The following is a 56,084-nucleotide window of genomic DNA, read 5'->3' on the forward strand; positions in this document are numbered from 1 at the left end:
GTTATAACTGTCATCAACGTTGCGGTGCTCGGATGTTGTGCCACGCGGGACGTTTTCAATTCCCGTTTCAATCCACACTACAGGGACTTTTACCACTGCGGATTGACGCAGAACCAATCTTCGATCATAAGCCTTATGAGTGAGCGGGTAGAATATGATCCACTTAAAATCAATAATCTATCTGACTACGATAGATGGAATGTGGAAACCGAGTTCACGAAGGAGTTTTTGGACCTGCTCCCAAGCTTGTCACCGGATTACCTAATCATAGACTTCTTTGCGGATGTACACTTTGGTTGTATTCAGTTGAGTGATAGACAATATATAACCAACAATAGGTGGAAGTTGTGGAAGACCTCCTATTACAAGGAACTCAAAGAAAGAGATGGTATTATCGAGTTCTGCCTCCAACAAAGCCCGGAAGCATATTTCAATCTATGGAAGACGTGCGCGGACAAATTGTTTCACTTTATTCATCACACCATTCCTGAGTGCAAAATCATCATCCACAAAGCAAGAAACGTAGATTCCTTCTACCCAAAAGATGGTGCTCCTCAACGACTGAGTACTTCTGGACGCGTTCAGCCTATTGATGTAGAGGCGTATAATGAGATGTGGTCACGAATGGATGAATACGTCGTTGAAAAATACGGCACCGATTTCATCGATCTTTTTTCTAATAATAATTATTTGTCATACGAAGATCATCCATGGGGCCCGTTTTATGTTCATTATACGATGAACTATTACCATGATTTTTTGAGAGAATTCCATAAGATCGTCGTCAAGGATGATCGAGGTTCAACAACCATTGGCCACAAGATAAAGTCGGAATTACTCAAAGTCCATTCTTCGTAACCCTTTGTCCCGGACAGCTACATCAGACGTGCGGTGCCCCCTTCCCCATCATGACCATGTCTACAAACCTTGCGCTTGCACGCCCGTCAACGTGATCAAAAAAGTATTCGATGAACCTGTCCAACATATCGGTATGAAAGTCCTGGGCTTTTATGGCCTCCACCATTTCTTCCGTAGTTCTGACGATTTTCCCAGGGACAAAGTCTTCATAACGAAAATAAAAATCTCTCTCGGCCACGTAGTCTTCGAGATCAAAAGCAAAGAAGAGCATGGGCCGATGTAACAGAGCATATTCAAAGCAGACCGACGAGTAGTCGGTGACGAGGATATCGGCTACAAACAACAGATCATTGACTTCTCTGTGGCACGACAAATCCAGCACAAATTCCCGATATGCATCTGGAATCGGGAATGTGTCCTTTACAAACGGGTGCATCTTGACTATAAAGGCGTATTCATCTCTCAGAGCCTCGTATAACTTGTCCACATCAACAACCTCAAACGGGAAGTAGGCGCTACGCTCCCCGCTGCCCCGAAATGTCGGGGCAAACAGAATGATCTTCTTGGACATCAACTTGGGATACCGTTTGAAAAACCTGTTCCTTGCACTGTCGCGATAATCTTCGTCAAAGAAGACATCTGTGCGTGGCACACCACTGGGAATAATGCGTTCAGGCGCAATACCAAATCCCTCGGCATAATAGGGAATCACATTCTTCGAACTCACGATTGCTTTCGTATAGTTGCGATGGTTGATTCCTCGTTTGTGACCTGTGTACGTTTCACGACTGTAGCCGAATTTTTTAAAGGCACCTGCCGCATGCCAGACCTGAATAAGCTCCGCTTTCCTGCGAATCTTCAATGGATATACTATGGGATAGAAGTCATCCAACAGAATAAATCGCGACGTCGCCAAGTGAAATGCTAATCGAATCAGTTCTCGATACGTCTTGCGTCGGCCAATACTCGGCGAAAGGGCAAACACATAGGTATAATCCCAGCCGCGCCGTACGAGTTCGTCATACACGAATTTAAGGTTCCCATCCAGCTGCCCTCGACTGTCGGACGCAAATAATATCTTCCTCCGCAGGGGAAGGATCTTAAACAGGGCGTAGGAAATCCTGAAACCGTATGAACGAAATGCCCGATAAACAAATCTCTCTTCTATGATTTTCATCACAGCCCATAACCCTTGCTGGCGTAGCAACGATGCGATACGTTTAAAGACAGATTGCCTCATCTCAAATCCTCAGCTTTATGGTTATGCACGCGTTTCAAACAAATCAAGCACTCTTTGAGTGGAACGCCCATCGACAGCATCAAAGAATCGATCCCGAAAACGACGAATCACATCGAACTGGAAATTACCAGAGAGAATCCACCTTGCAAGATCTAGGGTCTCTGTGAAGAACGGCCCGGGAATCAGGGACTTGTAATCGTAATAAAAATCCCGTTCCAAGACATAACTCTCCAAATCGGTAGCGAAGAAGGCCATGGGCTTGAGCAGCAGGCTGTAATCAAATATCACCGAAGAATAATCCGTCACCAGATAGTCGGAGACAATCATCAAATCCTCGATCTCCACCCCCGGCATGTCCACGCGAATGAAATCCGCAGGAACCCCGAGCCCTGTGAAGTCGATTCCTCTCATATAGGGATGCAAATGCACGAGGACCCGATACTCGTCTCCTAACATTCGGTATAAGGTGCCCATGTCGATGGGACACTGAAATCGGCTCTGATGATAACTCTCTCCACGGAACGTTGGGGCGTACAAAATCAGCTTCTTCCCAATTAAATTTGGAAACGCATCGTAAAACTCCCTGGTTATTTGGTTGCGCATTTCCGGGTTGAGCAGCTTGTCGGTTCTCGGCAGACCCAGCGGCAGGATGCGTTGTGGCGACATCCGAAACGCTTCCGCATAGTGAGAAACCACCTCGGTCGAGCTCACAATCACCGCCGAATAATTGGAGTGAATCGGCACGTGCTGCACGTAATCTGCGCTGGTTCCCACCGCGCTGCCCATGATGCTGTAGCCAAATTTCTTGAATGCTCCGGCCGCGTGCCAGAGCTGGATGACCTCGGTCGCCCTTCTCAACTTCACGACGTAAACGGGAAAGTAGTAATCGTCAATCACAAAATATCTCGATGTGGCCATGTGATATCCAGCTCGTATCATGTAAAACACGTAACTGATTTTATCTATCAAACTGCCCTGGTACTTGCGCACCAACACGACCACATGATGTTGATTGCGTCGCCTGAGTTCATCGCACACCGCCCGCAGGTTCCCGTGCAGACGCGCACTGCGGTACGACGCTAGTGTTATCTTATCCTTTCTAACAGCAAAAAGAGCGCACGCTCCGTAGTAGGCGAAACGAATAATCCACTTCGCCAGCCACGTGGACCACACTTTGAAGTTCGCAACGCGAGCAGGCCTGTGTCCTCGGCGCGTCGTTCTAGCTGTATCTAACGGCGCCGTTGCTAAATCGCCCATTTCATCACCGTTTTTCCCCATGGACTGGTTAAATCCACCTCAAACGTCGCCACAATGTCATGCAGGGATCGAACCTCGTTCACCACGCCGACCAAGCGCTGCAAGTAGTCTATCAAATGCGGATGACGCTTGAGCAGATCGACGGTCTCCACGAAATCGTCTCTGCCGCTCCGACTGCTCCCAATCACCGTCAGTCCCTTCTCCAACACCATGCGGGTATTCATTTCAATCGGGTATTCCGAGACCCCCAGCAGCGCTATACTGCCTTCCGGATGAATGTGGTCGATGATCTGGTTGACGGCGGCTTGACTGCCAATACCGCCCACACATTCGAACGCATGGTCCACGTGGACCTGCTGCGGAACGGCATCCACTCGATAGACAGCGTCCGCGAAGGAGAAGTTCTCCAATTTCCAGTCGGTCTTGCCGAACACGGCAACATGGCTGTCCGGATAGTACGTCTTGAGCAGCAAGGCCGTGATAAACCCGACATTCCCGTCTCCCCACACCCCGAACACGTCTCTCCGGCTATGGGACTTGCGGGAGAGGCGGCCTACAGCGTGCACGCTTACGGAAACCAGTTCCGTAAACGCGGCCACATGCGGATCAAAGCCAGAAAATAGAGGCACAACCCGGTCTCGGGGCAAAAAGACATAGTCCTGCATGAAACCGTCGTGACCGCTCGAACAGAAACGGCTTGTCCGGAGATAATTCTCCGCTATCACGGCATCATGCTCTACCGGCTGATTGGGAATCATCACCACCGACGTTCCGGTGCGGTATTCTCCGGCGGGATCATAGGCAATGAGACCGATGCCTTCGTGAATTAAGGCCATCGGAAGCTTTTGGCGCATTGTTTCCTGGTTGCGTGAACCCGTGTAATATCTCTGATCAGCGGCACAAATGGATAAGTACGTGGGCCGGACAACCACGTGGTCTGCCCTTAGGTCGACCCCTTTGTAAGCGATTTCGAATTGACGAGCGGCGACAAGGCGGTAGACCTGGTTGATCATACGGGTTCCTTCTCCTCACACATCGCCTCGGCGACCCGCAAGTCGTATGGGGTCGTGATTTTGATATTGAATACCTCACCCCGAACAATGTGAACCGGCTCTCCGGACAGAGACACGATCTTGCAGGCATCCGTGAGCATGCGTCTTTGCTCGTTTGTTAACTTCTGGTATAAGGAAACCAGTTTCTTGATGTTGAAACTCTGCGGCGTTTGCCCTTGGAACATCTCGGACCGTAACGGGATATCCGTGATGACCCGGCCATCCTCGGATTGGATGATGGTGTCGGTGGCGGGTACTGCCGTGTCAACCGCGCCGAACCGGAGCGCATACTCGATGTTCTCTTCAATAATGCGATGGGTGACAAACGGGCGCACAGAATCATGCGTGACGACGATATCGTCGTCGCGGACACCGTAATTCTCCTCTATGTATTGAACGCCTCTCATGATGGTGCCGTTTCTGTCCTCGCCACCTTCAACGACCACCACGCGCTCATCCGTGCCGATGTGCCTGCGGATGACATCCTGTGCGTGATTCATCCAGTCACGAGGAACCATGACAAGGATCTTGTCGAATCGATCGTGAACGAGGAATTTCTCCAAGGTGTGGACGACAATCGGCCTGTTCTGCAACGACAGAAACTGCTTGGGCAGGTTCACATTGCCCATCCGTGTTCCTTTGCCCGCTGCGAGAATTTCCGCATATATCACCCACCTATCCCCCTTAATCCTACCTGCTTCTCATAGTGGTGGAATCTATCGATACACGTGGAACCGATGCGTGATAAGAACTTCCAGGGCACGTGTAGAATCTTGCAAGATTATGTCCCTTATATGATTTGCATTATAGACCACATACATATTTTTTCAACCCGGAAGGTGTGGATATCCGCCAGGATACCGGAGGACGTTGAATTATGGTAGTGTAATGCTCTGGTGAGGGGATGGATGGGGTCACGATCGATATGTCGAGTGGACGAAGGGACGAAAGCCAATGCAGCAAAATCCGGATTTTGTCACCCCGGCTCATGCTGCCGAGGTGGAGATGGTCATCAAGAAGTCGCGCTTCATCGGTCAACTGCGGCCAGTGAATTCGGTCGAACAGGCGGAGGCGGCCCTGGATGAGATTCGCGCTGTCCACAAAACGGCGACGCACAACTGCTATGCGTACACCGTCGGACTAGGCGTGCCGGTGGAGCGGTTTTCCGATGACGGCGAGCCATCGGGTACGGCCGGTCGTCCCATCCTGGAAGTGTTGCGCCGACGCGAGGTGAGCAACTCCCTCATCGTCGTCACGCGGTATTTTGGCGGTACACTGCTGGGAGCCAGTGGTCTGGTACGCGCGTACACCGACGCAGCCGCCCGCGTGCTGGATGAGGCGCGATGGCTCACATGTCGGTGGATGCAGCCCGTTAGCGTCGCGGTTGACTACGGGCGGTTCGGCAAGTTGGAACACGAGCTGGCATCGGCTGGATGGGTGATTCGCGACAAACAGTTTGCCGAAGATGTCCGACTGCTCCTGTGGATCCCTGTAGATGATACCCCCAAGTTGAGAGAACAAATCGCCGATTGGATGGACGGGCGGGCCCGGGTTGAGGTGGGGCCGGCCGAATATGTGGGTGAGGATGAACAGGGAGCATTGGTGTTTGGGGTGGTTGTACCCATCTGAAACAAGACGAGGGTTGGAATGGCCATCACGGCAAAGTTTTCGATGGTTTGCGGATGGTAACACCGGGGATATCATCTTGCAGGGCCGCACCACAGCGCCCAAAAGTCGACCAACACGGTTTTTTCCTGCTTCTCCACTTTCGTCTCGAAGGTTTGATCTGTCACATGCACAATCGCCATTTCGATGCCCTCCTAAAGGATTCGGCGATGAAATGAGTCTCCAGAAACCGTTCGCAATCCCATGCCGCCTGGCAGCCGCTGCCGGCTGAAGTGACGCGAATCTGGTCAAGAAGTTCGCCTCCTCCATGGCCGAGTCGCCGCCACCGACTACGATGACCCTTTTGCCGCGAAAGAAGAATCTGTGATGCCATACAGAATACGGATGAGGTAAGGCAAGAGGGCGGCCAGGTAGATACTCACAGCGGGCGCAGTGAGGACGTGCCCTGCCAAACCGGCGACGGCCAAGCCCAGAGACACGGACAGCCAGTACGGGGCAGCCGCGGGCAGCCTGTGGACGACCCTGACCTGCCGATAGATGGCGATCCCAAGCAAGACGGTAAGCGGCAGCACCCACAGCACGAAACCAATGCCTCCGAAGCTGAACCACGCATCGTGAAAGTCCATTTCCACAAGTTTCGGGCGCTGCTCATAGTTCCCCGCAAAACCCGCCCCAAACACCTTTTGCACGAGCGGATCGCGGGAAAAAAGGGCGAGCGCCTGCGCCAGGTAGACGTCGCGGCTGCTGTACACGAGCTCGTCCACATCCGCAACCTGGGCTATATCTCCCTCGCCCGTTGCGCCTGGGTGGACCAGCGGGTGAATCCAGGCGATGTGCGCGTGCGTATTCGCCGCCACCGGCGACCACGGCGTGGCCCCCAGGTAGAACACCAGTGTGGCGGCATACAGCCAAGCCCGTCCCGCCTGGGGCAGGCGCCGCCGCCATTGCCGTGCGCGCACGAAACGGGCCATCGGCACCATGAGCAGCGCGGCGGCTCCGGCCAAATACGCGGTCTTGGTGCCCAGCGCGAGCAGACCGAAGCACACCAGCCAAATCGGGAACCAACGCTCCAGATTTTGCCATGTACGGGTAGACGGGGGCGCGGCCAACGCCCGGGCCAGCGCCACCGGAAAGGTGAGGGCAAGGGCGGCACTGACCTCGTTAGCCGAGAAGTACCACCCGCTCACCCCCGCTTTCCCCGGGTAGTGGTAACTGGGCAGGGCGGTGCCGGTCAGGGTGGCGGTCAACATCACGGCGCCAGTCAGCCCCGCCGCAGCAGCCACGGCCCGGCCGACGGCCGGCCAAAAGCCTGGTTGAGATTGCTGGAGAAAGGTAGCAAAGGTGAGCAGGAGCGTGGGGAAGTACCACGCCTTGGCCGCATATGTCAGTTCCAGACGCGGCGAGAACACCGGCTTGTTGAGGTAGTTGATCACCAAATTGGCCGCGATAAATCCTACAACCAGCAGCGTGTAGGCCTGCAACAGGCGTCTCGGCCGCCGCGGCAGGCCGGCGCCCGTGAGCAGATACGCCATGCCGCCCAGGAGCACGACGACGCGCACCACGACGCCGACGGTCACAGGACCGTGCAAGGTGTACAGGCTGGCCGTGGTGGCGGCGTCCAACAGCGGCTGGACGACGAGAAACCACGGCAGAAACCGCTCCATAGCTTGGCGCAGGCCCATCCACGCAACCTCCTTCCCGTCCTTCCGCCTGCTCCATCCTGCCCGGGGCAGGCGCCTATTTCCCGTGCGGACGGTGGCAGCGGGCCCAGATACGCAATAGGCTGAAGTACCCGGGCGCCTGGGACCTTCCGTGAAGGAGTGACGATCCGCATGAAACTGCCACCGGAGTCTGGGATGACAATGGATTCGGACCTTGCCGCTGAACCTGCATGGGAGACTCGCGGCGGATACCGTCTCGCGCCGCACGAAACCCTGGAACTGCATGAGTTGCTGGCGTTCCAAGCCAACCACCTGGCTCGTCACAAGAAGGCGGCGGCCAAAATCCACGACCCAGCTCTGTGCAAACTCTACCTGGAAGCCATTGCAGCGGGCGAACGCTGCATCTATGAGCTGATGGACGCACTCAAGGCTCGCGCTTACATGACCTGATCTTCACGCCGGCGGCGGGTTTTACCCCGTCTGCTGCAGAACACCGAAAGGAGAATCGCTCATGACCCATGCCGGCCAAGACCCCGTCTACGCCGGGGCCCTGTTGGGCTACACGAAGGCTTCGGTGCGCAACACGGCGGCCGCCATCACCGAAACGGCCACGCCACAGGTGCGCCGCATGCTGATGACCCACCTGCGGAGGGCCATCCGCCTGCACGGCAAAAGTGTTTCACTATATGTACAGGCGAGGGTTGTATCCTGCCCATCACCCAGACCGGGTCATCCAAAACGACTTCCGCAGCGCCGAGATGGCCCTGGCGATGCCGGTGATGACCGCCCACCACACCACGAAGTACAAACCCATGTCGATGCCTGTCCACCCGCCGCTGGGCGGTCTGTGGAAAACCGGGCCGAGCATGTCGACAGGCGGGACACACGGATGGCCTATGCCCGCAAAATCGCAGTCCGCATACGCCTGGTCCACGCAGCTCTCGCACCTGGAGATGGAGTCGCCCCCCAGTGACGTGCCGTACCCGTACCACATGGAGTCGGGCGACGGCGAGAGCCGCAGCGAGAACCCGGACGACCATCGAGACCTGCGCACAGAGACCGACGCAGACACGTAGCAGCGTTACAACACGTGCTCACTATGTAACCGGCTCCAAAACAGCTCGGCCTCCACCAGACGCTGCATCACGCTCGCCTTGCTCATGGGCACGTCGATGATCCGCCCGTCCAACAGCAGGATGCGAGTAGTGCGGCGGTTCAGCGCGTCCAGATCCGCTATGTACGTGTCGGCGATGTATCCAGTGGCCCCGTCGTTGCGCCCGCGCAGCTTGGTGCGCATCTTAAGGCAGACATGCACCAGGTTGCGCGGTGGGATGACGATGGGCATGTACAGCCACCGGTGGTTGAGGCGGCGAAACTCCATCCGCAGATCCTCCTGACTGATGCAGTGACACCCCATCACCTGCTTTCGGATCCACAGGGCGCTGCTGCCAAACACCATTTCCACCCCATCTTCGCCATACACCACCGATGCGTTGCCAAAATCCTTCAGATACACCGGCGCCCACGCAACGATGCGGGGTACCCACAGCTTCCTGTCCGGCACCTCGGCGCGCCGCAAATAGAGCGCCACCCCAGGGCCCGGAGTGTAAAACTCCATCTCCTCACCCCCTAGAATGATCGGTAGGATTATTTTCTATTCCGAAAGTATATTTCTCTTGCCATTCGCTTTCAATAAATTGAATTGAAAGTTAAGGACTTAATCGGATTATATAAATGGAACTTATCTGTAGTAGTGAGCATATCATGTGAATTTACCCAGTCTCCACATCGAAGTGGCCCAAAACGGTGTGACTCGGACTTCCGCCACTCTTCATTGTCGAGGACTTGCGGACGGGTCCAGGTTCGCTCGCCGCGTCGCCCGTAGACTATCCTGGGCCTGCGCGCAAATCCAAGTGGAGACCGGTCTCCCGCAAGGAGACAAGTAGATGGAGATGCAGGCGTCTAGGTATGCGGCGATTGAGACATGGATAAAAAGGGCGCAGATAGGAGACAAAGCGGCTGTGCAGGCGCTGGTGGTCCAATTTGAAGGGATGTTGAAAGCGATTTCCCGCCGCTACCGCGGTCTCTCACAGGCTGACGCCTTGCAGGAGGCTTACCTTAGCCTGCTCCTGGCCATTCGCGACTACGACGCATCCCTCGGTGTGCCGTTTGCGGCCTACGCCCAGCACAAGGTACACGGCGATGTGCGTACAGCGATGCGCCGATGGTGGACACACGATGCCCACCTGGAACCAGAGGACGAGAACCAAGACCGTCCCCGCGCATGGGAGAACCAAGCCGCCCTCTCGTCAAATAGGACGACCAACCCGTACAATCTTCCGGAGTGGCGACTGGTATTCCGCGCCGCCGGCCTCAGCGCACGGGAGCGGGTGGTCACCGAAGCTATGGCCAGCGGCTGGCGCATCAAAGAGCTGGCACAGGCCCTCGGCGTCTCCGTTGAGACCGTGAAGACGGTGCGCAAGCGCGCTCTGCGCAAACTCCGCGAGCACTTGCGGCCGGGCGACGGACGCTAGCGGATTAGACAATCGCGAACAGTATCGTGCCCTCGGCCACCAGGTTTCCGTCGACCAGCGCGCGGCCCTGGCCCTTGCCCATGGTGCCGCGCATTCGGTCGATGGTCAGCTCCATGTCCAGTCGGTCTCCGGGACGCACCTGGCCACGGAAACGCACGCCGTCCATGCCGGCGAACATCGGCAGCTTGCCCGCAAACTCAGGCATCGTCAGCACCGCCACCCCGCCGAGCTGAGCTATCGCCTCCATGATAAGCACGCCCGGCATGAGGCTGTATTCCGGAAAGTGCCCCTGAAATTGCGGCTCATTGGCACTCACCAGCTTGTAGCCGGCGACACGCTTACCAGGCTCCAGCTCCGTCACCCGGTCAACGAGAAAAAATGGGTAGCGGTGCGGCAAGATCTTCCGAATGTCCTCCGCATGCAACGGCAACGTCCAGTCTGACATGCGTTTCCCTCCAGGTCCAAATCCTGCCGACATACGTGCGTCGGCGTGATCGAAAAATATAAGTAATCCCCGCGTCCAAAGCTGGCGCGGGGTTGACATAGGTGCACTGGCCGTCGGCGCGTCGGACACCAAGGCGACATGCACGGACGTGTGCACGGTGTTGGCGCAGACGGCCACTGCACCATGGTTTACAAAACGCGACGGTGCACGTCGATAATCTGCATGCTGGCCACATATAGAAAGGTGGTCACGTAGGAAAACACCAACGTAAAACTGAGCAACCACGTAGAAAACGTATCACTCGGCCAAGCCAGAATGATAGAGCAGATACTCGCGTAATAGAAAACCGTGGTCGTCTTGCCCCAACGATTGGCTTTGGGCACCGCGCGTTTACCCAAAAAGTAGAAAAATGCGGCCCCAAGAATCATCAGCGCATCGCGCAGGACAAGCAACCCGGCCAGCAGCCACGACACCCGATTCGATTGGATGAGCGAGAACAGCACAGCCACCATCATCAGCTTGTCTGCGAGCGGATCCAGCAACTGTCCGGTCTGCGTCTCCAGTCCTTTGCGCCGCGCGATGTACCCGTCTAGTATATCCGTTAACCCCGCCAGCAACAAAATAAAAAGCGCGCTCACCTTGTGCGGGCTGGCCACGCCGTAAAAGGCCCACAAATACACGGGTATAAGAACAAACCGGAACAGGGTCAGCGTGTTCGGCAGGTTCACTCCCCGGCCCCCTCTTCTATACGATGGAAATTATACCGCCGGATATTGAAAGGACGCAACTGCAAATACCCTGTCCGAATCTGCCAGACCCGCCGGGGTCTTTACGCCCGCACAAGCGTTACCGCCTCATCCTACATGGATGTCATCCGCCGTGCCCATCATGCGGTTGGTCATCTGTAATGCCTCGGCGTTCAACTCGAACAACCGCTGCGCCTCTATCATCTCGGACATCTCGTCGGTCAGGTTGACGCTGCTCTGGTTCAGGGCTTGCTGCTGCAACATCGACCGCCCGTTCCCCTGGCCTGTTGCCGCCAGACGATAGTTCCAGCCGGGGCGAATGGCGTAAGCGTTGCCGCCCGCAGGCTGCAGCGATTGACTTGGCAGCGGCACGTCCACCAGCGCGATCGTCGGCCCCACCCGATTCCCCCACCGGATTTGCCCGTTGGCATCGATGTGCATCTCCGCTTCTGCCTCGTCCGCACCGATACCGGGGGGTAGATAGATGGGCTGGCGGTTGCGATCCAGCACCAGTTGGCCGGACGCGGTCACGAGCGCGAAACGCCCGTCCGCCTGCCGGCTCCACCCGAGGTTGCCCGCCCTAGTCACCAGCTCCCGGCCGTCGCTGTCCCGCACCAGCAGGAAGGCGGGCCCCTGCACCGCCACGTCCATGGGATTACCAGTCTGAACCACCGACGTCTGCGAGAAGTCCAGGTCCGTCGCCGTGGCGTGCGCCCCGGTGCCCCCGCGCCACCCGGGTGGTGTATAGCGATTGGCCACCGCGGGCGCGGTGGCGGACGCGGGCAGCGCAGCCGTCAACTCGTCGGCGAAGGACGTGCCCTCCCGTGCGTACCCTGGCGTCTGCACATTGGCCACATTGGCGGCGATCTCGGTCAACCAATCCTGCCCGGCGGTCATGCCGGACAGGCTCGTCCACAACGACTGCATCGGTCTACTCCCTCACCCTCGTCACAGGTTCACCCTTCCGACATCGTTCACGGCCTTGTCGAGCAGGGTGTCCTCGGTCTGTATCACCTGCTGGTTCGCCTGATACTGGCCAATCACCATCATCATGTTGGTCACGGTGGACGCCGCATCGGCGTTGCTCTGTTCCAGGCTGCCTGGGCTGAGATCGCCAGTGCCCGGGCGCAGCGCCGCAATCACCGTCTGGGGATTGAGCGTGCCGAGCATGTACTCCGTCTCCCCCAGCGGCTGCAGCTGCGTCACGTCCGCGTCCACCAGGCCCAGACGGGCTCCGGCCAGCGGCTGGTTGTTGGCGCCCACTACTTCGTACGAGGGCTGCCCCGCCGCGTCGAACACCGGCCCGCCGTCGGCGGCAAACAAGGTATCTCCCTGGTAGTTCGGGTTGATGACGATGCGCGCTCCGACGATGGGTTGGCCGTTGGCATCCACCGGCAGTACTGCGTGCCCGGCCGCGTCGACCAAGGTATGCTGGGCGTTCACCTCAAAGTGGCCGTCGCGCGTGAGCGCGACACCTGCCGCGCCCTCCGGAGACGTGTAGGCCACGGCGAAGAAACTGTGCCAGCCCATGTCTTGCTCATTGCCGACGCGGATGGAGGCGTCCTGCCAAGCCGCGTCCTGCGGCGATGCCAGCACCTGGCCAGCCGCGTTGGCAAACAGGTAGGAGGGGTTCCCGCTCGCGTCATAGTCCGGCTCCCCATCCGCCGCGTAGAGAGCCTGCCCTTGATAGGCGGGGTTGCGTATCGCGTACACACCGGCGAGCACGTTGCCGTTGGCGTCCAGTACGGCCAGCGGTTGACCGTCCAGCGACAGTCGCCCGCCTGCGCCCACAGTCACGGTACCCGCTGCCGACTCCGGCTGGCCGCCGGGGCCTACCACCGTGGCGTACGTGCCGGTCGGAGTCTGGTCGCGGATGCCGACATCCAGGTTGCGCCCGGTCTGGGTGAGATCGCCCTGGCTGAACAGTGGCACCCCCTCTTGGAACACCACTCCGGTGCCCAGTTGACCTATGGGAGACTTCCCCCCGCTCTCTCCGCTGTAATCCATGGCGGCCAACAGTTGATTGGGGAAAGACAACATCGACCCGTCGCTCGCCTTGAACCCGGGCGTCTCCAGGTTGGCCAGGTTGTTGGCGAGCAGCTGCTGCATCCGTTCGTCTGCCACCATGCCGGCAGCTGCTGTCGTTAAACCGCGAATCAACGCACATCCCTCCCGCGTTAGCTAGCGTGCCACACGCCTGCGTGACGAGCGCGGCGCGGTGCGCAGCCGGTAGGGGCTCTCAATGTACATACCGGTTCCACGCACCACGCAGCGCATCGGATCTTCCGCTACATGCACCGGGATCTCCAACTCCTGGACCATCAGCTTGTCCAATCCGTCTACTAACGCTCCTCCGCCGGTCAGCACGATGCCCTTGTCGAAGATGTCGGCCGCCAACTCCGGCGGCGTGCGCTCAAGCACCGACTTCGTCGCATCGACAATTTGCGCGACCGGATCTGCCAGGGCTTCGCGCATCTCCTCCGCGTGGATGTTGACCGTTTTCGGCAACCCAGTGACCATGTCGCGCCCGCGAACGTCCATCTCACCGGAACGGCCGTCCGGGAATACTGTCGCCAATTCCTTCTTCAGCTCTTCGGCGGTCCGCTCGCCGATGAGCAGGTTGTGCTCCCGCTTGATGTACGCGATGATGGCCTCGTCGAGCTTGTCCCCCGCCACGCGCAGCGATGCCGAGGTCACGACGTCGCCGAGCGAAAGCACCGCAATGTCGGTCGTACCGCCGCCGATGTCGACGACCATGCTTCCGCTTGGCTCGAAGATGTTGAGTCCCGCACCGATAGCCGCCGCCTTCGGTTCCTCAATCAGGTCGACCCCCTTGGCACCGCAGGCTTCGGCGGCTTCCCGCACCGCCTTTTGCTCCACCGAGGTGATGCCGGCCGGTACGCAGATCATCAGATGCGGCCTGGCCATCATGCTCTTGCCAATGGTCTTGCGGATAAAGTGGCGCAACATAATTTCTGTGACCTCGAAGTCCGCGATGACGCCTTCGCGCAACGGCCGGATGGCGACAATATTCCCCGGCGTCCGTCCCAGCATCTGCCGTGCCTCTTCGCCAACCGCGACCACATGACCGGTCGTTTGGTCGATGGCCACGACAGACGGCTCAAACAGGACAATGCCCCGCCCTTTCACATGGATCAGCACGGTGGCCGTGCCCAGGTCCACTCCGATTTCCCTCGAAAACATTTACTACGAATCCTCCCCAACTGAGCATCAGACTCGGCGTATCCTCTGCAACCGCTGTGTGGAGCCAGTTTGTGGACGTGCACGATGACCACATCGAGCCCAAATTAAAGTTCTACAAACTCTGGGAAACTCCTGTCTGCGGCTTGTAATTTTCTGTCGAACTGTCTTTGTTGTACTTCATTTTTGTCGCTTGACCGCCCCGCAGGTGGCGGATGGACTTGTGATATTCCAGGATCTCCTTGACATGGCTGGCCAGTTCGGGGTTGATCTCCGGCAGCCGCTCTGTCAAGTCTTTGTGGACGGTGCTTTTGGAAACCCCAAACTCGCGGGCAATCGTGCGCACCGTGTTGCGGGTCTCGACGATGTACTCACCAATTTTCAAGGTGCGCTCTTTGATGTAATCGTGCACTCCCCTCGCCTCCCCATTCTGCTCAGGTGGTCTGATACAGTATATGAGGGGGTGTACACGGTATGCCTGAGAAAGCGGGATGAGGGCTTGTCAGGACAGTTCTCGTCATTCTAGCTTTTGTTTTCTCTCATTTGCGTGCGGGGAAATAATAAAAAAGTAGGCCGCTCCTTTGGAAACGGCCACAGTCCGTCGTGATGTGTGCAGCAACGTATCTGCAGGGTTACCGCTTGGGCAATACCGAAGCGGGGTCCACCGGGGTCTTGCCGTCCTTCTCTACCGCGAAGAACAGGTGGTTGCCCTGGCTCTCTTCAAACCGGCAGGTGCCACTCTGACCAATCGCCTGGCCCATCGTCACCTTGTCGCCTTTGTGCACCGACACACTACCCAGCGACTCGTACAGTTCCACATTGCCATCCTGGCTGGTGACTTCAACCGTCTTGCCGTTGAGCGGATCGTCCTTGACCGCAGTCACCGTACCGCTGGCTGCCGCATCGACTTCAAACGGCTTGCCGTCCTGCGCTTTGATGTCGATGCCGGTGTGAGGATAATAGCCGCCGTCATACGATACAAGTGCCTTGGCCTGCTCACGCTGGGATCCATGCTCAGGGAAGAACCCCATGCTGACTCGAATCTGGGTGCCTTCGGCCACAGGCCAGGTGTAGGCAACATCCGTCGTCTGAGCCTGGGTCGGCACATTCCCCTCATCGGCGACAGTGCCGGAGGTCTTAGACGTGTGCATCTGGCTGCGCGCGTACATCAGGCCTATGATCAGCGCAGCCGCCCCCAGGTAGATGGCCGGGTAGAGCCAACGCTTCGAGAACACCTTACGCGCGGACACGACGGTCGGTTGAGGCGCCTTTGGCGCCGTCTTTGCCTGCTCTGTCTCTCGCTTTGTCTGTGAAGGATTGGTATGCTTATGATCCTCCATGTGGCGCTCACCTCATTAGGCCAGTGTCGCCACGTTATCCGCGTTCTATACCTATCTACACGCAACCTTCACAGACACGCGAGTTTTTGTGCGGATATCGCCGCCTGTGCCCCAGGCGGCCGATTATACCCGAATCGGTTTGCTGCCGGGATAGAATTTCTCAAGTATCCACTGCCAGTCCCGTCCCTGCTCGGCGAACGCGCTGGCCTGATGCAGGCTGAGGCCAAAGCCCGGCCCCTCCCCGTGCACCGTGACCCGCAGCCCAGACTTGTCCAGGCGCAGGGTGAAACAGGGCGAAGCCAGACCCAGCGCCGCGGCGAACGACTCCCCCGTCCAGGTCTTGCCACCCGCCTCCACGCGCACGACATACCCTTGGGCATCGCGCTCAGCAACCCGCACCCCCGCCAGATTGACCGCCGTCTCCGCCTCGCCCAGCGCGCGGGCTAGCCTGGCCCGGCTGACGGTTTTCGTGCTGGTCCGCTCCGCTGCCTGGTCGGCGGGGCATGCCACTGCGCGCAGGTACGGCGCCGTCTTTTTCAGCGATCCGCTCGCACTCCGGGTCCATCCGTTCGTGATGGTGGTGATGAAGGCCATGATGGGCTGCTGGCGGTACTCGAGGATGACACCGTCGGTGGCCAGGATGGCCTGTTCCAAGCGCGCCTTCACCCAGGCGGCGTCGGCGCCAAACCGCTCATCCCAGGCGGACTGTGGCAGCCAGGGCAAGTCGACGGCCGGATTGTCCGTCACATCGGCATGGTGGGCCCGCGCCAGCGCCGTTTGCCCCGCAGGCACCTGGATGGCGTGGGCCGCGTACGTGCGGGCGGCCACCGCCGCCGCCTTCAGCGCGGCCAGCGGCGCGTGCGGATCCACCTGGGCGGCCAGCACACCCAACAGGTACTCGTTCTCCGGCATGCTCACCACTGTCCGGGTCCCCGTCCGGTACACGGTGACCTTCACCGCTGCGTCCCGGCTCCTCGACCACGCGACAACCGGATTTGGGCCCGGGCCGTGTACCTGATGAACAGTCGCCGCGACCGCGCCGGGGAGCACGACCATGGAGAAGAAGGCGGCGAGCAGCAAGCAGCCGGCCTGGATGCGCGGGTCCGCCTCGGACCAGCGGAGAGACAGTCCCCGCCCGGGCGCAGCTCCGATACCACCGGCTGCTCGCGCCGCAGCCCGGGCGGCCCGAGCCGCTCCAGAGGCGCGAACGGACGGCGCAGCCAAGAAGCCCCAGGTGGCCGCGCGAAAGCGTCTCGAACGCCGGACAAACGGGGCGCGCCGCGATGGAACGCGGCGACGTGGAGAAAAGAACAAAGCCTGTCCACCTCCCTGCTCGGACGCCAAATGGCTCCGTAATAGGGATATGCGGACAGGCCCGCCGACAGAACGGCTCGCAATTCCATTCACAGCACGGACGCGGACGGCGCCCAATTCCGTTCACTTCAGCCCTCTTTGCGCAAAGGTACAAGACGGAGCCGGGCTCCCGCCCCCTCTTCGTCGATCCGGTGGATGTGGGCACCGAGCGATTGGAACTTACCGACCAAGTCATCGTAGCCCCGGTCGATGTGGTGCAGACCGGTGATCTCCGTTTCCCCCTCGGCCATCAACCCGGCTATGACCAGCGCTGCGCCGGCGCGCAAGTCGGTCGCCGTTACCTGGGCACCGGACAGGCGCGGCACCCCTTCGATGATGGCGGACCTTCCCTCCACCTGAATCTGGGCGCCCATGCGGCGCAGCTCGGCCACATGCAGGAAGCGGTTCTCGAACACCGTCTCGGTGACCATGCTGGTACCCAGGCAGAGACTGAGCGCCGCCACCATCTGCGCCTGCAGGTCGGTCGGATAGGCGGGATAGTAGTGGGTCTTCACGTCAATCCCGCGCAGGCGCCCGCCCTGAACCGGCCAGACCTGGATGCCCGAGACGTCATCCTCCAACTGCACGCCGGCCTCCTCCAGTTTCGCGATAAGCGACATCAGGTGCTGGGAGACGGCGTTTTCCACGTAGACGCCCTCGCCCATAACGGCGCCGGCGAGCAAAAACGTGCCCGCCTCAATGCGGTCAGGGATGACGTTATGGGTGGCGCCGGTCAGTGATTGGACGCCCTCGATGCGAATAATATCCGTCCCCGCTCCCCGCACGTGCGCCCCCATCGCGTTCAGGTAGTTGGCCAAATCAACGTTCTCCGGCTCCTTCGCCGCGTTCTCAATGATGGTGGTGCCCTTGGCTAGGCACGCCGCCATCATCAGATTCTGGGTGGCCCCCACGCTGGGGATGTCCAGATAAATGCGGGCCCCCCGCAGTCCACCGGGTGGCGCATGAAAGACAGCGGCCCCGTTTTCGACAACCGCTTTGGCCCCCATCGCTTCGAAACCCTTGATGTGCAAGTCCACCGGGCGGGGGCCGATGTTGCAACCACCCGGCATGGCGATGCGGGCATGTCCAAAACGGGCCAAAAGCGGCCCGGCCACCACAAACGAGGCGCGCATGCGCCGAACCAGATCTGCAGGGGGTTCACAGCTGTCGACGCGTGCCGCGTTGATGCGGACGGTGTTGCCGCGCCGGTCCACAATCGCGCCGAGCGACTGGATGGTTTCCATCATGTGGCGAACATCGAGCAAGTCTGGTACATCTTCAATCTGACTGGTTCCCGACTCGGCCAATAAACTCGCGGCTAAAATGGGCAAGACGGCGTTTTTGGCGCCGCTGACCCGGACCCTGCCGCGCAGGCGATGGCCGCCTTCAATCATCATCTTGGACAATGCGTCAACCCCCGTGGAAGTGGCGGACTTCTACCATCTTCTGTCGGTCTACGGAAGCCGGTCCCCGCACGGAAGGTCCGATTCGAACAGCCGACAAACGGGCCGCAACGCGCTCTTGCGCCAACGGATGCTCAGGCCGCCCGCTTGCACACCGTTGGCGGCGAGCCGCTTATGTATTGCCGGTGTCTGCGATTCGAGTCGTGTTAATACGTGACGGTGATGATGGGCGTTCCGATGACGACATGCGTGTAATGGTGATAGCTATCATAATGAACTGCGACTTGCAGGTTCATTTTATGACCGTCGCTGGTCATCCAGACGGAACCGAGTGGACTATATGCGGAAACACTTGTCAATGATCCCGTATGAATACCTTCCACCCGGCGGGCAGACACGGATTCCAAGACACGGGATACCATGGCACCTTGTTGACCATTCAATATTCTACCATCTCGATACCCTGAGATACAAGCAGAGATTTGTGGCGAAGCATGGAAACTCTCGACGGCAGCCTGCTCAACCGTCCACCATGCAGACACCCGTTTCTGCACGTCATCCAGGTCCGTGCCCGGTTCATCGGCTCGAATCACCAGCACAGTCTGAGCCGTTGCCGCGCTGGCCCGCAGACTCGACAGAATGATAGACACCCGCGCGTGCTGCTTCGTCTCCCCTTCGACCGCGACGTACGCTTCACCGTCCACCGCCTTCCTCAAAGTTTTCATGTGAATGAGGTTCGCACCGTGCTGGGCCATTTCCTGCCGAACGCGGTCGGCCATTGTCGATAATTGCGAGACCCTCATAAACTGCTGGTTGACCTCGGACCAGTTGTGCACCTCAAAGCCCAGGGGATGAGCCCCACTCGCTGCGTACGCCCGGGTCAAGCAGCGAGCTTCGACGGCTGACTCCTCGTTGGCTGCCCCCGCCTCTACATGTGCCCCCGTTTGAATGGACGATCCGCCCGCCTCACTTGTTGCACGCGCGTCTGCGACCACCGCCGTGGACGCAAAGACCTGGTGAAACAGCGCCCATGCCCCGATTCCTGCTGCCAGCCACAGCCATAACCTCATGACTTACTCCTCCCCGTTGGCCGTGCCGTCTATACGTGCCAGTATCGACCAGTCGGGAAGGGTTTATACCGAGTTTGTTGCTAGATTGATAGAGAAGCGAGAACGGCAAGAACCTTCGTGTATCAGACCAGCACGCGCAGTAGCTGAAACGCCAAAATGTAGGCAACCGCCGCCAGGGCCAGCAGGAAGCCGCCCAGGAGCGCGAGCAGAAAGCGCAGCACCCGGGTCTGGGTGCCAAACGGATCGAACAGAAACTTGTCCCACTTGAGCGCCCCCAGCGCCCACCAGGTTACCCAGGTGCCGAACAGGAACGCGAGGATGAACAGGACGCCGTCGGCTGCCCATACTGCGCTGCCTGGAAGCGTCCCCATCATGGTGGCGGACATGGAAACATCCCTCATTTCCCATCAGGCGTCGTCTTCGGGTATTGTAACACGGGAAGCGGAGAGGGGCGGGGGGTGGTAAGCCAGCAAACAACCCACAGGGTGCTGGTTGGAATTCTACACCCATTGGTCTATCTCGCGACGGCAACACGGGACTCCGAACGCTTCGACCATTGACGAATCGGATAATTAGTCTATAGCATAGCCCTTTCCTTGCGCTCAACTTCGAGAGCCATAAGTAATCCCGGAATCCACCACATGGAGGGCTCCGGGATGAGGAGTACATTCTTGCGGCATGCGCACTCATTTTCTCTATTTTGCAATTTGCGAATAGACGCTTGTTCTTTCCGGCCCAGGGTTCAGGACTACCTGCAATTGGTTTTAGGCCGAGATGTCTTCAAGCTTAGTACCCGGCTTAATCCGAGGCAAAGCCAACGTCAGCCATTGTCCTACGGCGAGAACAACCGCAATGATGACCCAAGTTGCCGTCGCCGTAGTCACGGAGATGAGCAGAGTCCATAACAGGCTCCCGATGAGCAGTCCAAGTGTGAAAATAGCCCCGAGAAAGCCAACAGCCGTGCCCCGAACGCGCGTCGGGAAGCTCTCTCCCCAGTATGCATAACCAGCCCCGGACCACGTCCCATTCGTCACCTGGTAGATGACGAAATAGAGAATGAACACCAGGGAATGTTGATGCACGAAGAGAAACAACAGGTTCAAGGGAGCAGTGAGAATTCCAGTCACAATCAATACATTTCGACGGCTAAAGATCTCACCGAGAACTCCCCCTAAGACATAGAAGAGATAACCAATTCCACCCGCTACGAGCAGCATATGGGCTGCCTGCGCATCCGTCCAACCGTCGTACGTGGTCAACCAGTAGGTTATATATACGTTTGTTGCCACGTAGGATATAGAATAAAATAACCACACGGCAGTGAGAAGCAACAATTGCCGTCTCACATACCCCTTCTCGGCAAACAACTGGAGCCAAGTTACCTTGTTTAATTGACGGATATCAACTGGATAGATTTCAAGTAGCCTGTCCACTTCCTCGTGCCTGCCATCCTCTAGCGCCTGTCGTACTTTCTTTATATGGAGAAATCGGTCAGATTCCTTAACCCAAATCCGCGCTATGATAACAAAAATGATCGGTATTACTCCCCACAGAAACACCGTCCTCCAACCGTACCCAATAAACTCTAGGTACACGCCAGAGGCGAGAAACACGCCAAGCGGCCACCCACCTTGAACGACAGAATATAGGAGCCCGCGATATCGTGGGTTTAATTGCTCATTCACCAATGTAACCGATATGGCTAACTCGGACATTGCAAACCCGGAAGCCAACGCACGAACGATAGCAAGCTCCGTGTAATTATTAACGAAGTATGTTAATCCGGTAAAGACGCCGGCGAAGACCAGTGACAGTTGCCACATGCGGCGCCTTCCTATTTTATCCATTCCATAACCCACAAACATCGTGATCACAAATTCAGCCGCATATACAAAGAACCCCAACAATCCAACCAGCGTCGACGACAAGTGAAGGTCAGACGCAATATTCGGCATGGTGAGAACCAGCAAATTAAAGTCATACGAAGCCAGAGCCCAGCCGACGAGCGCTACAATAATGAGGTACACAGTATATCCGACAGAAAGTGAATTGCGCGGCGTCACACCTGTGGACTGCACTTCCAAATTAGACATGGTGACACTCCTCTCTATACAAAATTGATAAGGAAGAAAATTATCGTTCCACCAACGCTATGGCGCGACCTGGGCCACCAGTTGAACCCTCTACCTTCACGGGCAAAAACATAAATGTGAACCCGCGGGCTGGAAGTCGGCTGAGCCCCGATAGCAACTCGACATAGCGCATGCCTCGACTTAGCCCTTCTTGGTGTGCAGACGCTCCATCATGTGCCGCTCCGATGCTGGGAGCATCTATGCCAATGCATCTAACCCCCCGGTCATACAGGTAAAGTATGGTCTCGACATTCGGCGCCGGCCAACCGGGCGCTGACTTCTCAACCAACGGCTTGAATGAATACTTCGCGGCCTCCTCCCCACGCACATAGAAACGATCCCACCCGGTATAAAAGAGGACAATCTCTCCACTGATGGGGCCATTCTCCCGCTCCCATGCTTGAATGTGCTGTACACTGATGTAGGGACTGACACCAGCCTCTGAAGCCCCATTTCCCACCTGGGTCACGTCGATGCAAACACCAGGTCCCATCAGGTCCTCCAGGGGAACCTTGTCCCCGGATTGTGCGCCAAATTGCCCGCTCCACGGAAGTTGTGTGCAAGGATGAGGAATAAAATGGGTCGGCGCATCAAAATGGGTGCCGCAGTGCTCATCCATGATCCAAAATCGTGTCTGGTAGGGAGCTATGCTCCGTACGTAGCCATGCGGCTCGCTTACTTCCGTGTAGTAATTCCATACCTTGGCTGAGAACGGCATATGTGATGGCCAATATGACGGTAAGGACTCCGAGACGGTTACTGACAAATCCACAACACGCAATTTGTCAAGAGATATCGCCATTTCACAGACACCTCCACACAAATGCTCGTTCCTGTGGGATCACCTTATAGGAAATCCTCTCCCAGCGCTTCTCTCAGTGCACGTTCGTACGTAGCCATCGGATGTTCTGTCAAAAGCGCTTCTCTCATCCGATGGAATCGATTCAGCCCAGCTTGTCTTTCATCTTCCCAATTCCTTGCAAAGGCTCCGCTTTGAATTCGGTTTCTCAGAGTGTCAAAGATAAAGGAACGCAATGGGCCTGGGTCTACTCCGGGAAGGGACGTGAGTTGTCCATATTGAGATGTCTGCGAGTGAAGCCGGATTTGTTCGAATAATCCATTTGCAGCTGCTCGATAAAAGATTTCTGCGGGCTCCTTGGACATGTACATCTCCAGCAAGACAGCCTCGGGCGGCAGTCCTGCCTCCACCTGCACCTCGAATGCAGCCTCAAGGACCTTATAGATGAGCGGAAGTATGGCCTGCTCGGTCAGCAAATCCATCCATGTCTCCTCTTGGAAGGTCACCGCCATTGAACCCGTCCGCAGTGCTCCAATGGCCAATGCCACCGCTTTGGCAAATTCCCAGGCACGTCCGCTTGCATCTTGATAAACATCGAGAAAAGCCGGGAAACCCTTGCCTTGAACGAATAACGAACGCACACCATCCCCAATCATCCTGGGCGCGACCATAGTGACATCGACTGACTTATCGGGTTGAATCAAACCGTAAGAGACGTTATAGCCTGATGCAAAATTGACCACTTTCCCAGCCCGCAATTCTGGCGCTATAGCCTCCTTATACACCTGGGGCTGTTCCTCGTCAGGGACCAGTACGAAGATGATATCGGCACGTGCGCAGGCTTCTCGCACACTCATGACTGGGAATCCATCGCCTTCGGCACGTTCCCAAGATGCATCCCTTATATTTCCAATTATAATGTTTTGTACTCCGGAATCCCGCATATTAAGAGATTGGGCTCTACCTTGATTGCCATAACCGAGAACGGCAATCGTCTTGTCGGCTAGCACCTCAAGCGATGCATCCTTCTCATAGAAGACCTTTCTCATAGCAAATCAGCCTCCTAATCGTAGTGGTTCTCGATGTATGCGATTACATCCCATAATGCTTGTGTGCGCCGCCCGCATCCCCTTAGCGCACACCGCGGGCGGCGGCGAGACTGCTTCGCTCCTAACTCAAACCGGCCGGTAATTCGGCGCGTAGCGGATGGCGGCGCGGATGGCTTCCACCATCGAGACGGCGGACGCGAGTCCCTTGCCGGCGATGTCGAAGGCGGTGCCGTGATCCACGCTGGTGCGCAGGGTCGGCAGGCCGAGAGTGATGGACACGGTTTTCTCGAAGTCCATCACCTTGGCGGCGATGTGCCCCTGATCGTGATACAGGGACAGCACTGCGTCATACTGGCCCTGGCGCGCAAAGTGGAAGACCGAATCCGCAGGCACCGGGCCGACAACATCCATACCCTGCGCCACCGCGCGTTCAACGGCGGGGCGAATGGATTCGACCTCCTCCCGGCCGAGCAATCCCCCCTCCCCGGAATGGGGATTGAGTCCAGCGACCGCAAGCCGCGGTTTGGCCGTGACCAGGCTTTCGAGGGCGCGATAGGCGCGCACGATGCCGGCGTGGACAAAATCGGTGTCCGCAATCTGGCGGCAGGCCTCAATGAGCGGCACGTGGCGAGTCAGAAAGAAGATGCGCACGTTCTGAATGAGGAACATGGTCATCTCCGACTTCACGTGCTGCAGGTCGGCAAACATTTCAGTGTGGCCGATGTAGGGCACGTTGGCGGCGCGCAGCGCCTCTTTGTTGATGGGAGCCGTGACAACCGCGTCCACCTCGCCCGCGTTCGCCAATTCCACCGCACGCTGCACGTATTCAAACGCGGCCTGCCCACACTGCGCCTGCACCTCGCCGAGCGTCAGCTTCGAGACGTCGATGTTGTCGAGATCCAGGACGTTCACCGTACCCGCCGTGTAGGAGGCGTCGGACGGACCGGACACCCGCTGCAGCGAGACCGGAATGTCCAGCCGCGATTGGATATCCTGCAGCGCCGCCAGGGAACCAATGACAAGCGGCCGCGCGTCGTCGTATAGAGTGGCGTCGGTCAACGCCTTCAGCGTGATCTCTGGGCCGATGCCGGCGGCATCGCCCATGGTGATAGCCAAAACGGGACGTTCAGACATGTGCTCACCTTCCTGTGCTGTTTTCCCGCAGTACCGGAGTCAAGCTCCGGACAATAACACTCGGACACTGTCGTACACAGCGCTGTCAGGCCCAATCGATCCACCCTTGGTCACGACGCGCAGGTCCCTGTGCGGACCGGAGACGATGCGACTGAGGATGCACAGCGGCCACACCTCGAGGATGGGCTCCAGCGCCTCCGCCTGGAGACGGTGCAGGACCTCGTAGGCCACCTCCCCGCCGCTGACGTACAGGCCTTGAATGGTCACCCGCTCCAGCACGGCCTCCGTCAGCACGGCCAGGGCGCGCGACACATCCACGGCCGCCCGGCCGCCGCATGGGCTGCCGTCGGTACGCACGCCGACAATGGGCTGCTGGGCGAAAGCCTGCTCCACCTGTTGGGCGATCCGCTCGAGACACGCGGGGCCCGTGTCTGGAGCGGCCAACGTGAGTGGATCGATCTGGAGAAGGCGGGTTTCGCTGTGCTCTTCCAGGTACGTGAGTTGGCGCCGGGTGGTCGGCATGAGACTGCCGGAGACGACGAAGATGCGGTTCTGCTGGGCGGCCAGCGCCGAGAAGTAGTGGACGGTGAACGGCCCTGGATCAATCGGCAGGATAGGCACAGGCCAGGTGGCGAAGGACTGGGCCAGAGACGCGATGTCCTCGTCGCTCTCCGCGTCGCAGACAATGAGCAGACGCTGGCCGTCCGTGCCGCCGAGGCGCTGGACAAGCTGCTGAAACCCTTGCGCGGCCTCCTCGGGCGTCACACGCACAATCGGCAGGCTGGTTTGTGTGCGCAGCAGTTCCGCCAGGTTGGAAGTGGTTACAGGGGTGTATACATCGGCGCCAATTTCCGTCTCGTGCACAGGGACACCGTGCACGTACAGGCAGCCGTCACGCACGGTGCGTCCGGAAGAGGGAAAGGCACCGACCACCACTCCGACGGCCCCCGGCGGGAGCAGCTCCAGCATCGCCTCGGCTTCCGCGCCAATCGGCCCGCGAAACGTGCTGTCGATGCGTTTTGCCACGTGAGTCTTTGCCCCCCACCGCCGCAGGACCAGGCGCATCATCGAGCGTACGCGATCCGCTGCCCTATCCGGGGGCAGCAGTCTGGTGCCTGTATTCCATATCGTCGCGGCGCCCTGTGGCGGCGGCAGCGTCTGGTCGTGACGCAGCAGGGTTTGGGCCCGCCAGCCCAGATGGCGAAACAGCACGGCCTCGGCGTTACAGCCGGTGAGGTCGTCGCCAAACACCAGGATATCCATGCCCGTCCCCTCCCAGCGATGCGCAGTGTGTGCGCGACCTGCAGTCACAATATATTACACAAAATAACACATTGTCAATATGATAACTTCAGGAAATCACATTTTATTTCACAAAGATGTTCGATATAGATAAGTCTTGTTGCTTTGTGGTGACGACGGTGCAGGGACCCTCTATAATGAGATTAGCACACCGGTAGAAAGAGAGGTGTTTGGGGATGTTGGCCGCGCAGCGCAGAAAAGAGATCTACCACATGCTCGCGACACGCGGGCAGGTCGAATTGCAGGAGCTCGCCGCGCACTTTCAGGTGTCGATGATGACCATTCGCCGCGATCTGGAGCAGCTGGAACAGGAGGGCAAAGCGCGGCGGGTGCACGGAGGCGCCATTGTCGGGGAGCAGAAGTGGATGCCCGACAGCCTGGAGGTCAAGTCGACGGCGAACATCCAGCAGAAGCAGGCTGTCGCGCGCAAGGTGATGACCCTGCTCAAGCCCAACCGCTCCATTTTCCTGGATGCCGGCAGCACGGCGTACGAAGTCGCGAAGGAGCTGACCGCCTCGTTTCTGGAACCGCTGACCGTCTGTACGCCAGATCTGCAGATTGCCCTGCTCCTGTCCCAAACCCCGCGCTTTCAGGTGTACGCCTGTGGCGGACTTGTGGACTCGGCCACCGCCAGCTTCGGCGGCGCCTTCGCCACGCGGATGATCCGCTCGCTCCACGCGGACCTGGCGCTCATCGGCTGCGACGGGTTGACCCTCAAGGACGGAGCGATGAGCGCCCGCGTGGAGCAGGTGTCGGTCAAGCAGGCGATGATGGAGCGCAGCCTGCAGGTGGCGCTGATGACCGACAGCAGCAAGCTCGGCCGTGTCTCGTTTGCCACCATTGCCCCCCTGCACGCTTTCGACTACGCGGTGATGGACGACGGCGTCGATGAGACCCTGTCCGAGGGGCTGAAGAAATCAGGCGTCCAGGTGGTATGAATCAAAACCACTGCACCCACTGCAGCGGGTGCAGCAGCGCCGCCGGAACCACGCCGAGCACGAGGGTGCCGGCCACGCACAGCGCGACCACCAGGTTCATCACCGGCCCGGCGTGTATCGGCTGTACGGCCGCAGTGTCGGCATCGCGGCGGAACATGTGGCGCACCCAACCCAGGTAGTAATAGAACGAGACGATGCTGGCGACAAACAGCAGTATACCCAGCCACACCGTCTGGAAGTGGATGGTCTCCACGAATATGTAAAACTTGCCGAGAAACCCGCCGGTCAGCGGCATGCCCGCGAGCGAGAGCAAAAACACGGTCAATGCCCCCGCCAGCCAGGGGGATCTTTGATACAGACCGTCCAACGCGTCGTCCGTGGACGTCTGGCGCGCTCGGCCCACCACCGACACCACGGCAAAGGCGCCGATGGTCATGAAGGTGTACGCGAACAGGTAGAACGCCAGGCTGTCAAACAGGCCCGTCCAGTCGGTGTAGTTGGGGCCAATGAGAGCCAAGGGAATCAGCGCGTATCCCGCCTGGGCGACGCTCGAGAACGCCAAGAGCCGCTTCATGTTCCGCTGCGGCAGAGCGAGCAGGTTGCCCGCCAGCATCGTCGCCGCGGCAAAGATGCCCGCCCAGTAAAATACCTCCGTCGCGACTCCATTGAAGATGAACAGGAGCATGCGCAGCAGCATGGCGAACGCGGCTACTTTTGAAAGCGTGGCCAGGAAGGAACTGATGGGCGACGGCGCTCCGTCGTAGGCGTCGGGCGTCCACATGTGAAACGGAACCAACGACAGCTTGAACCCCATCCCGGACAGCATGAGGATAAAGCCGAGCAGCACGATGGCCGGGTACTGCTGGTACAGCTGGCCGCCCAACTGTCCCAGCTGCACCAGGCTGGTGGTGCCGGAGATGCCGTAGATAAACGACATCCCGTACAAAAGCACGGCCGAGCCGACGGATCCCATGATCAAATACTTGACTCCGCCCTCGACGGCACGGACGGATTTTCGGCGGACGGCGACCAGGACGTAGCTGGCGACGGACAGGAGTTCCAGGCCGATGTACAGAGTGATGAGATCCAAGGCGGACGCCATCGCCAGCGCCCCGGCCACGCCGAACAGGATGAGATACGTGTGTTCAGCGGCCAACGGCCGCTCGGCGCTGTACGCGTACGAGAACAACAGAATCAGCGCCGCCGAGACGAGGATGAGCAGGGTAAAGACGCTGGCAAAACCATCAATCATCACCGTGTTCAGCGCCGCTGTCGGCTTAGCCCACAGATGCTCCACGGCCGGCACCAGCGCCGCCAGAACGCCGGCCAAGGCCGGCCAGACCAGCCAGCGGCGGGGCCCTTTGAGAAAGATGAACTCCAGAATCATGACCACAAACGCGGTCACCGAGACGATAAGGAGTGGGCCCATCGTCAGCCAATAGGGTTGATGGATGAGGTCCGGCATGAATTAACCCCCTATCCCGAGCAGCGTGTGAGCCGACAGGCCAAACAGGCCGCCGATGACGGCCGGGTAGACTCCGACCACCAGCACCAGCGCGGTCAGCACAACGAGCGGCAGGTACTCTACCGGCCGGGCGTCAGTCAGCGCTGCGGCAGGCGACACGGCCGGCCCAAACGTGGTCTTTTGTATCGCGTACAACAGGTACGTGGCAGACAGGACGAGCCCGAGCGCGCCGACCAGTGACAGGTATGGGTGGCCGGCGAAGGCGCCCAGGAACGCCTGCAGTTCACTGATGAACCCGCTGGTAAGCGGCAGCCCCAATGATCCGAGCGCAGCAAACAGCAAGAACCCGGAGAGCATGGGCATGGGTTTGGACAGACCGCCCAGCTGCCCCATTTGGCTGGTTCCCGTGCGGGCCTCCATGGCACCCGAGACGAAGAACAAGAGCGCGGTGAGCAGCCCGGAGGAGACCATCATGAACATGGCTCCCTGCAGTCCGGCCGCGTTCATCGCCGAGATGCCGAGCAAGACCAGTCCCATGTGACTGATGCTGGAGAAGGCTATCAATCGCCGCCATCCGTCCGCTACCCAGGCGGCAAACGCTCCGTACAGGATGTTGATGACACCAAACACCGCCAGCAGCAGGCTGAACCGGTGCACCTGATCGGGTAGCATGCCGACACCGAAGCGCAGCAGAATATAAGCGCCGATTTTTGTCATCATGCCGCCCATCAACATGTTGGTGGCAGTGTCCGCCTGCTCGTGCGCCTGCGGCAGCCAGGTGTGAAACGGGACAAACGCCTCCTCGATGAACACGGCCAACAGCAACACCAGGAACAGGGCCGGCCGCGCTCCGCTGAACACCGCCGCAGCGTGCCCGATGTCCTGTTGCAGCGTGGGCAGCGAAAACGTCAGCGATCCGACCGAACTCGGCAGCTTCGGCGTGGAGGCGACGGTGGCCCCTTGGTAGTACAGCCCGGCCAGGCCGTAGGCCAGGCCGACAAACGCCACCAGCACCCCGATGGTGGCAAACCCGCGATACAACAAGAACTTGAAAGCCGCGTGCCGACGGCGCGGGCCGCCAAACTGCTGGATCAAGAAAAACCCCGCAAATAGCGCCAGCTCAAGCGCCACCAAGAAGGTGAACAGGTCCAACGCCGTGAGCACGCCGAGGATGGCCGCCACAAGCAGGCTCTGCCAGAAGTGGTACACGCGAGCGCCTCCTGCGGGGGTCGGCACGCCGACCACCGCCAGCAGCGCGATCACGGCCGTCAGCGTCACCAGCGGCAGCGACAGGCCATCCACCCCGAACGACAGCCCGATGGTCAGGTTGTGGCCCAACCATACGTTGGGGAGCGTGAACCAACTGAATGAATTCATGTGCGCATACCCGGCGCCAGGATAGCTGGCCCAGGCCAGCACAGCCAACACCAGGGACGCTGCAAAGCCGAATCCGGCGACAAGCCGAGACAGACCCGCGGCGCGCGTCGGCAGAAACAGGGTGACGAGCGCCGCAATCACCGGCGCCCCCGGCAGCCAAAGACTCAGGCCCATGTTCTACAGCACCCCCCCGACACCCAGGACCGCAACCACAATCACGACCACCAACCCGAACGCCGCAATCACGCCGTACGCCTGCACCTGCCCATTCTGCGTGTATTTCAGAGCCAGACCCAGGACACCCACCAGCCGCGCCCCGACCTCGATGATGCCGTCGATGAGATACCTGTCCAGCGCGCGCACCAGGCGCGCCACGAGCTTGCCCCCGACGACCACGGTGTGGTAGTACACCTCATCCAGGTAGAACTTGTGCAGCGAGATAGCGTACGGGATGGAGAGTTTCTCCGCCAGCCGCGCCGGCGCGTCCGACTTGCGCCCGTACAGCAGGTAGGCCAGGCCGATGCCCAGCAGCCCGACCACGACGCTGAACACCATCAACGGCAGGCTTTCCTGCACCGGCGTCGCGGCCGCCGCGCTGGCCGTCGCGTCATGTTCCAGATACCGCTCCAGCCCGTGCCCGGTCCACGGTGTGTTGACAAACCCCGCCAGCGTCGCCAGCGCCGCCAGAATCACCAGCGGCACCGTCATCACCCAGGAGCCCTCGTGGGCGCCCACGGTTCGTTCCTCATCCCGGGACTGACCCGTGAACACGAGGAAGTAGACGCGAAAGATGTAAAAGGCGGTGCAGAACGCCGCCACCAGCCCCAGCCAGTAGAGCGCCATGTCGCCGCGCTGCCACGCCGCCGTCAGGATGTCGTCCTTGGACCAAAAGCCGGAAAACGGAAAGATGCCCGCCAGCGCCAGCGCGCCCGCCAGGAACGACCAGCGGGTTATCGGCAGCTTGCGGCCGAGCCCCCCCATCTGGAACAGGTCCTGCGTGTCGACCGCGTGAATCACAGACCCGGCCGCCAAAAACAAGAGCGCCTTGAAGAACGCGTGCGTGAACAGGTGAAACACGCCCAGCGCATAGGCGCCAATACCCAGCGCCAACATCATGTATCCCAGCTGGGAGATGGTCGAGTAGGCAATCACCCGCTTGATGTCCCGCTGCGTCAGGGCAATCAGAGCCGCCAGCAGCGCCGTCACGCCGCCAATCCAGGCCACCGTCGTGAGCGCCGGCGGGCTGGCCTGAAAGAGCGGGAACATGCGGGCCACCAGATAGACGCCGGCGGCGACCATGGTGGCCGCGTGAATCAAAGCCGACACCGGCGTCGGGCCTTCCATGGCGTCCGGCAGCCAGACGTGCAGGGGAAATTGCGCCGACTTGCCCACCGCGCCAAGAAAGACCAAGAGCGCCGCCAACGTGGTCAAGCCCTGGCTGCCCATCCAGCCCAAGTGCAGAGTGTGAGCCGACACCGCCTGGAAGATCGCCGTGAAATCGAACGATCCGCCCGTGCCCAGGAACAGCAGAATCATGCCGACAAACAGGCCAGTGTCGCCGATGCGGGTGACAATGAATGACTTCTTGGCGGCCAACGCGGCCTCCGGCTTGAAATACCAGAACCCGACCAACAGATAGGAGCACAGGCCCACCATTTCCCAGAATATGTACAATTGCAATAGATTCGGAGAGATCACCAGCCCCAGCATCGAAAAGACAAACAAGTTGAGGTACTGGTAAAACACGGAGAATCGCTCATCCCCGTGCATGTAACCCTGCGAGAACAGCAGCACCAGCACGCTGACCAGGCTGACAACCACCAGCATCAGGGCGTTCAGGTGCGTGAGCGAGATGCCCACATCGACGTGGGCGGATCCAATGGTGAGCCAGTGGAACAGCCAAGTCTGACCACCCGCTGGTTCAGGTCCCAGCTGGAAGAACACCACCAGGCTCAGTACGCACGAGATGCCGGTCAGGACCACGGACACCCCGGCCGCCACCGCCTCCGGCGTTCGCCGCCCGGACAGGAGCAAAAACACGTACCCCGCCAGCGGCAATAGCGGCACCAGCCATACCCAATCTGTCATACCTTCATCTTCCCCCCGGCCCGGCCCAAGCCGACAGCGCGCCGCGTCCTGCGCCTTTCGCCAGCGACGCCCGCCGCGAGGCCGCCTGTCAATACTTTTCCGTGTTCAGGTCCTTCACCTCGGTCGACTTGCGCAGACGGAATGCGGCCAAGACCAGCGCCAACCCGACGGCGATCTCGGCGGCAGCCACGGTGATGACGAACAACGCGAACACCTGCCCGTCGAGACTCGGCGCCACCCCGAGACGCGAGAAAGTGACCAGGTTGATGTTGACCGCGTTGAGCATCAATTCCAGCGAGATCAGTACCATGATGAGGTTGCGCTTAGTCAGCGCCCCGTACAGACCGATGCAGAATAGGATGGCAGCCAGACCGAGCAGAGACCCGGTCGGCACCGAGACCACCGGATTGTCCACTCACTCGTCCTCCTTTCGCGCCTGCGCCAGCATCACGGCGCCCACCAGCGCCACGACCAGGAGCAGCGACACCAGCTCGAAGGCAACCGTGTAGTGTTGGAACAACTCCAGGCCGATGGCGGCCGGGTTGGAACGGCCGCGGTTTATGTCGGTGCCGCCCTGCGCCGGCCACGCCTGGCTGCGGATAATCCACAGCAGCGCGGCCGCCAACAGGACACAGAACACGGCGCTGGCACCGTTGCGCAGCGTCCAGCGAAAGGGCGGTTCCATTTCCTCATGGTTGGTGAGCATGATGGCAAACATGATGAGAATGGTGATGGCGCCGGCGTAGATGAGCACCTGCGCAATGCCCACGAACGGCGCCCCGAGCAGGATGTACACGGCGGCGCAGCCGATGAACACCGCCCCAATCGCCAGCGCCATGTAGATCACCTTGCGCAGCGTGAGAAACGAGATGGCGGCGCTGAGGATGGCCAGCGCGATGATAAAGAAAGCGATGAGCGCCGGGTGCAGGTTCATGCGTCGTCACCCGCCGTGGCCGCTTGTGCGCGCTCGGGATGGTTCTGCTCGTAGCGCAGCTGGTTTTCGTACAACCAGTTCATGTCCAGATAAAAGTTGTCGCGCGTCTCCGCGGCCATCTCAAACGTGTCGGACATGAGAATCGCCTCCGTCGGGCAGACCTCGGTGCACAGGTCGCAGAGAATGCAGATGTCAAAGTTGATGTCAAACGTGTCGATGCGCATTTTTTTGTTCGCGTCCCGCTCCCCGCCCAGCGAGATGCAGTCGGTGGGACAGATACGGGCGCACTGGTTGCAGTTGATGCACAGCTCAGGGATGAACCGGTGCACCCCGCGAAACCGTTCCGGCCACTCCGGGCGCACGTCCGGGTACTGCAACGTGACCTTTTTTTTCGGCAGCTGGCTGAGCGTGACGCTCATTCCCTTGAGAAATCCAAACACGCGAGCTCACCCCGTTTCCTCCCTGCAACCGGCAGGGCGTCAAGATGACCGACCTCTACACCCACGCCTTGACCACCGCCGTGATGACCAGGTTGAGCAGCGCCACCGGCAACAGGACTTTCCAACTGAATGACATCAGCTGGTCCACGCGCAGCCGCGGCATGGTGGCGCGAAGCCAGAACTGAAAGAAGATAAACGCCGCAACCTTGATGGCAAACCACAACCATCCCGGCAGCCAGGGCCCCAGCCACCCGCCGAGGAACAAGGTCGCCGCCAGCCCGGCCATGGCGAACATGTACAGGTATTCGGTGAGCATGAAGAAGGCGAAGCGAAAGCCTGTGTATTCGACATGGTACCCGGCCACCAACTCCGATTCCGCCTCCGGCAGATCGAAGGGAGTCCGGTTCAACTCCGCGGTCGCGGCCACCAGGAACACCAGAAAGCCCAAAATCTGCGGGATGACAAACCACCAGGTACGCTGCGCCGCGACGATGTCGTTCAGGTTGAGCGATCCGGCCATGAGTACGACACCGACCAGCGACAGTCCAAGCGGGATCTCGTAGCTGAGCATCTGCGCCGCGCTGCGCATGCCACCAATCAGGGCGTACTTGTTGTTGGAAGCCCATCCCCCCAGCATGACCCCGTGAATGGTGATCGCGGACAAGGCCAGGTAGTACAGGGCGCCGATACTGAGGTTGGCTGTAAACACGTGTGTGCGGGAGAACGGAATGACAGCCAGGACCATGAAGGATGGGATAAAGGCAATCACCGGGGCCAGCAGGAACAGGCTGCGATCCGCCTTTTCGGGCACCACGTCCTCCTTGATGAGCAGCTTCAGGATGTCCGCAAACGACTGGAACAGCCCGAGCGGCCCGACGCGGTTGGGGCCGATGCGTCCCTGCATCCAGCCCAAAACCTTGCGTTCAAAGTAGATCTCGTAGGTCACCACGCCCAAACCGATGAGGAGCACAATGACGGCACCGATGACCATACCGAGGAACGGGAGCCAGGTGAGTCCCACGTTGTGCCACTGCCAGAGCCAGTCCATTCAGGCGTCCACCTCCCCCAGCACGATGTCGACGGCGCCGAGAATCGCAATCAGGTTGGCGATGTTCTGCCCCCGCAGGAGTTGCGGCAGCAGCTGCAGGTTGACGAACGAGGGCTTGCGGATCTTCAGCCGGTACGGCTTGTCTTTGCCGTCGCTGACAATGAAAAAGCCCAGCTCGCCGCGCGCCCCCTCAATGCCCGAATAGTACTCGCCGGCCGGAATGCGAATCAGTCGCGGCACCTTGCCCAGGACCGGCCCCGTATCGGGGATCTGCTCAAGCGCCTGCTCGACAATCTTCAGCGACTCCCCCATCTCCAAAAGGTGCAGGTAGTAGCGGTCAAAGCAGTCGCCGTGTTGTCCGAGGGGCACGGCGAAGTCGAAACGATCATAGATGCTGTACGGCTTCTTCCGCCGCAGGTCCCAGTCGAAGCCGGTGCTGCGCAGGTTGATGCCGCTCATTCCGTAAGCCAGCGCCGTTTCAGCGTCGTACACCCCAACCCCGCGCGTGCGATCAAGGAAGATCTCGTTGCCGGTGATCAGGCTGTCGTACATTTTGATCTTCTCGCGCATGAACGGGACAAACGCCCGCACCTTGTCGAGCCAACCCGGCGGAGCGTCGTACTTCACACCGCCGATGCGCATGAAATTGTAGGTCATGCGCGCCCCGCTGATCTCGTTGAACAACTGAACAATTCGTTCGCGCTCCTGGAACACGTACAAAAACGGGCTCATGGCGCCCAGGTCCAGCAGGTACGTACCGATGAACAGCAGATGGGAGGCGATACGCTGCATCTCCATCAGAATCACCCGCAGGTACTCGGCGCGTTCCGGAACCTGGATGTCCAGCGCCTCCTCCACGGTGTGGCAGAAGGCGTAGTTGTTGAGCATGGCCGCCAGGTAGTCGAGCCGGTCGGTGTAAGGAATGATTTGGGTGTACTGCAGGTCCTCTGCCAGCTTCTCCGTTCCGCGGTGCAGGTAGCCAATGACCGGATCGGCATCGAGAATCGTCTCGCCACTGATCTTCACCAGCAACCGAAATACTCCGTGCGTGCTGGGGTGCTGCGGGCCCACGTTGAGCAACATCTCTTCGGTGCGAACTTGGTTGGCTTCGTCCAGGAGCGCCATCGTCCTAATCCCCCCGCCTCATGTTCACGGCCGCTGTCCGTCGACCAGCGGCCGTTCCGTCTCTGCCCAGACACTGTAATCTTTGCGCAGCGGATGCCCGACAAAATCGTCATCCAACATGATGCGGCGGAGATCCGGGTGGCCGCGAAAGTCCACCCCGAGCAGGTCATAGATCTCCCGTTCCTCCCAGTTCACCCCAGGATAGACCGAGACCAGAGAGGGCAGCCAGGCCTCATCCCTCGGCGTCTGGGTCTTGAGGCAGACAAAATGGCCTAACTCCGTGGATTGGACAAACAGCACGACCTCAATCCGATCCTCATAGTCGGTTCCCGCCATGCACTCGACGTAGTTGAGCCGCCAATCAGGGTGGGTACGCAGGTAGTTGACCGCATCTAACCAGCGCTCGCGGGCAATCCGCAACATGGGTTTGTGGTGCGCCGCTCCGCTCTCCAACACCGCCTCGGGCCCGAATCGGTCCGCCACCGCTTGGTGCAGCCGCTCCGCCTGCTCTTTCGCGGCCAGGACGCGAGGATCTGGCGCAGGCGGCTGCTTGTTCGCCGCCGCCCGTCCGGCCGCAGGCGCCGCCCCGGCCGCCGCTTTGCCGCCTCCCTCCTGACCTCGGGCCGCCTTGGCTGGAGCGGCCGATTGCTGGGGCTGCTCTTCACTCACGCCCGCTCCCTCCTCATGCGCGCCTCGCGGCGAATTTTCTCCTGCAGCAGGTTGAGACCGTAGATCAACGCGGGCGGCGACGGCGGACAACCGGGAATGTAGATGTCGACCGGCACCACCTGGTCAACCCCTTTCACCACCGAGTAGCTGCGTACATACGGACCTCCTGCGGTCGCACAGACGCCCATGGCCACCACCCACTTCGGGTCGGCCATCTGCTCGTACAGGCGGCGCAACAGCGGCGCCATCTTTTTCGTCACCGTCCCCGCCACAATCATGACGTCCGACTGCCGCGGCGAGGCGCGAAAAAAGATGCCAAACCTATCCATGTCGTAGTGGGAAGCGCTGGCTCCCATCATCTCAATCGCACAGCACGCCAAACCGAATGTCAGCGGCCAAAGGCTGTTGCTGCGCGCCCACGCTTTCAACTGCTCGAGCGGCTGTAGCAGGACGCCAGCGCGCCGGAGTTCCATGTTCTCTTCAGGGGTCAGCCCTTCGTACTCGATGACCGGCAAACGGCTGTCGGCATTCAGTTCCATTCGAGCACCTTCTTTCGCCACGCGTAGCCGAGACCCACGGCCAGTATGACAATGAACAAAAGCGCTTCCACCAACCCGAACTTGCCCAGCCGATGGTAGCTGACAGCCCACGGATAGAGAAAAAGGGTTTCCACGTCAAAGACGACGAATAATAGGGCAAACAGGTAATAGCGGGCATTGTAGCGGACATGCGAATCGCCAATCGGGTTGACACCGCTTTCATACGTCTCCAGTTTCCCACGTGTCGGTCGGCTGGGACGCAGCATCGGCCCGATGATCCAGAGGGTCGCCAACGGCAGCAGCACCGCCAGTGCGATGAACAAGATCACGAACAAGTACTCGTTGAAGTACTGAGACATCCCTGATTTCCCCTTCCGGCCAACTCACCCACCCCGCAGGCGGCGACTGGCGTGAGCCAAAGCATGGAAAACCTATGATCCGACGGAAGGATTCCGACCTCAACAAATATCGATATAGACGCAAATATTATAACAGAGCTGGTTGGGAGAGTACAACAAAACGCCCGCCAATGACGGGCGTCGTTTCCGTTTTTCATACGGTTACAGGCGGCGCGTTCCCCCACACCGACCGCGGTCAAGCGGACGTGGCCAGACGGATATGAGACTCACCGGCAAGGGAACCGCCGCTCAGTCCGCGCGCCGCCCCAACAGGTGGCCCGCCTGCGCCGATTTCTCAGCGGTCTCCTGGCGCAGCCTGGCACGCCGCAGAGCCGCCTCCGCCTCAGCCCGCTCCTCCGGAGTGGACACCTTGGCCAACCGTTCCTCGGCCTGCTCCTGCGCCCGAACGGCCCGCTCCACATCGATGTACCCGCCCAGTTCCGCAGCATCCGCCAGCAGCGTGATACGGGTGGGCAGGACCTCCAGGAAACCGCCCGTGACGTGGATAAAGTCCTCGCCGTCCACAAGCTTTACCTTGACAATCCCTGGCTTCACGGTGGTCGCCAGCGGTGCGTGCCGCGGCAGAATGCCCAGTTCTCCGTCGCCGCCGCGCAGGGAAACCATGCTGACTTCCCGAGACAAGAGCTGCCTCTCCGGCGTGACCACTTCCAACAGAACCGTACTCACTGCGCCACCTCCTTCCTGGATGCGTTGCCGCGTGGGCGGCGGCCAATCCACCAGCCGACCGCCCATCGTCGGCCCGGACCCGAATTACGAGACCTTGATGCCGTCCTTTTCGGCCGCTTCGTAGACCTCGTCGATGGCGCCACGGTAACGGAAGTAGGTCTCCGGGATCTCGTCCAGCTTGCCCTCCAGGATCTCCTTGAAGCTGCGCACCGTGTCCTGAATCGTCACGTATTTGCCCGGTAGGCCGGTGAACTGCTCGGCGACGAAGTTGGGCTGCGACAGGAAGTTCTGGATCTTGCGCGCGCGCTGGACAGTGAGCTTGTCATCATCGCTCAGCTCGTCCATGCCGAGGATGGCGATGATGTCCTGCAACTCACGGTAGCGCTGCAGCACCTGCTGCACTCCGCGCGCCACCTGGTAATGCTCCTCGCCGACGATGTCCGGCGACAACGCGCGGGACGTGGACGCGAGCGGATCGACCGCCGGGTAGAGGCCCATGTCGGCAATCCGACGCTCCAGGTTGGTGGTCGCGTCCAGGTGGGCGAACGTGTTGGCCGGCGCGGGGTCCGTATAGTCATCAGCCGGCACGTAAATGGCCTGGATGGACGTGATGGACCCGCGGACGGTGGAGGTGATGCGCTCCTGCAGTTGGCCCATCTCCGTAGCGAGCGTCGGCTGATAACCTACAGCGGACGGCATGCGGCCAAGCAAGGCCGACACCTCGGAACCGGCCTGGGTGAAGCGGAAGATGTTGTCGATGAACAGCAGCACGTCGCGCTGCTCGACATCGCGGAAATACTCGGCAATCGTGAGCCCCGCCAAGGCGACGCGCAGGCGGGCGCCGGGCGGTTCATTCATCTGGCCGAAGACCATGCTGGTCTTGTCGATGACGCCAGACTCTTTCATTTCGTGGTACAGGTCGTTGCCTTCGCGGGTACGCTCCCCGACGCCGGCAAACACCGAGTATCCACCGTGCTCCTTAGCGACGTTGTGAATCAGCTCCTGGATGAGCACCGTCTTGCCGACGCCGGCACCGCCAAACAGTCCGATCTTGCCGCCCTTGATGTACGGGGCCAACAAGTCGATGACCTTGATGCCGGTCTCGAAGATCTCCACCTTCGTGCTCAAGTCGGTGAAGGCGGGCGCCTTACGGTGAATCGGCCAGGTCTCATCGGCCTGCACCGGGCCGGCCTCGTCGATGGTCTCGCCGAGCACGTTGAAGATGCGACCCAACGTTCCCTGTCCGACCGGCACGCTGATGGCGCGCCCGCTGTCGATCACTTCGGCGCCGCGCACGAGCCCGTCTGTCGACGACATGGCAATCGAGCGGACCACATTGTCGCCCAGGTGCAGGGCGACCTCCAGCGTCAAGTGAACGGGCACATCGCCTTCGTAGTCGATACGCAAGGCGTTGTTGATGGCCGGCAGCTGCCCTTCGGGGAAACGGACGTCCACGACCGGCCCCATCACGTTCACTACCTTACCTTTGTTCACGAATTCCCCTCCTCTTACTTCAACGCCTCGGCACCGCCGACGACCTCCGCAATCTGCGTGGTAATCGCCGCCTGGCGCGCGCGGTTGAGCGCCAGGGTCAGGTGCTTAATCATGTCTTCCGCCGCGTCGGTCGCGTTGCCCATGGCCGTCATGCGGGCGCCAAACTCGCTCGCCTTGGCGTCGAGTATGGCCTGGTAGACGAGCGTCTCCGCGTAGCGAGGCAGCAAAGCCTGCAGCAGGGATTCGGCGTCCGGCTCATACAGGTAATGAACGACCTTGCCCTCCGACTCGCCCTCGACGCGCGAGAGCGGCAGCACCTTTTCCACCTTTGGCCGTTGTGTCATGGCGTTGATGAACTCGTTGTATATCAAGTACAGTTCGTCAAACTCGGCATCCTCGTAGGCCTTGACGACCTGCTCCACAATGCCGCGCACACTATCGTACGTGGGTGTATCGGGTACACCGATAATCTCCCCGCCGATGGGATACCCGTGGCGACGGAAGAAATCGCGGCCGCGCCGGCCCACGGCGTAGACGGTATACGCGGTCTTGTCCTTCTGGCGAAACTCTTGCAGCGCTCTGCGAATCACCTGCGCATTGTACGGCCCAGCCAAGCCCCTGTCCGCCGTGATCACCAGATAGCCGGTGCGTTTCACCGGTCGCTCCGCCAACAACGGGTGCTTGACGTGCCGTGCGTCGCGCGAGACCCCTGCGAGCATCTGGCGCATCTTCGCCAGGTAGGGCTTGGACTGCTGCACCGCCTCCTGCACCCGACGCAGGTTGGCGGCGGCCACCATCTCCATCGCGTTGGTGATCTGCGCCAGGTTGCGCGAGCTTTTGATTCGACGTTTGATGTCTCTGGCACTCTGCGGCACCGGTCATCACCACCTTGCTGCCACCCGCCCCTGGGCGGACGTGCATTGCCGGGCTGTCGATCCGGTCGAAAGGCCGACCGGCCGACGCCCGGATTAGGCGACAAACGTCGCCTTGAACTTCTGTACCGCTTCTTTGAGCAGATTGACCGTGTCGTCGGACAGGTCTTTGGTGTCGACGATGGCCTGGAAGATCTGCGGGTAGTCCGTGCGGATGAAGGTCAGCCAATCTTTCTCGAACTTGCGCACGGCGCTCGTCGGAATATCATCCAGATAGCCGTTGACCGCCACCCAGATAGCGACCACCTGCTCCTCCGCCGCCATCGGCTCGTATTGGTTCTGCTTGAGGATCTCCATCGTCCGCTCGCCGCGGGCCAGCCGCGCCTGCGTCGCCTTGTCCAGGTCCGAGCCAAACTGGGCAAACGCCTGCAGTTCACGGTACTGCGCCAGGTCGAGCTTGAGTGTACCGGCCACCTTTTTCATCGCCTTGATCTGAGCGGCGCTGCCGACACGGGAGACCGACGTGCCGACGTTGACCGCCGGCCGCACGCCCGCGTAGAACAGGTCCGACTCAAGGAAGATCTGGCCGTCTGTGATGGAGATCACGTTGGTCGGAATGTACGCCGAGATGTCGCCCGCCTGCGTCTCAATGAAGGGCAGAGCCGTCAGGCTGCCGCCGCCGCGCTCGTCGGACAGCTTCGCCGCGCGCTCGAGCAGGCGCGAATGCAGGTAAAACACGTCGCCAGGGAAGGCTTCGCGGCCGGGCGGACGGCGCAGCAACAACGACATTTCGCGGTAGGCCGCCGCCTGCTTGGAAAGATCGTCGTACACCACCAGGGCATGCTCGCCGTTGTACATGAAGTACTCGCCCATCGCGCAGCCAGCGTAGGGGGCCATAAACAGCAATGGAGCCGGGTCCGAAGCGCTGGCGCTGACGACGATGGTGTAGTCCATGGCGCCGTGCTTGCGCAGCGTCTCCACCACCTGCGCCACGGTGGAAGCCTTCTGGCCGATGGCGACGTAGATGCACTTCACACCGTTGCCTTTCTGGTTGATGATGGTATCGACCGCGATGGCCGTCTTACCGGTCTGCCGATCTCCGATGATCAGCTCACGCTGTCCGCGGCCAATCGGGATCATCGCGTCAATCGCCTTGATGCCGGTCTGCAGCGGCTCGTGCACCGAGCGCCGGTCAATTACGCCGGGAGCCCGCGACTCAATCGGGCGGTATTCAACCGCCTCAATCGGCCCGCGGCCGTCAATCGGCTGCCCCAACGGATTGACCACGCGTCCCAAGAGCGCAGCGCCTACCGGCACCTGGGCAATGCGGCCGGTGCGCTTGACCTGGTCCCCCTCCTGAATCCCCTCGACGGAGCCAAGGACAACCACGCCGACGTTGTCCTCTTCCAGGTTCAAGACCATGCCGTAGACGCCGTTGGGGAATTCGACCAGCTCACCGGCCATGACGTTATCCAGGCCGTAGAGACGGGCGATGCCGTCGCCAACCGACAGCACGATGCCGGTATCGTAGACCTGCACCTGGGATTCGAATTGCTCAATCTGCTTTTGTATCAGAGCACTGATTTCATCCGGTCGAATACTCAAAGGGTTCCCTCCTTGCCGGCTGCGCCAGCCAGCAGCCTCTCATCAAACTGCGCGAGCGCCCCTTTGACGGTCGCGTCGATGACGCGATGGCCCAGCCGAATCCGGTAACCGGCGATGAGATCCGCGTTGACCTCAACACGGGCGCGCACCTCGCGGCCCAGCGCCGCCGAGAGCTTGTTTGTGAGCTCCTCTTGCTCGTGTTTCGACAGCGGCAGCGCCGACTCCACATTCACCTGCACGCGGCCCCGCTCCGCCTCCACCAATTCGTGAAACCGTTCAGCCACCGCACTGATGTATTCACTCCGGTTGCGCCGGAAGAGCACGCCGAGAAACTGCAGAACCAGAGAGTGCACGGGCTCGCTGAACAGGCTTTTCAAGCGCCCGAGCAGGCTGCTCTTGGCCGCCTCGGACAAAAGGTCGGAGACGACCTTCAGCTTGTCCTCGGGGCCAATCAGCGGGTGCTCTAACATCGCCCGCAGGCGCGCGTCGGCGTTAATCAAGGTCGAGACCAGGGTCAGCCCCTGGTCCACCTGCTCCTCTACACCCTTCTCCTTGGCCACCGCGAGCAAGCCGTGCGTGTACCGGTTCGTGACGACGCCGCTCAGCATACCAGCTCACCCAGGCGCTTCTCCGCCTCTTTGAGCATCTCTTGATGCACTTCCGGCGTCACCCGTTCACGCAGCAACCGCCCGGTCAGCTCGACCGTCAGGCCGGCCACTTGGTTGAGAACGCTGTCCAGCGCCTCCTGCCGCTCCCGCTCGATCAGCTTGCGGTTCTCTTCCAACAGACGCGCCGCCTCCGCTTCCGCCGCGGCCACTATCTGCCGTGCCTGTTCTTCGGCGCGGGCGCGCGCTGCATCGACCATCTGCTTGGACTCCCTGCGGGCTTGGTCGACCAGTTCGCGGTGTTCCGCCAACAGCCGCTCGGCCTGCGCCCGTCCCTCTTCCGCCTCCGCGATCTGCCGCTCAATGTGCAGACGGCGCTGTTCCATCATATTGCTGAGCGGCTTGAAGCCGAAGCGGATGACGATGGCCAGCATGATGAGAAACGCCAGGAGCGTAACAATCATCGTGCCGAATTCAAACACCTGCGTCACCCCTTCCCGATTTCTGCCCCAACACCGTCACGCGTCACGCAGCTCGCTTACAGGACGCCCTGCGTGAACAGGATGATGATGCCGAAGGCCAGCGCGATGACCGGGAAGGCCTCAACCAACGCGACACCCAAGAGAGCACTGGCGAAGATAGAACCGCGCGCCTCCGGCTGACGGGCCACGCCTTCCACGTACTTGCTCATGACCAGACCGTCACCGACACCGGAACCGACGGCAGCCAGACCCAACAGCAGGGCCACCGCGATATCAAACAGGGCTTGGACTATAACTTGGCTCATGAAGCATTATCCTCCTTGCACTTTGCGTGTGCTGATGATGTGTATGAATACAACCCTTTGCAATCAGCCCGCGGACGGGCACCCCCGCCCACTCCCGGAACCGGGTCAGGCCGTCGCCTGATGGTTGTGATCACCATGCGCCTTGTTACCGATATACAGCGTCATCAGGATGGTGAACACATAGGCCTGGATGGTGCTGACAAAGGCGCTGTAGAACACCCAGACCACAAGCAGCGGCAAACTCCACGGAATGAACCCAAACAGCATCGGGGCTCCTGCGAGCACGCCAATCAAAGCTTCACCGGCAAAGATGTTGCCGTAAAGACGCATGCCGTGCGTCAGAGGATTCGTGATCTCCTCCAGAATGGCCATCGGGTTCTTGTAGTGCTTGAGCCATTGCAATGGGTGACGGAGACCGACGGCATGGCTGATGACCCAGACCATGATGGCCAACCCGAGGGCCATGCTCATGTTGGCCGTGGGCGAGTTGAACAGCTCGATGGCGAAGTCCTTGCCGCTTTGATGGGCCTTCGCAATGTCCTCGGCGGTGATGCCAAGCCAGGGAATCGGGTGGCCAATCTTCAAGTCGACGACAAAAATCAGCCCGAGCCAGTTGGCGAAGAATAAGAACACCAGCATCATGAAGGCCAGCGGCAGCACCCATTGCACGATCCGCTCGTTGGGCATCGTCTCGCGCGCCATGTTGGTGACGAAGTCCGCTGCCCATTCCACAACGTTCTGCATCCCGCGCGGGCTGCGCATATCCATGCGGCGCACGCCCAAGCGGACGAACACCAGCACCAGCAGGCCGGCCAGGACGGTCATGGCGACCGTGGTCAGGTTGGTCGCCCACATGGTTCCCTTGAATAGGGTAGGGAACGGCGTCACTCTGCTGTCACCTACTTTTCCTTTGGAGTCTCGCCACGGTTTCTGGCGTATCCGTAAAGTCCCACGAAAACCAGGACAAAGCCGAGTAAGTAGCCAATCAGCGCAGCGTACGGATTGACGTTCGGCAGTTTGACGGCAGCAACCATCACCGCCGCCAGCACCGCCAAGCGCGTAAACATCCCCAGCATCCCCGAGGCGAAGAGGGCCTTGCCCTCTAAGCCACCGTGCCGGTGGCCGTAGCGGATCATGCTGTAGACTGCGTAGGCACCGCCCGCCTCACCGAGTAGGAGACCGTTCATGACCGAACGCCACGGCAAAGCAACCGCCCAGACGGCTGCTGTCAACAGCAACCCTGCGGCGCCCACATAGGCCATCCAACGTATCCGTGCATCCAGTCGCTGCATGTCGTTCATAACTTATCTCCCAGGACTTGTTTGGCGAGGAACGCGAGCCCGGACGCGCCGACGAACACGCCAAAAAACACGCCGACGGCTGTCACCCATGCGTGGTGCCAGTGGACAGCCAGACGCTGCCCCAAGTAGCCGAAGACAACGATGCAGACCGCTAACTGCAGGGACGCACCCGAGAAAAACGCAAACGTTTTCCAGGGACTGGCCTGCCTTTGCTTTCCGTCATTGTCCGCTACGGCTGTCACCACCCATCGACTCTGGTGGGGTATGGTACTGAACTGCGGCGTGCCGCTTGTCTTTTACGTGGGCCTCACCGCGATTAAGCCGGAACCCTCGCTAATACTATCGAACAACACTCTATTGTGTCAACGCGCAGACGCCGATATCGGACCGAAAACGGGGAATACCGGCGGTTTGTTCATAATTCTGCCGTTTTCCTTCCGATCCGGCCGTCTCCTTTCATTTTATGCCCTAATATTTTAGTTTAAGAAATTTTCGTCTCCCCTGTCCCTGACTCCGCGTCTGTCCGTCTCGCCCTGCGCCCTCACCCCCCCTTCCGCCAGCAACTCCAGCATCAACGTCCCGCCGCCCCATATGGAAGCGCTTGCAAACACAGTTCCGTTACCGCCCGTCGCTGCCAACCGACGTACTGCCGGCGGCACACGCACCACCCGGCCACCGCCGAGAGGCACTACTCAGACCGCGGCGCGACGGCTGCTCGCGGCTCACGGGTCGATCCGCCCGCCCCCGTCGGCAGCCGGCAGAACTACACGCGCCCGTGCGCATGGTGGACAAACGGGGTTGGCCTGGGCGCGCCGGTAAAGCGGTGCAAAATCGCCGCCACGATGCGCCGCGACGCTTCCCCGTCGCCGTAGGGGTTGCTGCGGCCCGCCATGTCGGCGTAAGCCCGCGGGTCCTCAAGCAGGCGCGCAGCTTCGGCGATGATGTGCTGGCGATCCGTGCCGACCAGCCGCAGTGTTCCGGCGGCAATCCCCTCCGGCCGTTCGGTGGTGTCGCGCAGGACCAGCACCGGCACGCCTAACGTCGGCGCCTCCTCCTGGATGCCGCCGGAATCGGTCAAAATCAGCGTGGCGCGAGCCATGAAGTTGTGGTTGTCGATAACCCCGAGCGGATGCAGCAGGTGAACACGCGGGTGCCCGCCCAGGATGGAAAACACCGTCTCACGCACGCGCGGGTTCAGATGCACCGGGTAGACCACGTGCACGTCGGGAAACCGGTCGGCCAGCGCCCGCGCCGCTTCGCAGATGTGGCGCAGCGGCGCGCCCAGGTTCTCCCGCCGGTGCGAGGTCATGTAGACGATGCGCGCGCCCTCCGGCAGCCGTTCCAGCACCGGGTGCCGATACTCGCGGCGGACGGTGGTGCGCATGGCGTCAATCGCCGTGTTGCCGGTGACGTAGACCGACTCCGGCGGCTTGCCCTCACGCCACAGGTTCTTCGCCGACCACAGCGTCGGAGCGAAGTACATGTCGGCCAGCACGTCAGCCAGCTGACGGTTCATCTCTTCCGGATACGGGCTGTATTTGTCGTACGTGCGCAGCCCGGCCTCGACGTGGCCGACGGCCGCCCGCTGATAGAACGCGGCCAAGGCGGCGGCGAAGGTGGTGGTGGTATCTCCGTGCACCAACACAATGTCCGGCCGCCGGTCCGCGATGACCGCCTCCAGCCCGGCCAGCGCCTTGCGCGTTATCGTCCCCAGCGTTTGATTGGGCTCCATGATGTCCAGGTCGTTGTCCGGCGTGATGTCGAACACCTTCAGCACCTGGTCGAGCATCTCACGGTGCTGCGCGGTCACACAGACGAACGACTGCACGTTTGGGTGGCGTTCCAGCTCCTTGACCAAAGGCGCCATCTTGACCGCTTCCGGCCGCGTGCCGAAGACCGTCATCACCCGCACCGGGCGGTCCATCACCAACGCTTTCTCCATGGCCACCTCAGCGCGTCCCAAACAATCGGTCCCCGGCGTCTCCCAGTCCGGGCACGATGTATCCATGATCATTGAGCCCCTCGTCCACCGCCGCGCAGTAGATGTCCACATCCGCGTGCGCCGCCTGCACCCGCTCTATCCCTTGCGGCGCCGCCACCAGGCACATCAGCTTGACCGAGGCGGCCCCGCGGCTCTTGACCGCCGCGATGGCGGCCGCGGCCGATCCACCCGTGGCCAGCATCGGATCGACCACAATGACGTCCCGCTCCTCAAGATGGGCGGGGAGTTTGCAGTAGTACTCGACCGGCTGCAGCGACTCGGGATCGCGGTAGAGCCCGACGTGGCCCACCTTGGCGTTCGGAATCATGTTGAGGATGCCGTCCACCATCCCCAACCCGGCGCGCAGGACCGGCACCAGCGCCAGGGTCTTGCCGGCAATCACGCGGCTCGTTGCCGTGGCCACCGGCGTTTCCACCGACGTTTCCACCAGCGGCAGGTCACGCGTGATTTCGTAGGCCATGAACATGGCCACTTCCTGAACCAATGCCCGAAACTCTTTGGTGCCCGTATCCCGGTTGCGAATATACGTCAATTTGTGCTGGATCAGTGGGTGATCCAGAACGTGCACCTGTCCCAACAACACACGCTCCTCTTTTTCAACAACACGCGGCAGGAACCGGCGGCTGCCGTAGCGAACATGGCAGCTTAATGACATTATACCAAACCCCACCGCCTGGCATGGTAATTCCAGTCGGTGTTGCGGGCAGACTGTAGGCAGCGATGTGGCAGAGCTGGAGGGAAGAGCGTGCGAATAAAGTCCAGGTTTTCACTTTCGCGCTGGCTCGAGCCGGAGTTGTTGCAGCCGTTTCTGTTCGGCGTGTTGTTGTCGCTGACATTGTCCGAATTCGTCCGCGGAGCGCTCGTGTATTCTGTCCTGCCAACCTACGGCAGCACGGTTTTAGGGTTTGAGGTGGAGTGGGTGACCCTCGCCCTCTCGGTTCACTATTTTGTCGACAACATCCTGCGCTCGCCGATAGGGTGGCTGGTGGACCGACTGGGGCCACGCCCGATGTTGCTCGCCGGCTTCGCCCTCGCCGCCGTGTCGATGTACGGCATGATGCAGGCCGGAAGCGTCGGCCTGCTGCTCGCCACGGCCGCGCTGTTCGGACTCGGCGTGACGCCGGTCTGGCCATCCGCTGTGGCGGCCATCGGCATCTCTAGCCCGGAGCAAAAGCGCGGCACGTTCATGAGCTACATGTACATATTCTGGCTGACGGGAGCGGGGCTGGGTCCGGTGCTCATCAACTTCGTCGTCGAACAGAGCTACCGCATCGCCTTTTGGTTGATGGTGATGGCCGAGTGCGCCGCCTTCGCGGTGATTTGGCTGTTGGTCCGCCGCCCGCCCGGCGCCGCCCCGGCCCCCTACAGGGCGGAGACAGAATCAAAATCGGCGCTCTCGCGAGCGGGCCTGAAGGACCTCTGGCGCAATGTGCGCGACGTCTCCTTCCTGTTTCCTGGCATGTTTGCCCAGACCTTCGCCGTCTCCACGCTGGTGCCCATCCTCTCCCTGTACGCCCGCGTCGTTCTTCACCTCGGCGCTGGCATGTACAGCGGCTTGCTGATCTTCGGGGGCGCCTTCGCCGTGCTGCTGATGATTCCCGGCGGGCGTGTGGTGGACCGGTTTGGGTCTCGCTGGTTTTTGGTGGCGGCCTTCGCCATCTGCGCCGCCTGCCTGCTGATCTATCCGTTTTACCACCGCATCTTCGCGACCTTCATCATGGTCGGCGTCGTCGGCGTCTGCTACGCGTTCATCTTGCCGGCCTGGAATTCGGTGCTCGACCACTCCATAGACCCGGACAAAAAAGCGACGGTGTGGGGCGTGTTCATGACGATTGAGGGCATGGGATCGGCGCTGGGGCCGTACGTGGGCGGACTGTTGTGGGATGGTTTTGGCCCCAACGCCCCCTTTTGGTTCTGCGGTGTCATCATCGTGCTGATAGCAGGGCTGTACGCGGTGCTGCCGATTGAGCACGCGGCCCGGGTACGGCGGCGGGCAGCCGCTGCCGCCACGGTCGATGCGGCCGCGGCCCGCTTCCCGGCGGCGCCGGAGGGTAAGCGCCCAGGCGCCCGGCCGTTCCCGAGCCAGCGCCAAGGCCCTTTGCATTGATCCGTTTTCAAGGAAATTTTGAGGTTCCCGTCGTATCGTCAGCAGCGAGGGATGTAATTCCCGGTGTGCTGCCGGAACCCAACCCCACGGAGCACACCCGCTTCAACCCCCATGTCCCCTGCCCTCGGCAGGGACTTTTTTATCCACAAAACCGACTCGCGGCGCGGGTGCACAAGCAGCCGGCCCTACAGGGGGTCCAGGCCCAGACGCCTGCGCGCCTCCGCAGAATCGTAGACGGCCCGAGCGCCGCCTATCAGGGGCGGCCGTGTGCGCGCCATGGTGACGTGAGCTCGCCCCACCTGCGGCCGTCTCGGCCGCACGGGTACGGCCACGGGCTTTAAGTGCATGCCGATGAGCGTGTCGCCGATGTCGATGCCGGCCTCTGCTTCGACGGCCGCGACCAGACAGGCGTCCTCCATCTGCGCGAAGGCTACGGCCGCCACCGCCCCGCCGGCGCCGGGCACGGGGATGGCGCTGACCTCGCGATAGCCGCGCCGCTGCGCGACCGAACGAGGCAGGACGAGGGCACGGTTGAGGTGCTCGCAGCACTGGAAGGCGACCGCGCAGCCGATGCCCTTGGCCCTGTCCAACACCGTATCCACCAGGGCGCGGCCCACCGTCAGCGAAGTGGCGGTGCCGATGCGCCGCCCCATCACCTCGCTGGTCGAGGCGCCAACGACCAAAAGCCCTTCGGGACCAAGGGCCGCCGCTTGGAACAGCTCTTCCAGACACAGGGAGAGGTCGCGCCGGACCGCGTCCAGGTCCAGAGCAGCGTCGGACGTCTCTCCCCCGCTGGGCGACGGTTCCGTGCAGGCGCGTTTCGCCGTCGGTGCGGCGTACGGATCGGCCACAGGCGGCAAGACGCCTTCATCTCCCATGGGTTTGTCCCTTAACGGCTGCAAATCGGCCACCGGCGACCCCCCCTCAACACCCGCCGTGGGTGCGCTCGATCCCGGTCATCTTATCCACGCGGCGGGCGTGCCGACCACCGTCGAAGTCGGTCGTCAAGAAAACCCGCATGACCTCCGCCGCCAAGCCCGGGCCGACGACGCGCTCCCCCATTGTCAGTACATTGGCGTCGTTGTGCCGACGGGCCATCTCCGCGGAGAACGTGTCATGCGCGGTGACCGCTCGAATCCCATCCACCTTGTTGGCGCTGATGCACATCCCCAATCCGGTGCCACATACCAGAACACCGCGATCATACTGGCCGCGGGCCACCCCGGTGGCTACCTTGAGGGCATAATCGGGGTAGTCCACCGACTGCTCGTCCACGGTGCCCAAATCGTCGTAATCCATCCCCATTTCCTCGAGCACCGGCAGCAGCGCCTGCTTCAACCGGTACCCGGCGTGATCACTGGCAATCGCAATCTTCATGTCCTGTCTCCTCGCTGTCGGCGCTCACCGGCTTGCGGTCGGGCGCCAATTTTTCCAACAAAGCCTTCAAGTGCCGTTCAATCTCTTGCGCGCAGCGGTCATAGGCCGCTTCGTCGCCACCGAACGGATCGGCCACATCGGCGCTGGGGTTGCCGGCAAACTTGGCCAGTTCATGGATTTTCTGACTGGCCTCGGGGAATCGGTGCTTCAGTTCCGCGGCGTGCTGGCTGGTCATCGCCAGAATCAGGTCCGCCCGCGCCACCAGCTCCGCGTTTACCGCCTGTGCGCGGTGCGCCGTGTCGGCCACGCCCCGACGGCGCAGCACCTGAGCCGCTTGCTCGGTCATCGGCGACCCCGCCATCGCGTACAACCCGGCCGACTCGATCACCCAATCGAGCCCCCTTTGACGAGCCGCATGTTGCAGCAGATGCGCCGCCATCGGGCTGCGGCACGTGTTGCCTGTACAGACGAAAACGATGTGCACGGCCGTTCCTCCCTCCTGCAAGCCAAAACGCCTATCTCCAGTATACTGTGCGCATTTCTGCAGGCAATCCGCAAGCAGGCCGGGTCGCGCCGGGCGCGGGTCGACGTGGCCCTCCCAGCGCGTCACTTCCGCACGCATCAATGGATGAATGTGTGCAGTCCAAAGCCGATGAGAATGGCGGCGCCGAGCAATTGGCCGTACAGCCCGACCCAGTGGCTGGCGCGCTTGCCGATAAGGAGGCCCAGCCCGCACATCGCGGCGCCCCACACCCCAAAACTGACGGCGGCGGTGACGCCGAAAGCGGTGGTGCGCAGCCCGAGACTGAACCCGACGGAAAGCGCGTCGAGGGAAACGGAGGCGGCAAAGACGGTGACCGCCGTGAGCGAACTGCCGAGGAGCGGATCGGCGTGTGATTTGAACAGGGTGGCGTAGACCATGTGCATACCCAGCGCAATCAGGACTAAGGCGGCAAACCATTTGGCGACATCGCCCATCAGGCCTTGCAGGACCATGCCCGCCAAGAGGCCGAAGACGGTGAACATGACGTGATAGATGCCGATGGATAGCATCAACAGGACCGCGGTATCCCGCTTCAGCCCCTGCAGGCCAAGGCCCAGCGCCAGCGAGAACGCGTCCATGCCGAGCGCCAGCGACATGACGAAAATTTCCATCAGGTCGTGGATGTGATTGGCCACCGCCATCCCCCTCTTCAAGACCCTACAGATTGTATGCGCCTGTCCAGCTGGACATGATAAGAGGGCCTGTCCGGAAATGGCGTTTTGACGAGGCTTCGCCGCACCCGTAGAATGAAGACACCACATGTCGAGACGGGCGAGACACTCGGGAGAGGGGTGTGGAGAATGCGGCTCGGTCGACAGACGCCGCGCGGCAGACAATCCATGCGCTCGCCGGGGGGAGACGCGGCACTCCGCGGCCCGGGCAAGGCCTGGCTGGGCTGGATGCGCGCCGGCTGCGCCGTGTTGGCGGCTGGCCTCGTCTTTGCCGCCTGCACGGTCAGCACCGTCCCCATTCCCCATCAGTCGGCCTCCGCCAAGCCGAAGACCTTGGTGGCCCTGGGAGATTCCATCACCTTCGGCTGGCGGCTGCCCGGCGCCACCAGCGGCCACCCGTCCCCCGATGCGTTCCCGTACGCGGTGGGGCGGCGGCTGGGCTACCGTGTCGAGGACCTGGCCGTCCCCGGCGCCACCTCGCAGGACCTGCTGCGGCAGCTGAACAGCGCCAAGCTGAAGACGGCTTTGCGGCAGGCCAACGTGGTCCTCATCGATATCGGCAGTAACGACCTCTTGCACACAGCGAACAACGTGCTCACCAACGCCCTGTCAGGCCGGCGGCTGCCTGGAGGCAGTGATGCCGCCCAGTTTTCCGCAGCACTGTCCGCCTACGCGCGGACCCTGCCGCAGATTGTGGCGCGCGTGCAGGCGCAGACCGACGCGCCGATTGTCCTCATCGACCTGTACGATCCGTTCCCCGACGGCACCATTCTGCACGACATTGCGGAGCCGCTGTTGGCCGCCGGCAACCAGACGGTGCTCCACACGGCCGCGCAGACCCACTGCCTGGTCGCCAGCGCCTATGAGCAATTTAACCACCGGCAGGCCCAGTACGTGCGCCTGCAGGAAGACGACGTGCACCCCAGTGTGCGCGGGCAAAAGGCGCTGGCGGACGCGGTGCTGACCACCCTCGACAGCCCGCTCTGGCACCAGCCGATGTACTACGCGCTCGCCCCCAAGGGCGCAATTGTCCGCTCCCAGTCCGTCATGGGCTCCAACGGCATCTCCTGGCTGCACGGAGATCAGGCCGATTTGGTCATTGGCAAATCGGGATCGTGGTTGGAAGTGGTGACGCCCGAGGGGCAAACAGGCTTTGTGGAACAAAAGTCGGTGCGGCTGCTGCTCCGGCCGTGGAACAACGATTCGTTCGCGACGTTTCGCACGCCTGTCACGCCCGTCCGCCTGCAGGTTGAACACGGCCGTGGAGGAGTCAGGGAAGTCGCCGGGTTCGCCTGGTCGGGCTGGATCTACGCGCCGTTGTCTGATCTGGCCCGAGCGGCCGGAGAAACGGTGACCTGGGATGAGGCCAACCGGGAAGCGGATGTGACGACGCCGGAGGTCGCGGCCTGGGACCTGAGCCAGGACGCGGCCCAGGCGAAAGCCGCTGCGGCAGGAGCTATCGCCGTCGGCATCCCCGGCGCGGCGGAAAGCAAGCCGGCGGCCGCCAAGCCCCGTCTCATCCTGCCCAGCTCTCATGCCTACACGGCCGAACAGCGGACGGTGACGGTGCGCACGCGCGGCATCCTGGTCAAGATTGACGGCGAGGACACCAACCTGCGCGCTCAACCCCTGGTCATCGGCGGGCGCATTTATGTGCCGGCCCCCGCCTTTTGGCAGGCGCTCGGACTGCCCCTGAGCGGGGCCACGACGCCTCCCGCCGAGCCGGCGGTGGTGCCGTCGTACATCCAACCCTTCCCAGGCTGAACCAGCGCGCCATCAGACCTTGTGGACACGGCCCTCGGCCGCCTTTTGCAGCCGGTTCATGACGGCCGCGCCGACGCCCTCTGGAGCGACACCCTGGACGAGGATGTAGTCCACCTGATGGCGGTCAAACTCGCGCAGCAGCCGGTACAGGTGGTGAGCCAAGGCTGTGTCGTACCGCTCGCCGACGCGGGGCGACCAGGCCTTGCAGCGGCCCGCAAACGGGCGCTCCGAGATGACCGCCAGGCGCTTGCCCGGGTGGGCGTCGATAAACTCCATCATCGCCACCAGCACCTTGGCACCGTCCCCCCACCACACGTGTACCTGGGCGTCCGGGGCGTAGTGGCGGTACTTCATGCCGGGAGACGGCACCTTGTCCCCTTCGGCCTCGGCGCCGCGCAGGTGCGGGGCAAATTCCACCGGGATTCCGAGCGTCGCCTGCAGCTGCTCCCGCGTGACGCCGCCAGGGCGATAGATGACCGCCTTGTCCTCCGTCACGCGCACCACGGTGGACTCGATACCCAGACGGCAGGCCCCGCCGTCCACCACGCCGTCGATGTCATCGCCCAAATCCTCCATCACGTCCGCCGCCAGGGTCGGCGAGGGGCGACCCGACTTGTTAGCGCTGGGCGCAGCCACCGGACACCCGGCGCGGCGAATCAGCTCCAGCGCCACCGGATGGTTAGGCATGCGCACGCCAACCGTGTCCGTCCCTGGGTGCACCGCCTCGGCCACGCGCTCCGACGCCGGCAGAATCAGGGTCAGCGGCCCCGGCCAAAACGCTTCCATCGCGCGCCGAACCGGAGCCGGCAGCGTCTCGGGGGCAGCGACGACATCCCCCAATTGGGCTACATCCGCAATGTGGACAATCAACGGGTTGTCCGCCGGCCGGCCTTTGACCGCAAAAATCCGCTCCACGGCCGACTGCAGCGTCGCGTTGGCGCCCAGGCCGTACACCGTCTCCGTCGGAAAGGCGACCAGACCGCCGTCTTTGAGCACCTGCGCCGCCTCCTTCAGGGCGCCGACGGCCGATCCGTCCGTAGCTTCGCTTTGGGAGAGTTTGCTCGCATCGTCCCCCGCGTATGTATCCTCTGCAGGAATCGAAGTGGGACCGTCCCCAGACGGACTCGTGGCGGTCTCGCGCGGGACCGCCTGCGCATCGCCGTCCAGATGGACCTGCCACACCTTGGCCATGATGATGCCTCCTCAGTTCAACTGCGAAAACCAGTGCTGGACGGCCCGCCACACTTCTTCGCCGTAGTCCACGGAAGCCAGCCGCACGGCCACCTTCGTCTGCCCGCCGTCCGTGTTCGGGATCTCCATCGTCTCCAGCGGCGGCAAGTCCGGGAAACCGCCGGTGTTGGGGACGGCGTCCCCGTCTGCGATATCGACGAAGCACAGCGGCGGAAACAGCACGCACCACCAGTTTGCCCCGGCGCCTCGCCCGATGGTGACACGCAGGGCCTCATACACGCCAGCCGGGTACACCTGGTTGCCGTAGACCTTGGTGGGAAACGGAACACGCCCCATGTCTGCTTTCACATGGTACCGAAATCCGTGCGCTTCCACAACGTGGGCCGCCAGCGCCTGAACCTGCGGCAGGTGCTGGCGCAGGATGGACTTTGCCTGTTGCTCGTTCTTAGCCGGTTCCAGCCACTTGGCCACCTGCACCACGACCGCGTCGCGCACCTCACGCTTGAGCGCTTGATCCGCTGGGCTGTCGCTGTTGGCGAGAATGCGCAGCCGCAGCGCCGCGTGCGGGATTGGCTTAGCGTGCGGGGTGGCCAGCGCCATCTCCGCCCATTCTCCGTCGTCCCGGGCGTGGGGTTGAGTCAGCATCCTGCCCGCCGCCACCAATGCCGCCACCACCGCCAGAAACACCAACAAGCGCCGCGCACGCATCCGGCATCCCCCGTTCCTATCATGTCTAGCACCAGTGTGCCCAGACATTGATAGGTTTAAACAGGGAACCGGTCACACAGTCCAAACGGATCGCCATGGAGCCGCAATCCCAGCCCCGGCGTGGCGGGCGGCTGAGTGTCAGCGCGGCGAAATCGAGGACGCCGCTTCGCCGCCGCGCTCGCCCACCACCACGCGCAGGATGTTGCGCAGATCCGGCACAGCATCAAACCGCCAGCCGGTCCACAGGCGTCCTTCGTCGCGCTGGAACAGGTCGATGACCGCGCCCGCCTGCCCGCTGCCGACTTCGAGCCACAAGGCCGCGGGACCCGGCGCAAACGCGATGCGTGCGTCTTTGGCCAGGCGCCGGTAAAAGTCGAGCCCGTCCCTGCCGCCGTCCAGGGCCAGGCGCGGTTCATACCGGCGCACTTCCTCGTCCAGCTGGTCCACTTCAAGGGTCGGGACGTAGGGCGGATTGCTGGCGATGGCATTCCAGCGGCCCGTCTGCGCCCGCAGGAAGGCCGGCGCGTCCGCATGATGCCACTGCACACGGGCGCCGAGACGGTGGGCGTTCATCCTGCAGATACGAAGCGCGGCCTCGGAGATGTCGACGCCGTGGACCTCCACCTGTGGGCATTCGAGGGCCAACGTAATGGCGATGGCACCGCTTCCGGCACCGATGTCGAGGACGCGCGCGCCCGGGTGGCGGCGCAGCCAGCGAATGGCGCAGGCTACCAGCACCTCCGTCTCCGGACGCGGAATCAGGCACCCTGGCTCGACGGCAAAACTGCGCCCGTAAAACCAGGCCTCGCCCAGGATGTATTGCAGCGGCCGGCCGCTTTGCCTCTGCGCCACCGTGTCGGCAAACCGGCCCCACACGCCCTCCGGCAGCCGGTCCCGCAGGCGGACCAAGAGTTCCGTGCGGCTCCATCCGGCCGCCGCCAGCAGCAGCTGTTCCGCCTCGCACCGGGCCACGGCCGCTGCCTCCGCCGCGTCCGCGTGTTTGCCCGGAAAGGCTCGGGCCAAGCAAAAAGAGGCCCAGGCGAGGGCCTCCTGCACCGTCGCGGGCTGCGCACCGTTCATGGGTCCCGCTGGACAATCCGTCATGCTTCCGCCGCCTCCAGCATCTGCGTCCGCTCCGCCACAATG

61 protein-coding genes and 3 pseudogenes (1 of these 64 running past the window's edge) are annotated in these 56,084 nt (G+C 61.1%); 9 read left to right on the plus strand and 55 right to left on the minus strand.

What is annotated here, in order from left to right; translation table 11 throughout:
• The coding region (locus ASH01S_RS08940; RefSeq protein ID WP_067926740.1) for a DUF6270 domain-containing protein at positions 1-858 on the plus strand (858 nt) is incomplete at its 5' end.
• A 22-nt stretch (positions 859-880) separates the two neighbouring features.
• Here the strand turns inward: ASH01S_RS08940 and ASH01S_RS08945 are convergent.
• Genes ASH01S_RS08945 through ASH01S_RS08960 form a run of 4 tightly spaced genes read right to left on the minus strand, consistent with a single transcriptional unit; the run spans position 881 to position 5,078 of the window.
• Positions 881-2,098 (minus strand): CDP-glycerol glycerophosphotransferase family protein, encoded by a 1,218-nt coding sequence (locus tag ASH01S_RS08945; RefSeq protein ID WP_157067067.1) that lies wholly within the window; start codon positions 2,096-2,098, stop codon positions 881-883.
• A 21-nt stretch (positions 2,099-2,119) separates the two neighbouring features.
• On the minus strand, positions 2,120-3,376 hold the full coding sequence (locus tag ASH01S_RS08950; protein WP_083516980.1) for a CDP-glycerol glycerophosphotransferase family protein: 1,257 nt from the start codon (positions 3,374-3,376) through the stop codon (positions 2,120-2,122).
• The gene (locus ASH01S_RS08955) at positions 3,343-4,368 is read right to left on the minus strand and encodes a ribitol-5-phosphate dehydrogenase (RefSeq protein ID WP_067926745.1); all 1,026 of its coding nucleotides are present in this window, start codon (positions 4,366-4,368) and stop codon (positions 3,343-3,345) included. Before ASH01S_RS08955 ends, ASH01S_RS08950 begins: the two co-directional genes overlap by 34 nt.
• Positions 4,365-5,078: an IspD/TarI family cytidylyltransferase gene (locus ASH01S_RS08960; RefSeq protein ID WP_067926748.1), complete on the minus strand. Its 714-nt coding sequence runs from the start codon at positions 5,076-5,078 to the stop codon at positions 4,365-4,367. Before ASH01S_RS08960 ends, ASH01S_RS08955 begins: the two co-directional genes overlap by 4 nt.
• A gap of 283 nt (positions 5,079-5,361) precedes the next feature.
• On the opposite strand from ASH01S_RS08960, the gene ASH01S_RS08965 reads away from it, so the two are divergent.
• Positions 5,362-6,036, plus strand: coding sequence for a YigZ family protein (locus ASH01S_RS08965; RefSeq protein ID WP_067926751.1), 675 nt, complete (start codon positions 5,362-5,364; stop codon positions 6,034-6,036).
• A gap of 62 nt (positions 6,037-6,098) precedes the next feature.
• Here ASH01S_RS08965 and ASH01S_RS17920 read toward each other — a convergent pair.
• The 3 genes and pseudogenes from ASH01S_RS17920 to ASH01S_RS08970 form a co-directional block, all read right to left on the minus strand.
• Positions 6,099-6,215, minus strand: a pseudogene (locus ASH01S_RS17920) (thioredoxin family protein); the annotation flags it as partial.
• 91 nt (positions 6,216-6,306) lie between these two features.
• Positions 6,307-6,393 (minus strand): annotated as a pseudogene (locus tag ASH01S_RS19225) (NAD-binding protein); the annotation flags it as partial.
• Entirely contained in the window at positions 6,363-7,979 is a 1,617-nt protein-coding gene (locus ASH01S_RS08970; RefSeq protein ID WP_157067068.1) for an O-antigen ligase family protein, read from the minus strand. The gene ASH01S_RS08970 and the pseudogene ASH01S_RS19225, both read right to left, overlap by 31 nt.
• On the opposite strand from ASH01S_RS08970, the gene ASH01S_RS19230 reads away from it, so the two are divergent.
• From ASH01S_RS19230 to ASH01S_RS19240, 3 genes and pseudogenes are all read left to right on the plus strand, one after another.
• Complete coding sequence (locus ASH01S_RS19230; protein ID WP_245629006.1) at positions 7,866-8,144, plus strand: hypothetical protein; 279 nt, start codon at positions 7,866-7,868, stop codon at positions 8,142-8,144. The two genes, ASH01S_RS08970 and ASH01S_RS19230, sit on opposite strands and share 114 nt — an antisense overlap.
• 61 nt (positions 8,145-8,205) lie before the next feature.
• Positions 8,206-8,352: pseudogene (locus ASH01S_RS19235) on the plus strand (spore coat protein); the annotation flags it as partial.
• A gap of 28 nt (positions 8,353-8,380) precedes the next feature.
• Complete coding sequence (locus ASH01S_RS19240; protein WP_067926756.1) at positions 8,381-8,770, plus strand: hypothetical protein; 390 nt, start codon at positions 8,381-8,383, stop codon at positions 8,768-8,770.
• A gap of 5 nt (positions 8,771-8,775) precedes the next feature.
• Here the strand turns inward: ASH01S_RS19240 and ASH01S_RS08985 are convergent, their stop codons facing one another.
• The gene (locus tag ASH01S_RS08985; protein WP_067926759.1) at positions 8,776-9,312 is read right to left on the minus strand and encodes a hypothetical protein; all 537 of its coding nucleotides are present in this window, start codon (positions 9,310-9,312) and stop codon (positions 8,776-8,778) included.
• Between the two features lie 328 nt (positions 9,313-9,640).
• On the opposite strand from ASH01S_RS08985, the gene ASH01S_RS08990 reads away from it, so the two are divergent.
• On the plus strand, positions 9,641-10,228 hold the full coding sequence (locus ASH01S_RS08990) for a sigma-70 family RNA polymerase sigma factor (protein WP_067926761.1): 588 nt from the start codon (positions 9,641-9,643) through the stop codon (positions 10,226-10,228).
• A 4-nt stretch (positions 10,229-10,232) separates the two neighbouring features.
• Here the strand turns inward: ASH01S_RS08990 and fabZ are convergent, their stop codons facing one another.
• The 16 genes from fabZ to ASH01S_RS09070 all read right to left on the minus strand — a co-directional run bounded on the left by fabZ (position 10,233) and on the right by ASH01S_RS09070 (position 26,163).
• Positions 10,233-10,673, minus strand: a complete 441-nt coding sequence (gene fabZ, locus ASH01S_RS08995; RefSeq protein WP_067926763.1) for a 3-hydroxyacyl-ACP dehydratase FabZ — start codon at positions 10,671-10,673, stop codon at positions 10,233-10,235.
• Positions 10,674-10,861: 188 nt separating this feature from the next.
• Positions 10,862-11,401 (minus strand): CDP-alcohol phosphatidyltransferase family protein, encoded by a 540-nt coding sequence (locus tag ASH01S_RS09000; protein WP_067926764.1) that lies wholly within the window; start codon positions 11,399-11,401, stop codon positions 10,862-10,864.
• Between the two features lie 126 nt (positions 11,402-11,527).
• Positions 11,528-12,346 (minus strand): flagellar hook-basal body protein, encoded by an 819-nt coding sequence (locus tag ASH01S_RS09005; protein ID WP_067926767.1) that lies wholly within the window; start codon positions 12,344-12,346, stop codon positions 11,528-11,530.
• 21 nt (positions 12,347-12,367) lie between these two features.
• Positions 12,368-13,579 carry a flagellar hook-basal body protein gene (locus ASH01S_RS09010; RefSeq protein ID WP_067926769.1) on the minus strand — a complete coding sequence of 404 codons (1,212 nt, stop codon included), beginning with the start codon at positions 13,577-13,579 and terminating at the stop codon, positions 12,368-12,370.
• A 21-nt stretch (positions 13,580-13,600) separates the two neighbouring features.
• The gene (locus ASH01S_RS09015) at positions 13,601-14,623 is read right to left on the minus strand and encodes a rod shape-determining protein (protein WP_067926772.1); all 1,023 of its coding nucleotides are present in this window, start codon (positions 14,621-14,623) and stop codon (positions 13,601-13,603) included.
• A 112-nt stretch (positions 14,624-14,735) separates the two neighbouring features.
• Complete coding sequence (gene spoIIID, locus ASH01S_RS09020; protein WP_067926775.1) at positions 14,736-15,032, minus strand: sporulation transcriptional regulator SpoIIID; 297 nt, start codon at positions 15,030-15,032, stop codon at positions 14,736-14,738.
• Between the two features lie 220 nt (positions 15,033-15,252).
• Positions 15,253-15,960: a M23 family metallopeptidase gene (locus ASH01S_RS09025; protein WP_067926777.1), complete on the minus strand. Its 708-nt coding sequence runs from the start codon at positions 15,958-15,960 to the stop codon at positions 15,253-15,255.
• Between the two features lie 123 nt (positions 15,961-16,083).
• Positions 16,084-17,274, minus strand: coding sequence for a SpoIID/LytB domain-containing protein (locus tag ASH01S_RS09030; protein ID WP_067926780.1), 1,191 nt, complete (start codon positions 17,272-17,274; stop codon positions 16,084-16,086).
• Positions 17,275-17,402: 128 nt separating this feature from the next.
• Positions 17,403-18,719, minus strand: coding sequence for a UDP-N-acetylglucosamine 1-carboxyvinyltransferase (gene murA, locus ASH01S_RS09035; RefSeq protein ID WP_067926782.1), 1,317 nt, complete (start codon positions 18,717-18,719; stop codon positions 17,403-17,405).
• A gap of 203 nt (positions 18,720-18,922) precedes the next feature.
• A complete protein-coding gene (locus ASH01S_RS09040) occupies positions 18,923-19,786 on the minus strand; it encodes a YwmB family TATA-box binding protein (protein ID WP_067926784.1) in 864 nt (287 codons plus the stop codon).
• A 122-nt stretch (positions 19,787-19,908) separates the two neighbouring features.
• Entirely contained in the window at positions 19,909-20,172 is a 264-nt protein-coding gene (locus ASH01S_RS09045; RefSeq protein ID WP_245629007.1) for a DUF1146 family protein, read from the minus strand.
• Positions 20,173-20,550: 378 nt separating this feature from the next.
• On the minus strand, positions 20,551-21,879 hold the full coding sequence (locus tag ASH01S_RS09050; RefSeq protein WP_067926787.1) for an MFS transporter: 1,329 nt from the start codon (positions 21,877-21,879) through the stop codon (positions 20,551-20,553).
• 40 nt (positions 21,880-21,919) lie between these two features.
• The gene (locus ASH01S_RS09055) at positions 21,920-22,720 is read right to left on the minus strand and encodes a cyclase family protein (RefSeq protein WP_067926790.1); all 801 of its coding nucleotides are present in this window, start codon (positions 22,718-22,720) and stop codon (positions 21,920-21,922) included.
• Positions 22,721-22,764: 44 nt separating this feature from the next.
• Positions 22,765-23,766, minus strand: a complete 1,002-nt coding sequence (ilvC, locus tag ASH01S_RS09060) for a ketol-acid reductoisomerase (RefSeq protein ID WP_067926792.1) — start codon at positions 23,764-23,766, stop codon at positions 22,765-22,767.
• Between the two features lie 126 nt (positions 23,767-23,892).
• A complete protein-coding gene (gene pdxA, locus ASH01S_RS09065; protein WP_067926795.1) occupies positions 23,893-24,900 on the minus strand; it encodes a 4-hydroxythreonine-4-phosphate dehydrogenase PdxA in 1,008 nt (335 codons plus the stop codon).
• A gap of 39 nt (positions 24,901-24,939) precedes the next feature.
• A complete protein-coding gene (locus ASH01S_RS09070; RefSeq protein ID WP_067926797.1) occupies positions 24,940-26,163 on the minus strand; it encodes a four-carbon acid sugar kinase family protein in 1,224 nt (407 codons plus the stop codon).
• 215 nt (positions 26,164-26,378) lie between these two features.
• Between ASH01S_RS09070 and ASH01S_RS09075 the strand changes: the two genes are divergently transcribed.
• On the plus strand, positions 26,379-27,140 hold the full coding sequence (locus tag ASH01S_RS09075; RefSeq protein WP_067926800.1) for a DeoR/GlpR family DNA-binding transcription regulator: 762 nt from the start codon (positions 26,379-26,381) through the stop codon (positions 27,138-27,140).
• A 1-nt stretch (position 27,141) separates the two neighbouring features.
• Here the strand turns inward: ASH01S_RS09075 and ASH01S_RS09080 are convergent, their stop codons facing one another.
• From ASH01S_RS09080 to upp, 23 genes are all read right to left on the minus strand, one after another.
• On the minus strand, positions 27,142-28,605 hold the full coding sequence (locus tag ASH01S_RS09080) for an NADH-quinone oxidoreductase subunit N (RefSeq protein WP_067926803.1): 1,464 nt from the start codon (positions 28,603-28,605) through the stop codon (positions 27,142-27,144).
• A gap of 3 nt (positions 28,606-28,608) precedes the next feature.
• Complete coding sequence (locus tag ASH01S_RS09085; protein WP_067926806.1) at positions 28,609-30,156, minus strand: complex I subunit 4 family protein; 1,548 nt, start codon at positions 30,154-30,156, stop codon at positions 28,609-28,611.
• 3 nt (positions 30,157-30,159) lie between these two features.
• Positions 30,160-32,070, minus strand: a complete 1,911-nt coding sequence (gene nuoL / locus ASH01S_RS09090; RefSeq protein ID WP_067926809.1) for an NADH-quinone oxidoreductase subunit L — start codon at positions 32,068-32,070, stop codon at positions 30,160-30,162.
• Between the two features lie 88 nt (positions 32,071-32,158).
• Positions 32,159-32,473, minus strand: coding sequence for an NADH-quinone oxidoreductase subunit NuoK (gene nuoK, locus ASH01S_RS09095; protein WP_067926921.1), 315 nt, complete (start codon positions 32,471-32,473; stop codon positions 32,159-32,161).
• A gap of 12 nt (positions 32,474-32,485) precedes the next feature.
• Positions 32,486-33,004: an NADH-quinone oxidoreductase subunit J gene (locus ASH01S_RS09100; RefSeq protein WP_067926812.1), complete on the minus strand. Its 519-nt coding sequence runs from the start codon at positions 33,002-33,004 to the stop codon at positions 32,486-32,488.
• On the minus strand, positions 33,001-33,444 hold the full coding sequence (locus ASH01S_RS09105) for a NuoI/complex I 23 kDa subunit family protein (protein ID WP_067926815.1): 444 nt from the start codon (positions 33,442-33,444) through the stop codon (positions 33,001-33,003). Before ASH01S_RS09105 ends, ASH01S_RS09100 begins: the two co-directional genes overlap by 4 nt.
• 55 nt (positions 33,445-33,499) lie before the next feature.
• Positions 33,500-34,492, minus strand: coding sequence for an NADH-quinone oxidoreductase subunit NuoH (gene nuoH, locus ASH01S_RS09110; RefSeq protein ID WP_067926817.1), 993 nt, complete (start codon positions 34,490-34,492; stop codon positions 33,500-33,502).
• Positions 34,493-35,617: an NADH-quinone oxidoreductase subunit D gene (locus ASH01S_RS09115; protein ID WP_067926820.1), complete on the minus strand. Its 1,125-nt coding sequence runs from the start codon at positions 35,615-35,617 to the stop codon at positions 34,493-34,495. It lies immediately after the preceding gene.
• 24 nt (positions 35,618-35,641) lie between these two features.
• Positions 35,642-36,286 (minus strand): NADH-quinone oxidoreductase subunit C, encoded by a 645-nt coding sequence (locus ASH01S_RS09120; RefSeq protein ID WP_067926823.1) that lies wholly within the window; start codon positions 36,284-36,286, stop codon positions 35,642-35,644.
• On the minus strand, positions 36,283-36,825 hold the full coding sequence (locus ASH01S_RS09125) for a NuoB/complex I 20 kDa subunit family protein (protein WP_067926826.1): 543 nt from the start codon (positions 36,823-36,825) through the stop codon (positions 36,283-36,285). Before ASH01S_RS09125 ends, ASH01S_RS09120 begins: the two co-directional genes overlap by 4 nt.
• Positions 36,816-37,184: an NADH-quinone oxidoreductase subunit A gene (locus ASH01S_RS09130; protein ID WP_067926828.1), complete on the minus strand. Its 369-nt coding sequence runs from the start codon at positions 37,182-37,184 to the stop codon at positions 36,816-36,818. Before ASH01S_RS09130 ends, ASH01S_RS09125 begins: the two co-directional genes overlap by 10 nt.
• Before the next feature lie 288 nt (positions 37,185-37,472).
• A complete protein-coding gene (atpC, locus tag ASH01S_RS09135) occupies positions 37,473-37,910 on the minus strand; it encodes an ATP synthase F1 subunit epsilon (protein ID WP_067926831.1) in 438 nt (145 codons plus the stop codon).
• Positions 37,911-37,994: 84 nt separating this feature from the next.
• Positions 37,995-39,404 carry a F0F1 ATP synthase subunit beta gene (gene atpD / locus ASH01S_RS09140; RefSeq protein ID WP_067926833.1) on the minus strand — a complete coding sequence of 470 codons (1,410 nt, stop codon included), beginning with the start codon at positions 39,402-39,404 and terminating at the stop codon, positions 37,995-37,997.
• 14 nt (positions 39,405-39,418) lie between these two features.
• Entirely contained in the window at positions 39,419-40,279 is an 861-nt protein-coding gene (gene atpG / locus ASH01S_RS09145) for an ATP synthase F1 subunit gamma (RefSeq protein WP_067926836.1), read from the minus strand.
• Positions 40,280-40,372: 93 nt separating this feature from the next.
• Positions 40,373-41,881 (minus strand): F0F1 ATP synthase subunit alpha, encoded by a 1,509-nt coding sequence (gene atpA, locus ASH01S_RS09150; RefSeq protein WP_067926839.1) that lies wholly within the window; start codon positions 41,879-41,881, stop codon positions 40,373-40,375.
• Complete coding sequence (gene atpH / locus ASH01S_RS09155; RefSeq protein ID WP_067926841.1) at positions 41,878-42,489, minus strand: ATP synthase F1 subunit delta; 612 nt, start codon at positions 42,487-42,489, stop codon at positions 41,878-41,880. The genes atpA and atpH overlap by 4 nt, the downstream gene beginning before the upstream one ends.
• The gene (atpF, locus tag ASH01S_RS09160; protein WP_245629008.1) at positions 42,483-42,968 is read right to left on the minus strand and encodes a F0F1 ATP synthase subunit B; all 486 of its coding nucleotides are present in this window, start codon (positions 42,966-42,968) and stop codon (positions 42,483-42,485) included. Before atpF ends, atpH begins: the two co-directional genes overlap by 7 nt.
• 56 nt (positions 42,969-43,024) lie before the next feature.
• On the minus strand, positions 43,025-43,273 hold the full coding sequence (gene atpE / locus ASH01S_RS09165) for an ATP synthase F0 subunit C (protein WP_157067069.1): 249 nt from the start codon (positions 43,271-43,273) through the stop codon (positions 43,025-43,027).
• A gap of 105 nt (positions 43,274-43,378) precedes the next feature.
• Positions 43,379-44,161, minus strand: a complete 783-nt coding sequence (gene atpB, locus ASH01S_RS09170; RefSeq protein ID WP_157067070.1) for a F0F1 ATP synthase subunit A — start codon at positions 44,159-44,161, stop codon at positions 43,379-43,381.
• 11 nt (positions 44,162-44,172) lie between these two features.
• Entirely contained in the window at positions 44,173-44,574 is a 402-nt protein-coding gene (locus tag ASH01S_RS09175) for an ATP synthase subunit I (RefSeq protein WP_083516983.1), read from the minus strand.
• Positions 44,571-44,816 carry an AtpZ/AtpI family protein gene (locus ASH01S_RS09180; RefSeq protein ID WP_245629009.1) on the minus strand — a complete coding sequence of 82 codons (246 nt, stop codon included), beginning with the start codon at positions 44,814-44,816 and terminating at the stop codon, positions 44,571-44,573. Before ASH01S_RS09180 ends, ASH01S_RS09175 begins: the two co-directional genes overlap by 4 nt.
• A gap of 521 nt (positions 44,817-45,337) precedes the next feature.
• The gene (wecB, locus tag ASH01S_RS09185; RefSeq protein ID WP_067926929.1) at positions 45,338-46,498 is read right to left on the minus strand and encodes a non-hydrolyzing UDP-N-acetylglucosamine 2-epimerase; all 1,161 of its coding nucleotides are present in this window, start codon (positions 46,496-46,498) and stop codon (positions 45,338-45,340) included.
• 25 nt (positions 46,499-46,523) lie between these two features.
• A complete protein-coding gene (gene upp / locus ASH01S_RS09190) occupies positions 46,524-47,153 on the minus strand; it encodes a uracil phosphoribosyltransferase (RefSeq protein ID WP_067926931.1) in 630 nt (209 codons plus the stop codon).
• A 168-nt stretch (positions 47,154-47,321) separates the two neighbouring features.
• Between upp and ASH01S_RS09195 the strand changes: the two genes are divergently transcribed.
• Entirely contained in the window at positions 47,322-48,683 is a 1,362-nt protein-coding gene (locus ASH01S_RS09195) for an MFS transporter (protein ID WP_067926846.1), read from the plus strand.
• Between the two features lie 185 nt (positions 48,684-48,868).
• Here the strand turns inward: ASH01S_RS09195 and ASH01S_RS09200 are convergent, their stop codons facing one another.
• The 4 genes from ASH01S_RS09200 to ASH01S_RS09215 form a co-directional block, all read right to left on the minus strand.
• Positions 48,869-49,450 carry a TIGR01440 family protein gene (locus ASH01S_RS09200; protein ID WP_067926933.1) on the minus strand — a complete coding sequence of 194 codons (582 nt, stop codon included), beginning with the start codon at positions 49,448-49,450 and terminating at the stop codon, positions 48,869-48,871.
• Positions 49,451-49,607: 157 nt separating this feature from the next.
• The gene (gene rpiB, locus ASH01S_RS09205) at positions 49,608-50,060 is read right to left on the minus strand and encodes a ribose 5-phosphate isomerase B (protein WP_067926849.1); all 453 of its coding nucleotides are present in this window, start codon (positions 50,058-50,060) and stop codon (positions 49,608-49,610) included.
• Positions 50,038-50,544: a low molecular weight protein arginine phosphatase gene (locus tag ASH01S_RS09210; RefSeq protein WP_067926855.1), complete on the minus strand. Its 507-nt coding sequence runs from the start codon at positions 50,542-50,544 to the stop codon at positions 50,038-50,040. Before ASH01S_RS09210 ends, rpiB begins: the two co-directional genes overlap by 23 nt.
• Positions 50,545-50,681: 137 nt before the next feature.
• Positions 50,682-51,239: a manganese efflux pump MntP gene (locus ASH01S_RS09215; protein WP_245629010.1), complete on the minus strand. Its 558-nt coding sequence runs from the start codon at positions 51,237-51,239 to the stop codon at positions 50,682-50,684.
• A 165-nt stretch (positions 51,240-51,404) separates the two neighbouring features.
• Here ASH01S_RS09215 and ASH01S_RS09220 point away from each other — a divergent pair, with 165 nt between their 5' ends.
• Positions 51,405-53,039: a GDSL-type esterase/lipase family protein gene (locus tag ASH01S_RS09220; protein ID WP_067926859.1), complete on the plus strand. Its 1,635-nt coding sequence runs from the start codon at positions 51,405-51,407 to the stop codon at positions 53,037-53,039.
• A gap of 12 nt (positions 53,040-53,051) precedes the next feature.
• Here ASH01S_RS09220 and ASH01S_RS09225 read toward each other — a convergent pair whose 3' ends face one another.
• The 4 genes from ASH01S_RS09225 to prfA form a co-directional block, all read right to left on the minus strand.
• Positions 53,052-54,230 carry an L-threonylcarbamoyladenylate synthase gene (locus ASH01S_RS09225; protein WP_083516986.1) on the minus strand — a complete coding sequence of 393 codons (1,179 nt, stop codon included), beginning with the start codon at positions 54,228-54,230 and terminating at the stop codon, positions 53,052-53,054.
• A 12-nt stretch (positions 54,231-54,242) separates the two neighbouring features.
• Positions 54,243-54,938 carry a stage II sporulation protein R gene (gene spoIIR, locus ASH01S_RS09230; protein ID WP_067926862.1) on the minus strand — a complete coding sequence of 232 codons (696 nt, stop codon included), beginning with the start codon at positions 54,936-54,938 and terminating at the stop codon, positions 54,243-54,245.
• Positions 54,939-55,076: 138 nt separating this feature from the next.
• Complete coding sequence (gene prmC, locus ASH01S_RS09235; RefSeq protein WP_067926865.1) at positions 55,077-56,042, minus strand: peptide chain release factor N(5)-glutamine methyltransferase; 966 nt, start codon at positions 56,040-56,042, stop codon at positions 55,077-55,079.
• Positions 56,039-56,084, minus strand: partial view of a peptide chain release factor 1 gene (prfA, locus tag ASH01S_RS09240; RefSeq protein WP_067926867.1) — the final stretch only. 1,025 nt of this gene lie beyond the right edge of the window; 46 of the gene's 1,071 nt are visible here — the last part of the coding sequence; the start codon falls outside the window, past its right edge; it ends in the stop codon at positions 56,039-56,041. Before prfA ends, prmC begins: the two co-directional genes overlap by 4 nt.

Origin of the sequence: Alicyclobacillus shizuokensis NBRC 103103 (assembly GCF_001552255.1) — a bacterium.
GTDB classification, from domain to species: Bacteria; Bacillota; Bacilli; order Alicyclobacillales; family Alicyclobacillaceae; genus Alicyclobacillus_G; species Alicyclobacillus_G shizuokensis.

What these genes read in the sequence shown, in the direction of transcription:
- ASH01S_RS09005 (WP_067926767.1), bottom strand. Translation starts at nt 12,346, where the DNA reads ATGCAGTCGTTGTGGACGAGCCTGTCCGGCATGACCGCCGGGCAGGAT.
- ASH01S_RS09075 (WP_067926800.1), top strand. Translation starts at nt 26,379, where the DNA reads ATGTTGGCCGCGCAGCGCAGAAAAGAGATCTACCACATGCTCGCGACA.
- ASH01S_RS09015 (WP_067926772.1), bottom strand. Translation starts at nt 14,623, where the DNA reads ATGTTTTCGAGGGAAATCGGAGTGGACCTGGGCACGGCCACCGTGCTG.
- ASH01S_RS09125 (WP_067926826.1), bottom strand. Translation starts at nt 36,825, where the DNA reads ATGGAACTGAATGCCGACAGCCGTTTGCCGGTCATCGAGTACGAAGGG.
- ASH01S_RS09055 (WP_067926790.1), bottom strand. Translation starts at nt 22,720, where the DNA reads ATGGCGATATCTCTTGACAAATTGCGTGTTGTGGATTTGTCAGTAACC.
- ASH01S_RS08985 (WP_067926759.1), bottom strand. Translation starts at nt 9,312, where the DNA reads ATGGAGTTTTACACTCCGGGCCCTGGGGTGGCGCTCTATTTGCGGCGC.
- ASH01S_RS19230 (WP_245629006.1), top strand. Translation starts at nt 7,866, where the DNA reads ATGAAACTGCCACCGGAGTCTGGGATGACAATGGATTCGGACCTTGCC.
- ASH01S_RS09050 (WP_067926787.1), bottom strand. Translation starts at nt 21,879, where the DNA reads ATGTCTAATTTGGAAGTGCAGTCCACAGGTGTGACGCCGCGCAATTCA.
- ASH01S_RS08955 (WP_067926745.1), bottom strand. Translation starts at nt 4,368, where the DNA reads ATGATCAACCAGGTCTACCGCCTTGTCGCCGCTCGTCAATTCGAAATC.
- ilvC (WP_067926792.1), bottom strand. Translation starts at nt 23,766, where the DNA reads ATGAGAAAGGTCTTCTATGAGAAGGATGCATCGCTTGAGGTGCTAGCC.
- nuoL (WP_067926809.1), bottom strand. Translation starts at nt 32,070, where the DNA reads ATGACAGATTGGGTATGGCTGGTGCCGCTATTGCCGCTGGCGGGGTAC.
- ASH01S_RS09025 (WP_067926777.1), bottom strand. Translation starts at nt 15,960, where the DNA reads ATGGAGGATCATAAGCATACCAATCCTTCACAGACAAAGCGAGAGACA.
- ASH01S_RS08945 (WP_157067067.1), bottom strand. Translation starts at nt 2,098, where the DNA reads ATGAGGCAATCTGTCTTTAAACGTATCGCATCGTTGCTACGCCAGCAA.
- ASH01S_RS09080 (WP_067926803.1), bottom strand. Translation starts at nt 28,605, where the DNA reads ATGCCGGACCTCATCCATCAACCCTATTGGCTGACGATGGGCCCACTC.
- fabZ (WP_067926763.1), bottom strand. Translation starts at nt 10,673, where the DNA reads ATGTCAGACTGGACGTTGCCGTTGCATGCGGAGGACATTCGGAAGATC.
- ASH01S_RS09100 (WP_067926812.1), bottom strand. Translation starts at nt 33,004, where the DNA reads ATGAACCTGCACCCGGCGCTCATCGCTTTCTTTATCATCGCGCTGGCC.
- ASH01S_RS09070 (WP_067926797.1), bottom strand. Translation starts at nt 26,163, where the DNA reads ATGGATATCCTGGTGTTTGGCGACGACCTCACCGGCTGTAACGCCGAG.
- ASH01S_RS08990 (WP_067926761.1), top strand. Translation starts at nt 9,641, where the DNA reads ATGGAGATGCAGGCGTCTAGGTATGCGGCGATTGAGACATGGATAAAA.
- prmC (WP_067926865.1), bottom strand. Translation starts at nt 56,042, where the DNA reads ATGACGGATTGTCCAGCGGGACCCATGAACGGTGCGCAGCCCGCGACG.
- wecB (WP_067926929.1), bottom strand. Translation starts at nt 46,498, where the DNA reads ATGGACCGCCCGGTGCGGGTGATGACGGTCTTCGGCACGCGGCCGGAA.
- ASH01S_RS09220 (WP_067926859.1), top strand. Translation starts at nt 51,405, where the DNA reads ATGCGGCTCGGTCGACAGACGCCGCGCGGCAGACAATCCATGCGCTCG.
- spoIIR (WP_067926862.1), bottom strand. Translation starts at nt 54,938, where the DNA reads ATGCGTGCGCGGCGCTTGTTGGTGTTTCTGGCGGTGGTGGCGGCATTG.
- ASH01S_RS19240 (WP_067926756.1), top strand. Translation starts at nt 8,381, where the DNA reads ATGTACAGGCGAGGGTTGTATCCTGCCCATCACCCAGACCGGGTCATC.
- pdxA (WP_067926795.1), bottom strand. Translation starts at nt 24,900, where the DNA reads ATGTCTGAACGTCCCGTTTTGGCTATCACCATGGGCGATGCCGCCGGC.
- ASH01S_RS08950 (WP_083516980.1), bottom strand. Translation starts at nt 3,376, where the DNA reads ATGGGGAAAAACGGTGATGAAATGGGCGATTTAGCAACGGCGCCGTTA.
- ASH01S_RS09045 (WP_245629007.1), bottom strand. Translation starts at nt 20,172, where the DNA reads ATGTCCGCCACCATGATGGGGACGCTTCCAGGCAGCGCAGTATGGGCA.
- ASH01S_RS09225 (WP_083516986.1), bottom strand. Translation starts at nt 54,230, where the DNA reads ATGGCCAAGGTGTGGCAGGTCCATCTGGACGGCGATGCGCAGGCGGTC.
- ASH01S_RS09130 (WP_067926828.1), bottom strand. Translation starts at nt 37,184, where the DNA reads ATGTCTCAGTACTTCAACGAGTACTTGTTCGTGATCTTGTTCATCGCA.
- ASH01S_RS09175 (WP_083516983.1), bottom strand. Translation starts at nt 44,574, where the DNA reads ATGAACGACATGCAGCGACTGGATGCACGGATACGTTGGATGGCCTAT.
- atpE (WP_157067069.1), bottom strand. Translation starts at nt 43,273, where the DNA reads ATGAGCCAAGTTATAGTCCAAGCCCTGTTTGATATCGCGGTGGCCCTG.
- rpiB (WP_067926849.1), bottom strand. Translation starts at nt 50,060, where the DNA reads ATGAAGATTGCGATTGCCAGTGATCACGCCGGGTACCGGTTGAAGCAG.
- ASH01S_RS08970 (WP_157067068.1), bottom strand. Translation starts at nt 7,979, where the DNA reads ATGCAGTTCCAGGGTTTCGTGCGGCGCGAGACGGTATCCGCCGCGAGT.
- ASH01S_RS09040 (WP_067926784.1), bottom strand. Translation starts at nt 19,786, where the DNA reads ATGAGGTTATGGCTGTGGCTGGCAGCAGGAATCGGGGCATGGGCGCTG.
- ASH01S_RS08965 (WP_067926751.1), top strand. Translation starts at nt 5,362, where the DNA reads ATGCAGCAAAATCCGGATTTTGTCACCCCGGCTCATGCTGCCGAGGTG.
- ASH01S_RS09115 (WP_067926820.1), bottom strand. Translation starts at nt 35,617, where the DNA reads ATGGCGCTCCTGGACGAAGCCAACCAAGTTCGCACCGAAGAGATGTTG.
- nuoH (WP_067926817.1), bottom strand. Translation starts at nt 34,492, where the DNA reads ATGGACTGGCTCTGGCAGTGGCACAACGTGGGACTCACCTGGCTCCCG.
- atpH (WP_067926841.1), bottom strand. Translation starts at nt 42,489, where the DNA reads ATGCTGAGCGGCGTCGTCACGAACCGGTACACGCACGGCTTGCTCGCG.
- ASH01S_RS09085 (WP_067926806.1), bottom strand. Translation starts at nt 30,156, where the DNA reads ATGGGCCTGAGTCTTTGGCTGCCGGGGGCGCCGGTGATTGCGGCGCTC.